This is a genomic window from Bradyrhizobium sp. ERR14 (assembly GCF_014198235.1).
Taxonomy (GTDB): Bacteria; Pseudomonadota; Alphaproteobacteria; order Rhizobiales; family Xanthobacteraceae; genus Bradyrhizobium.
Genome location: NZ_JACIHD010000033.1, coordinates 1 through 40,388, shown reverse-complemented (window position 1 = coordinate 40,388; position 40,388 = coordinate 1). Strand labels below are relative to the sequence as shown.

Annotated in this window: 39 protein-coding genes and 4 pseudogenes; 31 read left to right on the top strand and 12 right to left on the bottom strand. The window is 62.5% G+C overall.

Annotation, left to right across the window (positions count from 1 at the left end; translation table 11 throughout):
* Window positions 1-80 precede the first annotated feature (80 nt).
* A complete protein-coding gene (locus GGD62_RS38750; RefSeq protein ID WP_183714254.1) occupies window positions 81-548 on the bottom strand; it encodes a hypothetical protein in 468 nt (155 codons plus the stop codon).
* Between the two features lie 852 nt (window positions 549-1,400).
* Here GGD62_RS38750 and GGD62_RS38745 point away from each other — a divergent pair.
* Complete coding sequence (locus tag GGD62_RS38745) at window positions 1,401-2,597, top strand: DUF932 domain-containing protein (RefSeq protein ID WP_183714251.1); 1,197 nt, start codon at window positions 1,401-1,403, stop codon at window positions 2,595-2,597.
* A 145-nt stretch (window positions 2,598-2,742) separates the two neighbouring features.
* On the top strand, window positions 2,743-4,887 hold the full coding sequence (locus GGD62_RS38740; RefSeq protein WP_183714249.1) for a ParB/RepB/Spo0J family partition protein: 2,145 nt from the start codon (window positions 2,743-2,745) through the stop codon (window positions 4,885-4,887).
* Window positions 4,888-4,927: 40 nt separating this feature from the next.
* On the opposite strand, the gene GGD62_RS38735 is transcribed toward GGD62_RS38740, so the two are convergent.
* Window positions 4,928-5,266: a hypothetical protein gene (locus GGD62_RS38735; RefSeq protein WP_183714246.1), complete on the bottom strand. Its 339-nt coding sequence runs from the start codon at window positions 5,264-5,266 to the stop codon at window positions 4,928-4,930.
* 326 nt (window positions 5,267-5,592) lie between these two features.
* On the opposite strand from GGD62_RS38735, the gene GGD62_RS38730 reads away from it, so the two are divergent.
* The 3 genes from GGD62_RS38730 (at window position 5,593) to GGD62_RS38720 (ending at window position 12,243) form a co-directional block, all read left to right on the top strand.
* Window positions 5,593-9,924: a strawberry notch family protein gene (locus GGD62_RS38730; RefSeq protein ID WP_183714243.1), complete on the top strand. Its 4,332-nt coding sequence runs from the start codon at window positions 5,593-5,595 to the stop codon at window positions 9,922-9,924.
* Entirely contained in the window at window positions 9,924-10,982 is a 1,059-nt protein-coding gene (locus GGD62_RS38725) for a toprim domain-containing protein (RefSeq protein WP_183714239.1), read from the top strand. Before GGD62_RS38730 ends, GGD62_RS38725 begins: the two co-directional genes overlap by 1 nt.
* 331 nt (window positions 10,983-11,313) lie before the next feature.
* A complete protein-coding gene (locus GGD62_RS38720; RefSeq protein ID WP_183714236.1) occupies window positions 11,314-12,243 on the top strand; it encodes a DUF2493 domain-containing protein in 930 nt (309 codons plus the stop codon).
* Between the two features lie 383 nt (window positions 12,244-12,626).
* On the opposite strand, the pseudogene GGD62_RS38715 reads toward GGD62_RS38720, so the two are convergent.
* Window positions 12,627-12,935 (bottom strand): annotated as a pseudogene (locus tag GGD62_RS38715) (hypothetical protein); the annotation flags it as partial.
* A 373-nt stretch (window positions 12,936-13,308) separates the two neighbouring features.
* Between GGD62_RS38715 and GGD62_RS38710 the strand changes: the two are divergent.
* Both GGD62_RS38710 and GGD62_RS38705 read left to right on the top strand, forming a co-directional pair.
* A pseudogene (locus tag GGD62_RS38710) lies at window positions 13,309-13,604 on the top strand (hypothetical protein).
* Window positions 13,605-14,002: 398 nt separating this feature from the next.
* Window positions 14,003-14,206, top strand: coding sequence for a cold-shock protein (locus GGD62_RS38705; RefSeq protein ID WP_312014333.1), 204 nt, complete (start codon window positions 14,003-14,005; stop codon window positions 14,204-14,206).
* A 221-nt stretch (window positions 14,207-14,427) separates the two neighbouring features.
* On the opposite strand, the gene GGD62_RS38700 is transcribed toward GGD62_RS38705, so the two are convergent.
* A complete protein-coding gene (locus GGD62_RS38700; RefSeq protein ID WP_183714227.1) occupies window positions 14,428-14,775 on the bottom strand; it encodes a hypothetical protein in 348 nt (115 codons plus the stop codon).
* Between the two features lie 296 nt (window positions 14,776-15,071).
* Between GGD62_RS38700 and GGD62_RS38695 the strand changes: the two genes are divergently transcribed.
* From GGD62_RS38695 to GGD62_RS41980, 8 genes and pseudogenes are all read left to right on the top strand, one after another.
* The gene (locus GGD62_RS38695; RefSeq protein ID WP_183714224.1) at window positions 15,072-15,500 is read left to right on the top strand and encodes a hypothetical protein; all 429 of its coding nucleotides are present in this window, start codon (window positions 15,072-15,074) and stop codon (window positions 15,498-15,500) included.
* 600 nt (window positions 15,501-16,100) lie between these two features.
* Window positions 16,101-16,429 (top strand): annotated as a pseudogene (locus tag GGD62_RS38690) (DUF736 domain-containing protein).
* Window positions 16,430-16,822: 393 nt separating this feature from the next.
* Window positions 16,823-17,553 (top strand): annotated as a pseudogene (locus GGD62_RS38685) (class I SAM-dependent methyltransferase).
* Window positions 17,554-17,573: 20 nt separating this feature from the next.
* Complete coding sequence (locus tag GGD62_RS38680) at window positions 17,574-17,957, top strand: methyl-accepting chemotaxis protein (RefSeq protein WP_183714222.1); 384 nt, start codon at window positions 17,574-17,576, stop codon at window positions 17,955-17,957.
* Window positions 17,958-18,974: 1,017 nt separating this feature from the next.
* Complete coding sequence (locus GGD62_RS38675; protein ID WP_183714219.1) at window positions 18,975-19,271, top strand: hypothetical protein; 297 nt, start codon at window positions 18,975-18,977, stop codon at window positions 19,269-19,271.
* Between the two features lie 113 nt (window positions 19,272-19,384).
* Window positions 19,385-19,978, top strand: a complete 594-nt coding sequence (locus GGD62_RS41265; protein WP_246800486.1) for a hypothetical protein — start codon at window positions 19,385-19,387, stop codon at window positions 19,976-19,978.
* A gap of 117 nt (window positions 19,979-20,095) precedes the next feature.
* The gene (locus GGD62_RS38665; RefSeq protein ID WP_183714216.1) at window positions 20,096-20,341 is read left to right on the top strand and encodes a hypothetical protein; all 246 of its coding nucleotides are present in this window, start codon (window positions 20,096-20,098) and stop codon (window positions 20,339-20,341) included.
* Complete coding sequence (locus GGD62_RS41980) at window positions 20,328-20,642, top strand: recombinase family protein (protein ID WP_409333988.1); 315 nt, start codon at window positions 20,328-20,330, stop codon at window positions 20,640-20,642. Before GGD62_RS38665 ends, GGD62_RS41980 begins: the two co-directional genes overlap by 14 nt.
* Window positions 20,643-21,129: 487 nt before the next feature.
* On the opposite strand, the gene GGD62_RS38660 is transcribed toward GGD62_RS41980, so the two are convergent.
* The 3 genes from GGD62_RS38660 to GGD62_RS38650 form a co-directional block, all read right to left on the bottom strand.
* Window positions 21,130-21,792, bottom strand: coding sequence for a hypothetical protein (locus GGD62_RS38660; protein WP_183714213.1), 663 nt, complete (start codon window positions 21,790-21,792; stop codon window positions 21,130-21,132).
* An 8-nt stretch (window positions 21,793-21,800) separates the two neighbouring features.
* Entirely contained in the window at window positions 21,801-22,421 is a 621-nt protein-coding gene (locus GGD62_RS38655; protein WP_183714210.1) for a hypothetical protein, read from the bottom strand.
* 812 nt (window positions 22,422-23,233) lie between these two features.
* Window positions 23,234-23,440, bottom strand: a complete 207-nt coding sequence (locus GGD62_RS38650; RefSeq protein WP_183714207.1) for a hypothetical protein — start codon at window positions 23,438-23,440, stop codon at window positions 23,234-23,236.
* Here GGD62_RS38650 and GGD62_RS38645 point away from each other — a divergent pair.
* A complete protein-coding gene (locus GGD62_RS38645) occupies window positions 23,433-23,987 on the top strand; it encodes a hypothetical protein (protein ID WP_183714204.1) in 555 nt (184 codons plus the stop codon). The two genes, GGD62_RS38650 and GGD62_RS38645, sit on opposite strands and share 8 nt — an antisense overlap.
* 606 nt (window positions 23,988-24,593) lie before the next feature.
* A complete protein-coding gene (locus GGD62_RS38640) occupies window positions 24,594-24,920 on the top strand; it encodes a DUF736 domain-containing protein (protein ID WP_183714201.1) in 327 nt (108 codons plus the stop codon).
* A gap of 115 nt (window positions 24,921-25,035) precedes the next feature.
* Here GGD62_RS38640 and GGD62_RS38635 read toward each other — a convergent pair whose 3' ends face one another.
* The gene (locus GGD62_RS38635; RefSeq protein ID WP_183714198.1) at window positions 25,036-25,446 is read right to left on the bottom strand and encodes a hypothetical protein; all 411 of its coding nucleotides are present in this window, start codon (window positions 25,444-25,446) and stop codon (window positions 25,036-25,038) included.
* Window positions 25,447-25,610: 164 nt separating this feature from the next.
* Window positions 25,611-25,844 carry a helix-turn-helix domain-containing protein gene (locus tag GGD62_RS38630; RefSeq protein WP_176945280.1) on the bottom strand — a complete coding sequence of 78 codons (234 nt, stop codon included), beginning with the start codon at window positions 25,842-25,844 and terminating at the stop codon, window positions 25,611-25,613.
* A 223-nt stretch (window positions 25,845-26,067) separates the two neighbouring features.
* Between GGD62_RS38630 and GGD62_RS38625 the strand changes: the two genes are divergently transcribed.
* From GGD62_RS38625 to GGD62_RS38565, 14 genes are all read left to right on the top strand, one after another.
* A complete protein-coding gene (locus tag GGD62_RS38625) occupies window positions 26,068-26,331 on the top strand; it encodes a DUF2285 domain-containing protein (protein WP_183714195.1) in 264 nt (87 codons plus the stop codon).
* Between the two features lie 112 nt (window positions 26,332-26,443).
* Window positions 26,444-26,653, top strand: coding sequence for a transcriptional regulator domain-containing protein (locus GGD62_RS41260; protein WP_246800484.1), 210 nt, complete (start codon window positions 26,444-26,446; stop codon window positions 26,651-26,653).
* Window positions 26,654-26,714: 61 nt separating this feature from the next.
* Complete coding sequence (locus GGD62_RS38620; RefSeq protein ID WP_183714192.1) at window positions 26,715-27,230, top strand: DUF2285 domain-containing protein; 516 nt, start codon at window positions 26,715-26,717, stop codon at window positions 27,228-27,230.
* Window positions 27,231-27,435: 205 nt separating this feature from the next.
* A complete protein-coding gene (locus GGD62_RS38615) occupies window positions 27,436-27,687 on the top strand; it encodes an AlpA family transcriptional regulator (protein WP_183714189.1) in 252 nt (83 codons plus the stop codon).
* Between the two features lie 14 nt (window positions 27,688-27,701).
* A complete protein-coding gene (locus GGD62_RS38610) occupies window positions 27,702-28,817 on the top strand; it encodes a replication initiator protein A (protein WP_183714186.1) in 1,116 nt (371 codons plus the stop codon).
* A complete protein-coding gene (gene parA / locus GGD62_RS38605) occupies window positions 28,814-29,452 on the top strand; it encodes a ParA family partition ATPase (protein WP_183714183.1) in 639 nt (212 codons plus the stop codon). The genes GGD62_RS38610 and parA overlap by 4 nt, the downstream gene beginning before the upstream one ends.
* Window positions 29,449-29,712 (top strand): hypothetical protein, encoded by a 264-nt coding sequence (locus GGD62_RS38600; protein WP_183714180.1) that lies wholly within the window; start codon window positions 29,449-29,451, stop codon window positions 29,710-29,712. The genes parA and GGD62_RS38600 overlap by 4 nt, the downstream gene beginning before the upstream one ends.
* Window positions 29,699-30,217, top strand: a complete 519-nt coding sequence (locus GGD62_RS38595; protein ID WP_183714178.1) for a DUF2840 domain-containing protein — start codon at window positions 29,699-29,701, stop codon at window positions 30,215-30,217. The genes GGD62_RS38600 and GGD62_RS38595 overlap by 14 nt, the downstream gene beginning before the upstream one ends.
* Entirely contained in the window at window positions 30,214-30,759 is a 546-nt protein-coding gene (locus tag GGD62_RS38590; RefSeq protein ID WP_183714175.1) for a S26 family signal peptidase, read from the top strand. The genes GGD62_RS38595 and GGD62_RS38590 overlap by 4 nt, the downstream gene beginning before the upstream one ends.
* A gap of 34 nt (window positions 30,760-30,793) precedes the next feature.
* Complete coding sequence (locus GGD62_RS38585) at window positions 30,794-31,129, top strand: DUF736 domain-containing protein (protein ID WP_183714172.1); 336 nt, start codon at window positions 30,794-30,796, stop codon at window positions 31,127-31,129.
* Window positions 31,130-31,133: 4 nt separating this feature from the next.
* Complete coding sequence (locus GGD62_RS38580; protein WP_246800483.1) at window positions 31,134-32,042, top strand: lytic transglycosylase domain-containing protein; 909 nt, start codon at window positions 31,134-31,136, stop codon at window positions 32,040-32,042.
* Between the two features lie 671 nt (window positions 32,043-32,713).
* Window positions 32,714-34,453, top strand: a complete 1,740-nt coding sequence (locus GGD62_RS38575; protein WP_183714169.1) for a VirD2 family relaxase/mobilization nuclease — start codon at window positions 32,714-32,716, stop codon at window positions 34,451-34,453.
* Between the two features lie 40 nt (window positions 34,454-34,493).
* Window positions 34,494-36,476, top strand: coding sequence for a conjugal transfer protein TraG (locus GGD62_RS38570; RefSeq protein ID WP_183714166.1), 1,983 nt, complete (start codon window positions 34,494-34,496; stop codon window positions 36,474-36,476).
* A gap of 7 nt (window positions 36,477-36,483) precedes the next feature.
* Entirely contained in the window at window positions 36,484-36,915 is a 432-nt protein-coding gene (locus GGD62_RS38565) for a CopG family transcriptional regulator (protein ID WP_183714163.1), read from the top strand.
* Window positions 36,916-37,181: 266 nt separating this feature from the next.
* On the opposite strand, the gene GGD62_RS38560 is transcribed toward GGD62_RS38565, so the two are convergent.
* The 3 genes from GGD62_RS38560 to GGD62_RS38550 form a co-directional block, all read right to left on the bottom strand.
* On the bottom strand, window positions 37,182-37,649 hold the full coding sequence (locus GGD62_RS38560; RefSeq protein ID WP_183714160.1) for a hypothetical protein: 468 nt from the start codon (window positions 37,647-37,649) through the stop codon (window positions 37,182-37,184).
* Window positions 37,650-37,840: 191 nt separating this feature from the next.
* On the bottom strand, window positions 37,841-39,076 hold the full coding sequence (locus GGD62_RS38555) for a hypothetical protein (RefSeq protein ID WP_183714157.1): 1,236 nt from the start codon (window positions 39,074-39,076) through the stop codon (window positions 37,841-37,843).
* Window positions 39,077-39,107: 31 nt separating this feature from the next.
* Window positions 39,108-40,097, bottom strand: a complete 990-nt coding sequence (locus tag GGD62_RS38550; RefSeq protein WP_183714154.1) for a hypothetical protein — start codon at window positions 40,095-40,097, stop codon at window positions 39,108-39,110.
* Window positions 40,098-40,388: the final 291 nt, after the last annotated feature.

Sequence of the window (40,388 nt, the reverse complement as noted above, 5' to 3'; positions counted from 1 at the left end):
TCGAACTTGCCACGCATCCAAAGCTCCGAGATCCAACGCAAATCAGTGAATCACGGAAATCGAACAAAAACGATAGTTTTTCAGCAGACTGCTAGGTTAATCAGGGTGTCGGAGAGGTAGGATTCGAGCGCGCCTATATTGTGTGAGAATACCATTCGGTTTACGAGATGGGCGCCTTCACCGCCGTGCTCAGCCAGCAGATCGCCGGTGTGATGATACGAGTCATTGAATACCGCCTCGGGGTGGTCGGATGTATCGAAATCGACCCAATCCTCGTCGTCTGGGGCGTACTGCGCGATTTCGGCCTCTACGGTGGTATCGCCGTAATCGTCCAGGGTAATCTCGCAGCTGCTCACGGTGTTGAAGCATTGCCCGTTGAATACCGTTTCGCACTTCGGACACTTCACCTCAACCGAACCCTCGGAAACGGTGTCGGAGGCGCGTTCCGTATCAAAGCTCGGTTCCGGTACCTCCACCGTCGCGGACACAGATCGTTTGCACTTCGGACAGGCGAAGCGCGCGGTCGTTTCGAATCGGTGGCTTGCCATGCGACGAATCCCGTTATGCAGCGCCTCGTGTATTAATCCATTCTGAAGCTCGCAAGGCGGGTGATGAGTTCCCTTTCCGATCGCCGGTCCCTTAGGCGCATCCTGCAAGACACGGTTCTGGCCTGCCGCATCTATGGAGGGAAAGCGGCTACATAGATACAATGTCTTTTCTGATGACTTCCAGGCGAGATGCCAACTGTGTATAGTCCAATTGCGCGGATATACCGCCTACGATGCCGAACAAAAGGCCTCGCTGATGCCGCTGCCAATTTGTGCGCCCTGCAGCGTAAAAATAGGACGGGTCGGAAGCGCTATTTGCAAGCTCTATCTTACCAATTCTCCTCAATTGGTCCATTGAGCAACTTCCGGAGTGCGATCGTCATTCGAACTCATACCTCTCTGCCTCGAAGTGTCGTTGCGGAAACGGCAGGTGGTAAGTGTTCGTGGGGACCGCAATTAGGCATGCGATCTAGGGGCAAAGTCGCGATCAGAGCCTTGCAATTCATCGCTGACGACGCTCGTATCGCATTTGAGATCGGCTCCTCGAAACAGGATACGAGTTCGAGCTAATCTTGGTATTCTTCTGCCCCCCATCGTTTCAATCGTTGACGTGGCGATCACCGAAGAATCGTTTGTTGGCGTGCGGGACACTTGCTTCGATGACATCCTGAATGCCGTGGAAGGCCTTTGAGGGGAAGGCCTTCCCCTGCGCCCGAGCCTGTGGTCTCGGCCGACCCCTTCTGCGGGGAGAGCCCCGCAACGCCCCCATTAGAGTGAGAGGGCGGACGAGCTTCGCCGTGACGGGTTGAAGAACGGAGGAGAGGCCTCCGGCGCCTGTCGTGGAGATGACCCATGACCCAAGTCGAAGTTTTGAGCGCCGGCCGCGATCGCGTGGGCGGCTACAAGGTGGACGTGACCCGCGGGACGCGCGTCGGCCGAGTATCGTCGGAATGGTTCTCGCGGCCCGCGGACGAGCGCTATGTGTCACTTTCGGACCTCTATGCGGCGGTGCGTGGACGGACCGAGCGAAGCCGGACCCGAACGGTCGAGAGCGCTGCGATCCGGGTCGAGGCCAGCCGCGACGATGCCGAGCGTCTGTCGCTGACGCTGCCGGGCTCCGAGGAGCCGATCGCACCAACCCACTGGAGCTTCGGCCAGCTCGCCAGCTTGGTCGGAGCGCCGGCGGCTTACCTCCGTCAGCTTCCAGCGCCGCTGGCCGGCATCAACCTGCAATACGGTTTGACCTCCCATTCCGCCGAGCAGGTGAAGACGCTCGAGATTGAAGACGGTCGCCTCGAGCTTCGCGCCGCTACGGGCCCAGAATACGGGCGCATCTTTGACGACGAACTCGTGGCGGCCGTTCAGCGCATCGCCGGCAACGGCACGGGCGACACGCGCTGGAAGGTGCCGGGTGTCCTCAACTGGACAACCGGCGTCTATAACCCGAATGTCGACGTCACCCAGGACACGACGACGCTCTACGCTTCCGACCGCGACGTCTTCCTGTTCCTGGTCGACGACCTCAACCCGATCGAGGCCGGCCGATTGGCCGACGGTTCGCCCGACCTCTACTTCCGCGGCTTCTACTGCTGGAATTCCGAGGTGGGAGCGAAGACGCTCGGCATGGCGAGCTTCTATCTCCGCGCCGTTTGCCAAAATCGCAATCTCTGGGGCGTGGAGGATTTCGAAGAGATCACCATCCGCCACTCCAAATACGCCGCCTCACGCTTTGCGCATGAGGCGGCGCCGGCGCTGGCCAGCTTTGCCAATTCTTCACCGATGCCCTTCGTCAACGGCATCAGAGCGGCGCGACAAACGATCGTCGCCCGCACCGACGACGATCGCAGCGAGTTTCTGCGCAAGCGCGGCTTCTCGAAGACGGACGCCGCGAAGATCATCGAAAGGGTGTTATCCGAGGAAGGGCGCAAGCCCGAGAGCGTGTTCGACTTCGTGCAAGGCATCACGGCGGTTGCGCGGGGCAAGATCCATCAGGACGCACGACTCGACATGGAGGCGCGCGCGAAGAAGCTGCTCGACCGCGCAGCCTGATGCCCGGAACGAAACGGCGTGTCTCCGGCTTCGTGCCTTTCGGTTTGCAGCGCTGCCCTTGAGAGGAAGAGGGCGGCGCTGCGTCTCGTGACGGGTTGGAGGTCTAAGAGAGAGTCTTTGGGCCGCTCGTCGCGGAGTATTACCCATGGCATCTGCCGTTCAGAAGATCACCCTGTCGTCCTCGCGCGACATTCCCTTCAACAAGCTGGTGCTCAGCCAGTCGAACGTCCGGCGCGTGAAGGCCGGCATGTCCATCGAGGAGCTGGCCGAGGATATCGCCCGGCGTACCCTACTCCAAAGCCTCAACGTCCGGCCGGTCCTCGACGCCGAAGGCGCCGAGACCGGCATGTTCGAGATTCCGGCTGGTGGCCGCCGCTATCGGGCGCTGGAGCTGTTGGTGAAGCAGAAGCGCCTGGCCAAGACCGCGCCGGTGCCTTGCGTTGTGCGCGATCCGGCGACGACCATTCTCGCCGAGGACGACTCGCTCGCTGAGAATATCCAGCGCGCGCCGCTGCACCCGCTCGACCAATTCCGCGCCTTTCAGACTCTGCGCGAGAAGGGTAAGAGCGAGGAGGACATCGCCGCTGCCTTCTTCACCTCGGTCAACATCGTGAAACAGCGCCTGCGGCTGGCATCGGTCTCGCCCGCGCTGCTCGACGTCTATGCCGAGGACGGCATGTCGCTCGAGCAGCTCATCGCCTTCACCGTCACCGCGGATCACAGCCGCCAGGAGCAGGTCTGGCAGGCCATCTCCGGCTCTTGGCAGAAGGAGCCCTATCAGATACGCCGCATGCTGACGGAGAAGACGGTGCGCGCCTCCGACCGGCGCGCCGTGTTTGTCGGCCTCGACGCCTACGAGGCGGCCGGTGGCGTGGTGTTGCGCGATCTGTTCCAGTCCGACGACGGCGGCTGGCTTGAGGACATTGCTCTCCTCGACCGTCTGGTCGCTGAGAAGCTGAAGGCGGAGGCCGAGACGATCGCCGCCGAAGGCTGGAAGTGGATCGAGCTCGCCGTTGAGTTTCCCTACGGCCATGCTCGTGGCTTGCGCGAACTGGACGGCGTGTCTGCGGATCTCTCGGCCGAAGAGCAGAGGACCATCGACGCCCTCAAGGCCGAATATGCCAGGCTCGAAGCCGAGTACGACGGGGCGGATGAGCTGCCCGACGAGGTCGATCAGCGTCTCGGCGAAATCGAGACGGCCCTCGCCGCCTTCGACGATCGGCCCGTCATCTATCAGCCGGCCGACATCGCCCGCGCGGGCGTGTTCGTTAGCATCGATGCCGAGGGCACGCTGTCGGTCGATCGCGGCTACGTTCGGCCCGAGGACGAAGTGCCATTAGCCGAGCCCGAGCCGAACAGCGATGGCGAACCCGTTGCCGCGGCGCTGGACGGCGCCGAACCGTCGGCGCCGGCTATCCAGCGCGCCGTCATCACCATCGGCGGGCAGGTTGCGGAGCCCGAGGACGAGGATGATGATGGGGTGAAGCCGTTGCCGGACCGCCTGCTGACCGAGCTCACGGCGGAGCGGACGCTGGCGCTGCGTGACAAACTGGCAGTCACGCCGTCGGTCGCTTTCCAATCGGTGCTCCACAAGTTCTGCATCGACGTCTTCTCCCGCTATTCCTCCTTTGGAACGGCGATGGAAATCTCCTTGCGCAGCGCCAGCTTCCCGGTGCAGGCGCAAGGGTTGAAGGACACACCGGCGGCCAAGGCCATCGATGCGCGCCATAAGGCTTGGGAGGAGCGCTTGCCGAAGGACAAGGCCGATCTCTGGGACTGGCTCACGGGTCTCACCGGCGACGAGCAGGCGGCGCTCTTTGCGCACTGCGCCTCATTCGGCGTCAACGCGCTCTACGAGAAAGGCGACCGCTACGGCGGCGGCGTCACCCCGCACATGGTCGAGCAGCGGATCACTGAGGCCGATCGCATCGCACGGGCCGTCGATTTCGACATGGTTGACGCCGGTTGGCGCCCAAGGGTCGAGAACTATCTCGGCCGGGTGCCGAAGCGCCGCCTCCTGGAGGCGGTGAGGGAGGGGGCCGGCGAGCGGGCCGCCCAGCTCCTCGAGCATTTAAAGAAGGGTGACATGGCCAAAGAGGCCGAACGGCTCCTGGCCGAGACCGGCTGGCTACCGGAGCCATTGAGAATGGCCGACATCGACCACGCGGCGACCACCGACGCCGCTGAGCCCGATGGCGGTGACGAGGCGCTGCCGGAATTCCTCGCCGGCGACGACGAGGAAACTCCAACCGACCAAGCGGACGAGCCTCACCTGGTCGCTGCCGAGTAGAAGCGCTGGCTGGGGCGATGACCTTCGCCCCAGCCAATTTTTACGCGCTGCGAGCCACCTGCGGCTGCACCTTCAGCCCGTCGATCCAGATCGCGATCCTGCCGGCGGCGACGAGGCCGGACGTTTCGGCCACGAACCGCCGTACCGCCTGCGTGCTGCTGACTGCGAAGCGATGTCGATAGCCCTGGGCTACGGCGCGATCCGTAAAGCCTTTCAAAGCAGCAAACCCTGCCGCTTCCTGGATCTCGAACTGAACCCTCCACCGCGTGCGTCGCGGGCGAACATCATCGAGGACCTCGACGCTGATACGATGCTTGCTCCCGCTGCGAACGGCGACAGGTTCGATCTTCTTGGTGGGAAACTTCAGAATCTGAGCCATCAAATCCTCCTTCATTGTGCGAAGCGGTTCGATGGTCTTGTCGGGGCTCGTGAACCGCATGCCGAGACCCGCGCCCTGCGCAAAGCGCGGGGGCAGGTCAGCGGCAGCCTGTTGACCAGGCCGTTCAGCTCTTGGGGCTTGCGTCACAAGCGGTTCTTGCTGCGCGAGCGCAGCGACCCTGACATGGCCCAAGTAATCTCCTGCCCGCAACGTTTCAAGGGCATCGGGCAGAGAGTGAGAGGCGGGCCGGGACGGGTTTGAGCCGGTGCGGTCCGAGAGAGAGCGCCGGCCGGCTCGCCCTTTCCCGCTCTCTTGAGGCTCCCTTCATGAACGACCTTTTCTCGATTGCGGCCGACGAGGCCGCTCCGATCTCCTCTGCGCGCGCTCCCGAGGGTGCCCGCGCCATCATCGCTGCGGCTGAGCAGCTTCTCCCGTATATCGAGCATGGCCGACGCATCGACAGCGCAATCCTGCGCGCGGCGATGGAAGAGGCCTTCGGCGCGTCCGATGCGACCGGCGCCTGGGATTGGAAGACGGCCTATGACGCCTGTGAGGTCGCCACCGTCCTGTTCCTGCGCAAATACGGAAAAGCGTTGTTCCGCAAAGCCGCTTCTTCGACTTCACGACTTTCCGACTTGGACAAGATCGCGGCGCTTCTGCCGACCCACACGCGCCGCTCTGCCGAAAGCGAGACTTTCCAGCAGTTCTCGACGCCGATCCAGCTCGGCCTGGCTGCGTTGACCGCGGCCGCCACTACGGCGGCCGATCGCGTGCTGGAGGCCTCCGCAGGCACAGGGCTGCTCGCTATCCTCGCCGAGATCGCCGGCAGCGCCCTCGTGCTGAACGAACTGGCCGAGACCCGGGCCACTTTGCTTTCTTCTCTCTTTCCGGCCATTCCAGTCACGCGCTTCGACGCGGCCCAAATCGACGATCATCTTGATCCCGCCGTCGTCCCGAGTGTCGTGCTGATGAACCCGCCGTTCTCGGCGATGGCGAACGTCTCCGGCCGGATGGCTGTTACGGCGCACCGTCACATCGCCTCGGCCCTGGCGCGTCTTGCCGATGGCGGCCGGCTGGTCACGATCACTGGCGCAAATTTCTCACCCGAAGCCCCGGCCTGGCGCAACGCCTTCGCCCGATTGCAAGAACGCGGCCGCGTGGTGTTCACCGCCGCGATCGCTGGTGCGGTTTACGCCAAACACGGCACTACGGTCGAGACGCGCCTGACCGTCATCGACAAGGTTCCGGCCGATGACCCCGACGCGTTCCCGGAGTCACCGGGAATGGCGCCCGACGTGGCGACGCTGCTCCGCTGGATCGCTGACCGCGTTCCGCCTCGCCTGAGCGTCGCATCAACCGGCACGCTTCCCGTGTCAGCCCCGTCAGCGGCTCGCACTGTGAGCGGCTATCTGGCACGGGCGGCCGCGCAATCGGCTAAGGCGTCGGTCACCGATCCCGAAGCCGTCGACCTCGCCTATGAGACGATCGATTGGACCGCGCCCGAGGGCGCACGCCTCAGCGATGCTATCTATGAGGAATACCGGCTCCAATCGATCCGGATCCCCGGCGCGCAGGCGCACCCGACGAAGCTGGTGCAGTCAGCCGCGATGGCCTCAGTCGCGCCGCCGAAGCCGAGCTATCGGCCACGGCTGCCGGCCAACCTCGTCAGGAATGGCATTCTGTCCGACGCCCAGCTTGAGACGGTGATCTATTCCGGGGAGGCGCACGGTAGTTATCTCGCTGGTACCTGGACGGTTGACGAGACCTTCGACCTCGTCACCGTCGCCCGCGATGACGCACCGAATGCCGTCCGCTTCCGCCGCGGCTTCATGCTCGGCGATGGCACCGGCGCCGGCAAGGGCCGCCAGTCTGCCGGCATCATCCTCGACAACTGGCTGCAGGGCCGGCGCAAGGCGGTCTGGATCTCGAAGTCCGACAAGCTGCTCGAGGACGCGCAGCGCGACTGGTCCGCGCTCGGCATGGAGCGTCTCTTGGTCACGCCGCTCTCGCGCTTTCCTCAAGGGCGCGAGATCCGGTTGGCCGAAGGCATCCTATTTTTAACCTACGCTACGCTGCGGTCCGACGACCGCGGCGAGAAGCTTTCCCGCGTGCGGCAGATTGGTCAATGGTTGGGCTCCGACTTCGGCGGCGTCATCATTTTCGACGAGAGCCATGCCATGCAAAATGCCGGTGGCGGCAAGGGCGAGCGGGGCGATGTCGCCCCCTCGCAGCAGGGGCGTGCGGGCCTGCGCCTTCAGCATGCGCTGCCCAATGCCCGCGTGGTCTACGTGTCGGCGACCGGTGCCACCACCGTCCACAATCTCGCCTATGCTCAGCGGCTCGGCCTCTGGGGCGGCGAGGATTTTCCGTTCGCCACCCGCGCTGAATTCGTGGAGGCCATCGAGGAGGGCGGCGTCGCGGCGATGGAGGTGCTCTCGCGCGACCTTCGCTCGCTCGGCCTCTACACTGCTCGCTCGCTTTCCTACGACGGCGTCGAGTACGAGCTCGTCGAGCACCAGCTCACCGACGAACAGCGGCGCATCTACGACGCCTATGCCGGAGCCTTCAGCGTCATCCACAATCACCTCGACGCGGCAATGCAGGCCGCCAACATCACCGGCGAGACCGGCACGCTCAATCGTCAGGCGAAGTCCGCCGCGCGCTCGGCCTTCGAATCGGCCAAGCAGCGCTTCTTCGGCCATCTGCTCACCAGCATGAAGACGCCGACCCTGGTCCGCTCTATCGAGCGGGACTTGGCCCAGGGCCATGCCGCGGTCATCCAGATTGTCTCGACCGGCGAGGCGCTGATGGAGCGGCGGCTTGCCGAGATCCCGACCGATGAATGGAATGACGTGCGCGTGGACATCACCCCGCGCGAGTACGTGCTGGATTACCTCACCCATTCCTTCCCGGTTCAGCTCTATGAGCCCTTCACCGACAGCGAGGGCAATCTCTCATCCCGGCCTGTCTTCCGCGACGGCCAGCCGGTCGAGAGCCGCGAGGCCGTCGCCCGCCGCAATGAGCTGATCGAGCACCTCGCTTCGCTTCCGCCCGTTCCCGGCGCGCTCGACCAGATCGTGCAGCGTTTCGGAACGGACCTCGTGGCGGAAGTGACGGGACGCTCGCGCCGCGTGGTGCGCAGGGGTGACCGCCTTGCGGTCGAGAACCGTGCCGCCTCCGCCAATCTCGCCGAGACCGCTGCCTTCATGGATGACGTGAAGCGCATCCTTGTCTTCTCGGAGGCCGGCGGCACGGGTCGCAGCTACCACGCCGAGCTCTCGGCGCGGAATCGCCGGCTTCGCGTCCATTATTTGCTCGAGCCGGGCTGGAAGGCTGATGCCGCGATCCAGGGTCTCGGTCGAACGAACCGCACCAACCAGGCGCAGCCGCCGCTGTTCCGCCCCATTGCGACCGATGTGAAGGCGGAGAAGCGCTTCCTCTCGACCATTGCGCGCCGTCTCGACACGCTAGGCGCCATCACGCGCGGCCAACGCCAGACCGGCGGCCAGGGCCTATTCCGGCCCGAGGACAATCTTGAGAGCCACTATGCCCGAGATGCGCTGCGCCAGCTCTATCTACTGCTGGTGCGCGGCAAGGTCGAAGGCTGCTCGCTCCAGATGTTCGAGGACGCCACAGGCTTGAGCCTCTTGGACGCGAACGGCATCAAGGACGAGCTGCCGCCAATCACGACCTTTCTGAACCGTCTACTCGCGCTTACCATCGACCTGCAGGGCGTGCTGTTTACTGCCTTCGAGCAGTTGCTGAACGCCAAAGTCGATGGCGCCATCGCTAGCGGCGTCTACGACATCGGCATGGAGACGCTGCAGGCCGAGAGCTTCGTCGTCACCGATCGGCGCACGATCTACACCCATCCCGCGATCGGCGCGGAAACCCGGCTGCTCACGATCACCGAACGCCAGCGTAATTGCCCCGTGACGCTGGATCAAGCGCTCGACTATCTCGCCGATGCGCGATCGGTGCTGCTGGTCAACGAGCGCTCGGGCCGCGCCGCGGTGCAAATTCCCGCACCGAGCTTCATGCTTGATGACGGCGAGATTGAGCGCCGGGTGCGGTTGATCCGTCCCATGGAGCACCATCATGCTTCGATGAAGATGATGGACGAGAGCCACTGGCAGCCGGCGGATCGCGAGACATTCGCCGCAGCATGGAATGACGAAGTCGTCGACGTCCCCGAGTTCGCCGAGAGCACCCTCCACATCGTCGCCGGCTTGCTGCTGCCGATCTGGAAGCGGCTTCCGAACGACTCGACCCGGGTCTATCGGCTTCAGACCGACGATGGCGACCGCATCATAGGTCGCAGGGTCTCGCCGGCCTGGGCGGCGAACGCTTGCGTCACCGGCACCGGTAGCTTGACCCCACAGGAGGCTTTCTCGGTGCTGATGGAGGGACGTGCTGTCATCGACCTCGCCGAGGATCTGCAGCTCCGTCGTGTCCGCGTGATGGGCGCCCATCGCGTCGAACTGTCCGGCTTCACCGACACCATGCGTGACCGGCTGCGCACCTACGGCCTCTTCAGCGAGATCATCTCGTGGAAGCTGCGCATGTTCGTGCCGACAAACGCGACCGGCGCCGGGGTGTTGGCGAAGGTGCTCGACCACTATCCGGTCGTGCGCATCGGCGAGCGGGAGGCCGCCTGATGACCCGCGACAACGCCTCTGAACTGGCCCGCCGTCTCGCGCGTGACGCCGAGGCGGTGTGCCGCCACTACCTGTTCAACGGGCGGCGGCAGGGCCGCTACTGGGTGGTCGGCGACGTCCGTAATACGCCTGGTCGTTCGATGTTCGTGCGACTCACGGAATCGGTGAAGGGGCCCGCAGGCAAATGGACCGATGCCGCCTCGGCCGAACATGGCGATCTTCTCGATGTGATACGTGCGAGCTGCGGTCTCGTGGACTTCCGCGATGTCGTGACTGAAGCGCGACGCTTCCTAAGTTTGCCGCGTTCAGAACTGGAGCCTGATCCGAATCACCGGTCGAGAAAATCGCCCGCGCCCCTCGGATCGCCAGAGGCTGCGCGGCGACTCTTCGGCATGTCGCGGTCGATCGCGGGCACACTCGTCGAAGCGTATCTCCGCAATCGCGGCATCACGGCTTTGCACGAAACCGGAAGTCTGCGCTTTCACCCACGTTGCTACTACCGGCCCGACGACCACAGCCCGACCGAGACCTGGCCGGCGATGATCGCTGCCGTCACCGATCTTTCCGGCCACTTGACCGGCGCGCATCGCACCTGGCTTGACCCCGACGGCTTCAGCGAGACGACGCTCGGCAAGGCGCGGATCGACGCGCCGAAACGGGCGATGGGCGACCTGCTTGGTCACGCCGTTCGATTTGGCGTAGCTGGTGAAGTCATGGCGGCCGGCGAGGGCATCGAGACGATGCTGTCGCTCCGCTGTGCCTTGCCGACGATGCCGATGGTCGCAGCCCTCTCGGCGGCGCATCTCTCCGCCATCCTCTTCCCGGACACGCTCCGCCGGCTCTATATCGCGCGCGACGACGATCCTGCCGGTGACGGCGCCATGGCGACCTTGATCCATCGGGCGCAGGAAGCCGGGATCGAGGCGATCGTGATCTCGCCACGGCTTGGCGACTTCAACGAGGATCTTCGCCTGCTCGGATTTGACGCGCTTCGGACCGCGAGCCGCGTGCAGATCGCGGCACAGGACGTAGCCCGTTTCATGGAGCTGGCGGCATAGCCGGAATGGGATCGGGGCGACGCGACCGCTTCGTTACCGCGAGGCCGGTGGTCCTGCTTCCCTTCAGCGCCGGAGAGGACCGCACCCACGGCCTTCTTAAGAGGGCGATCGGCCGGCAAGTGGCCCGGACCGGCAACCTCGTGGGCCGACTATTTTCCGTCGGCGGCAGAGCCGCCTTTACATCGCGAGGCAAAATAGTCGGCCCCCTTCGGTCCTCCGCCAAGGCTCCGGCCCTCCGCTCGCGCTGCGGGTGCAAGTCCGTTCCGCTTGCCGCCTTTCGTCGCCATGAAGGCCGCGATGGGCGCGGTCGATCCGGCGAGGGAAAGCCGCAATGACCACCGACCACGACGACGATTTTGAGCCGCAGCAGAACTCATCCCCGACCGGCCAGGTTCTCCAGGAACTCCAGCTCTACGGCTACCGGCCCTTCCACGACGAGCCCGATCCCCGCGGGCTCCCCGAAGCGCGGGTCCTCGCCGGCAGCATCGCCGACATCTTCGATGCCCTGGTGGTGGCGCTGTCCGATACGCGCCTTGAACCCGACCTCGAAGACCTGCTCTGGTCGACGGTGAACGTCTTCCATCGTGCCATCGACAGGATCGAGCGCGAACTCGACGACAACGAGCTGGCGCAGCAGCGCTCGCGGCGGGAGCAGGACGGCAGCGAGGTCAAATCCGTCGAGCTAGAGCGACTGACGGCAGAAGGGCAGACGCTGATCGAGCGACGAGGCGCCTTCGAGCTGATGCGCGACCAGGCCGCCGACGAGTTCGAACGCCACACCCATTCCACCTGGCGGCCGCGCAACGGGTCGAAGGTCAACCACCGCAATCTGACCTCCGCGATGATCGATAGCCGCGACTTCCTGGCCGCGAAGAAGCGCGCAGACAATCAGGTGCTCATGCCGCCCGGCCCGAAAGTCGCGCTGACCGGTGGGCTCGACTTCAATGACCACCGGCTAGTCTGGGCCAAGCTTGATCAGGTTCACGCCAAGCACCCGGACATGGTGCTGTTGCACGGCGGTTCGCCAAAAGGCGCCGAACTGATCGCGGCCAAATGGGCCGATCATCGCAAGGTACCGCAGATCGCGTTCAAACCCGACTGGACGAAGCACGCCAAGGCCGCCCCGTTCAAGCGCAACGATGCGATGCTGGAGACGCTACCCATCGGCGTGATGCACTTTCCCGGCACCGGCATCCAGGACAACCTCGCCGACAAGGCCAAGAAGCTCGGCATCCCAGTCTGGAAATTCGGCGGCGCGTGAGCGCTGCCGCAAATTCCGAGGGATGCCGCGCGCAAGCAATGATGTGACTGATTTTTGAAGCCTCTCCACGCGAAAAACACCGGCACGAAAGCCGGGGGGCTCGTGATGCCACGGCGTACATCCGGCCGCGACGATCGGCTGCCCGTTGGCATGAGGTTGTTGAATAAAATGTGACCTTCATGGCGTCCGTACTTGAACGTCGCGCTGGTCATCCGCCGCCAACCGTCGTTCGTAACGGGTCGGTCTTGCGAGGCAGGCTAAATTTCTACAATGCCGTCTCGTCTCGCAATGAACTGTCGTTCGCTGCACGCGAGGCACGCACTTCTATCTATTGGCCCATCAAAACTTTCGCAAAAGGTGAGCGAAAGATGCGACTGGCCGTCCTAGTGAAGACCTGCGATATCACCTCGCAGAAGATGCCTATAGCCCTCCGCACTCATCCATTTGGCGCGAGCAAGATGGCTGTCATAGACCTGCCGCGCGCGCTGCGGTTCGCGCGCGGGATCGATGCGGAGGACAATCCGACTGACCTCGCGCCAGTCTGCACCCTCCTTATTGGCGTCCAACAGGCGCCAATAAGTGACAAGATGCGTGTAGTCATAGAGTGTCACGACCGGCTCGGCAGGAGCCAGATCAGCGACATTGGATTCGAGCGGTGGTTTCTGCATGGCAGTTTCCCGAGCTGAAGCTGCATCATCAGCAGGTTCAGATACCTATCACTGTGGCGGGAAGCTGTGTCGTGTCTAGTGCCAGATTTGACATCACGTGATACTCAATAAGTATCACCTGCGTCTGTTGCCTCCGAATAGCGATCGCACGTCGCTCCAGCCGCAGCGACGCCGATCTGCTCAGCCAAGCTTAAGCGTCGGCGGCTCCAACGAGGACGCGGCCTCCGGCGTAGGAGATCAAGCTTCCAGGTCCGGCAAGTCCAGTTTGGATGCGGGATCCTGCCCGGCTTTGACATAGCCAAGTCGCAGCAGGCTCGGTCTTGGAACGAGGACCTAGTCCAGCGCCGACCTCATATGCTTTGATGCCTAGGATAGAAATGAGACGCGTGGTGCTTCAATGTACGTGGTCATTCGCGAGTACGCCAAGGTTCGTTCGGTTGCGGCGCCGCCCGCCGGGCGAAAAGCGGCGTCGGTCAGATCCTAAGGGAATCGCATGGATTCAGATCGTATTATGTGCTGGACGCAGGTGAAGGCGCCGGTGTCGCCGTGATGATATTCGAGGATCGCGAAAGCGCCAATGCGGCGAACAAAAAGGTCTTGGAGTTCGTTCAAGCGAGCCTGCATGATCTCGATCTTGGAGATCCCGAAATCGTCGCCGGGGAGATATTGGTGAATATCCAATACGATCAGTAATTGATCGCTAGCGCGCCCCTTCCCCCTGGAGCACCACACGTCACAGCGCGGAACGATAGACTCACGAAAAACCCCGGCCTGAAAGCCGGGGCTCCCCGCGATGTCACGGCGTACAGCCGGCCGTGTCGATCAGGGGATAGTTAACATAAGGTTTCTGGAAAAAATGTGACTTCACGCCGACCGCTCTTGTGTCGCGCCAGTCGATTTGCCGTCGAGCGCTATCTCATCAAGCGTCGTCCTGTTCCGGTGTAGCCCGGTGTTCCAATTGATCGCGCCAGGCGCTTCATGACTCGCCGAGTGCCAACGATCGGGGCAAGGCGCTCTTGGCGAGCAGACTTGCGGACAGGATGTTGATTGATCTAGATTTCAACGTGTTTTTTCTTTTTGGAGTGAATGACGTGGCGATAGGGACTGTTAAGTGGTTCAATCCGACCAAGGGCTATGGGTTCATCGCACCGGAGGACGGTGGCAACGATATTTTCGTGCACATCTCGGCGGTGGAGAAGGCAGGCTACACCTCGCTCGCTGAGGGCGCGAGGGTCAGCTATGAAGTGGTGACGAACCGCGGCAAACAAGCGGCAGAAAATCTTCGTCTCGGGTAAATCGCGGCTCCGCGCGCTAACTCGTAATATCGGATGGGGGGACCAGCTTTTATGGGCGTGCTAGTCACGCTGCATATTCATTTTGCAAGTTAGAATGCCGCTCCTGCTACATTCAGTCGTGGTGGGACTTGGCGCGACAGCGCGGAGTAGAGCGTTGATGCCCACCGGCGCGGGATAGGCCAGGCAGCGATCTGTGGATTTGAACCTCGGCATTCCCTGAGCTAGGCAGAATCCCCGGCCTCCGTCGGGACTTCTGGAATATATCCCAGCTGCTGCTCCAGGGCGGCCACCGTTAGGCGCGCGTATTCCAATCTCGCAGTCGCCTCACTCAGCGCGGCCAACGCTTCGTCCGACCGCGACGCCGCGGTCGAGCGAATCTCAAACAGGCTCTCCTTGAGAGACGGCGCCGCCTCGTCGTCCACGGCGCGCGCCAAATCAATCAGCGTGTTCGCCAGCGATCGACGCGCGCAGGCACCCTCTCGTTCCAGGTTTTCCGCGAGTGCGAGAGCCGCGCGATAGTGCCGTATCGCTTCGACGAATCTGTTTTCGAGATTGGTATTGTCGCTCATCTGCTTTTCATCACGCGATCGCGTCACGACCGGGGTCGAGACGCGGATCAATTTCTTGATGATGAATGCAAAGAACTTTTGGCCAAAATCCGACTCAATTAGCGGCCTGTGCGAGCTCGCGTGGTCTTTCGATCTGCCTTCCTCTGCCGCGCTTGTTGGTCTCTATGGGCGAGTAGGCAGAGCTCCCGATCAATTACCGTTACTCAAGATGCCTATTTGCGGTTATACTCACGCTCGCGCCGTGGTGGTGGTGGAAGGCGCGACCGTCAGACCTTTATCTCACGGAGGCCACCGCCATGATCATCTTCGGACCACTGCTCGTCACCGTCGGCATCGGCTTCTTCTGCTGGCTGCTGTTCATGCTTGCTGTCTTTGCACTGCCCCTCTTCGTCGGCCTGACAATCGGCACCTGGGCCTTCCATACCGGCGCCGGCGTGCTCGGCGGAATCGCAGTGGGGCTCGTGGCGGGCGGTGCAACCTTTGGGATCGGCCAGCTTGCGCTCGCTCTTGTGCCGTGGGCTTGGCTTCGGCTCCTGATCGTCCTCCTCTACGTCGCGCCCGCTACCGTCGCCGGTTACAACGCCACTCATGGAATCGCCCAGATGGCGATGCCTTCACCGACCTGGCAGACAATATTTGCTGTCGTCGGCGCCGTTGCCGTCAGCATCACGGCATTCATCCGCTTCACCGGGATGACCGCACCCGGACCTGCCAGGCAGGCTTAGCGGGTGGCGCGTGACATCGAAGGTGCGAACCGGATTAGGCATCCAGAGCGCTCGCGGTCCTCATCGTCGAACTGGACTGAGGGCGGCTAGGCGTCGAGGCTCGACCAATCATCGCAGAGAGGCCAGGTTCGTGGCGGTCGTTGTAGCGGTATCAACCAAGCGGCGCCGGCTCACAGATGCGGACCAGTGACTTGCATGAACGGGCGCGCTGACGAGGTCTGATTGCGGAGGCTGAGATCCGTCCGTGGCCAGGACAGAAAGCCAATCACCGTTGAATTGGTTCGAGCCGGACTCTCTACGGGACTCGCAAGTCGCCATGTTCTCCTGGATGTCAGCTCTGTCAGGCCGAGCGCACCAACGGCCTCTTCGATGGATTGATCTGGCCGAAGGACGGCTGACGCCTCGACCGCCTAAGGCGCAACAGCGGCGTCACAACTTTCTTCCCCTGCCGGCTGCGCCGTCATTCCTCGCGCGAGCCAAGAAAGTTGCTCCTTTGCTGTCGAGCCCCTTCGGGGTGCGCCGTCGATCGCCTCCGGCCTGTCGATCACCATCGAGGCCGCAAGGTGCGGGCTCGGAAAACAGAGATCAAGGAGAACGACAATGGCGACTATCGGCACTTCAAGAAGTCCGGCTCAAACAACGAGTACAACGGGGAAATCGTAACTCTCTCGCTCCAGGCCAGGAACGTCCGGATCGTCCCCGAGACCAGCCGCTCGGGCGAGAACAGCCCCAGCCACCGGGTCTACTGCGGCCGAGTGGAGATCGGGGCCGGTTGGCCCAAGCGCTCCAATGAGGGCCGCGACTATCTGAGCCTCAAGCTCGACGATCCGAGCTTCACCGCTCCGATCTTCGCCAACCTTTTCGACGACGAGGACGGCGAGGGCTTCAGCCTGATCTGGTCCCGCCCCGGCCGTCGCAACGGCGACTGACCCGACCCACAATGCCTCGCCCTGCTGGTCCGGGCGGGGCATCGCCATGCTCAAAGCCGCGCAGACCTTCCGTCTGTGGCGACGGGGCAGGTGTGGAGGGCGAAACAGCCAGCGTCGCGGCGAAATGATGATTGTCGCGCACAGGAATTTGTTGGCTCTGATTGTCGCGCGCCATAACTTGACCAGGGCCACCGATTAAGGGATGTTCAACGCCATGGTCGACAAGGACACCCATATTGTTTCCCGGTTTACCCGGTATCCCACAGGCGGGATGCCGGGATGTCGACCACGCTGACTGATCAAGCGTATCGCCAACCTTGGCCTCGCCCCTTGCGGACGAGGTTTTCCGGTTTGTGAATGTGCCTCGTCCCATCTATCCAGATGGAGAACACCATGGCACAGAATATCTACGACAATCCGGACTTCTTCGCCGGTTACAGCCAGCTTCCGAGACAGGTTCGCGGCCTGAACGGTGCGCCCGAATGGCCTTCCATACGTGCGATGTTGCCAACGGTTTCCGGCAAGCACGTCGTCGATCTGGGATGCGGCTTTGGTTGGGCATCGCGCTGGATGCGCGAGCAAGGCGCAATTTCGGTGCTTGGCCTGGACCTCTCCGAAAACATGATCAGCCGGGCAAAAGGCGGATACCAACGATCCGGAAATCGAGTACCGGATTGCAGACCTGGAAACTCTGGAACCTGCCAAAGGCAGCCTTTGAGCTCGCTTACAGTGTACTCACTTTCCATTATGTCAGGGATTTCAGCCGTCTCGTCCGCATGGTTTACCAGGCGCTCGTGCCTGGAGGGCATATCGTATTCACCATCGAGCATCCGATCTTCATGGCGGCGGCCCATCCGCACTGGATCCCCGACGAGGACGGGCGCAAGACCTGGCCGGTCAATCGCTACTCGATCGAAGGCGAGCGCGAGACCGATTGGTTTGCGAAAGGCGTGATCAAATATCACCGGACCTTCGGCACAACGCTTAATGCGCTGATCCGTGCTGGCTTCCGGATCCTTGCCGTCGAAGAGTTTGCCCCGTCTCCCGAGCAAATCACACAAACGCCAGAGCTGGAGGAAGAGTTGGAGCGACCGATGATGCTTCTCGTTTCCGCGCAACGGTAGCATCCGAGATCCGTTGTTGAATGCGCCAGGCCGAAGAAACGGATCGGCGGATGAAGTACCTGTCGGCTGCGGCACTAAAAGTCGGTGGTGTGGTTGAGCTAATCGCAGCGATCGCCAGACAAACCAACCTCTTGGCGCTTAACGCAACGATCGAAGCAGCGCGTGCGGGCGATGCCGGCCGCGGATTTGCCGTTGTGGCGCACGAGGTGAAGTCGTTAGCAACCCAGACGGCGAACGCGACCTCCGAAATTGGAGAGCAGATTGCCGGCATTCAGACAGCGACACTGGAATCGGCCAACGTCATCACAAACATCGGAAATAGTATTAGCAGGATCTCACAAATCGCGTCGGTGGTTGCCGCGGCAATTGATCGGCAGGGCGCTGTAACCAAGGATATTGCCTAGAATATCCAGCGCGCGGCCGCAATCTCGACAGCGGTCGCGGGCAACATCCGGCAGGTTGCCCAGAAAGCGTTCATCACAGGCGCGTCATCGTCGCAGGTGCTGACATCTGCCAATGTGCTTGCCCAAACCAGCCATGGCCTCAAAGTCGAAGCCGATGACTTTCGCGCCGGGATCAGGTCATGATCTTCCGGCCCGAGATGTTTCGCAAATTTCGCTGGCGATACCCGGTGACAAAGCCGCACAGCGGCGCTTGTTGTCGCCGGGGTTGGGGCGTTGTATGGCCTGCCGCATGTGGTGACTTCAAGCTGAAGGAGTGTAATCGCGTCCGTCGCGTTTCGGTCAGATCCTTTCTGGCGCGAAACTGGTGCGACGAGCTACTAGCCAAGGCTGGCAAAGCGAGGCTTCGCGCGGGCCTAGCACCGTCGAGTGCGTGTGGGTCTTCACGGGACTCAGAGTTTGTCACCGAGAGCGAGTCCGTGCGTCTGAAACGCCATGTGCTCGAGCTCTTGTGGCGCCCGGCCAACGCCGTGTCTCTGCCTCGACTAAGTCCGCTCGGAGTGCCAGGATTGCGGCGGGGCGCTGTCGAATAAAGCGTCGCGCACGAGGCGGCCTGAAAAGTAAAGTTTGAGCGGCGAGGAAATCAACGGCGCCGTTCGAGACATCAATGGGTTAGCGGAAGAAAAGCCAGCGGAGGAAATCACCCAGACGTCGCGCTGCAAGCATCTCCTTACCTGATGTGGCGGCTGGTTGAGATCGCCGCCGGTATCGAGAGCCGACCTGGTCAATGTCCGAGCGCGGATTTCCGTCCTGGCGATGGGATTATTTCGCCGAAAAGCACCGTTTGACGTCGGCTAGGCTCCGGCGGTGTCCGCCTCAACACGGGCACCCATCCGAAGCCCCAGCCGCGCCAGCCCCGGCTGGGGCTTCTTCGTGCACCCGGACATCGCGATCGGCCGGCCGACGCCAGAAACGCTGAGGTCTCCAGTTATGGAGCTACTGTGATTAGGAGAAAATGTGGTGACCATTGACAATTGGCTGACAACCGGCGTCGTCGCGTTCTCGATCGTTGCGGGATTGGCATGGTTTCGATCTGCGATCGGCAAGGTCAAGGTACCAAAGGAGAATGGCAAGATCGTCGACTATCGAATGTCCCTCGGGGACCTTCCGAATAGCTACCAGCTCATTGTTGACGGGGTCGACGTCTACCGTACGGCTGCGTTGCAGGCGTGGTGGAATGCTGGAGCCGCGACGGCCGCGTCAATAGCTGCGCTGCTTCAGGCGGTGCAAGCTTGGTTTCACTGGCCGATGTCGTGAGGACGCACCTGGCTTCAACGCGGCAGTCGGTCGCGCTCGCAAGGCAATTGGCAGCGGGTTGCCAGTTGAGAATACGCACAGGCCGCGACAGGAAGAAGCGAAGGGCGCCGACGATGCAAAAGCTCAGCCTCGCGAAAGTGGAAACATTTTCCGCCGACGAATTCGATGCCGCGGGATCATGGTCGACGTGGTTGAGAAGGCGAACACCGCAACATCAATGTCGGCGTTTTCCGCTGCCTGCGACGGGCTTCCGCGAAACTGTTCGCTGGACTATCGCGACAGCTACAGTTCCAGATTTAACCTCATCCCACGACATCAAGCTTAACCCGCGGCTTCGATTGCAGCCGCACCTCTCCCTCGCTAGTTTTTCGCACACGGGACATTGCCCCGTCCGGGTCCACCCTAAGGCGAAGTCGTCGCGCCAACATATTCGGCGCGGCGCTTCGTTTGATCACGGGCCGTTTCAGTTGGAAGAGCAGTCGGACCACGAAGCGCTTGATCTCGTCGAGATGCGTCGGCAACTCACCGCACTGCGTTCGCGACACTCGAACAATCTGCAAATTGCGTCGCTCCTGAACCGCTTCCTTGTGAAGGTCGCATTTTTGACAGAGCCAACAGACTTCGCGCACGAGCAGTATCTCCGATCGGAATTCGAAAGAACGTTGAAGAGGGTCGAAGCGATCAGCGCCCGGACCAAATCCGGCTGAGCCACACCGGGAGTTGCGAAGGTGGCGCTGCCTGCTTCCGGGCGTACGGCAACTAATACTGCCTCCGAAGCTGTTGTATGCGTGTCCATTTAGAGCGGTTCTTATTTGAGAGTAATGATGTCTCGTTCCGTCGAATTGATCGTCGAAGGCTATGTCAAACTAAATGACCGTGACGCGCTAGAGGCTGTTTTGGCGCATCGGCAGGAGCTGCTGAGGCAGCTGCACGGCGTTACCGGCATTGATCCGAAGCAAGCGATCAGCCAGGTCAGCCAAGAAATCGCAGCGATCGAACGTGCGCTTGCGGAGCTCGCCCGCGGCCAAACGGATCGGAGCGCGTTGAACGTGCGCAATAGCTCAGAATAGCACGCGATCGCGGGGAGTATCCACAAAACTAACGCAACGGCCGCGCTGGGATACGGCGCAGCCGCGCTTCGCAGCTTGCCACGCTGATCTGTGGCTACGAGCGCGTCAGCACAGGCGGCCAAGAGTCGGATATCCAGCTGGCCCAGTTGCGCGCGGCCGGCTGCGAGCGCGTGTTCTGCAAAAAAGGCAAAGCGGTGCCAAGGACGACGGGGGTGAGCTGAAGAGGCTGCTGAAGACCCTCCGAGCCGGCGAAACGGTTGTTATCGCCGCGCTCGATCGCCTGACCAGAGGAGTCCCCTGAGAACCTGAGCATCGTGATCACGTCGCGCCAGCGACTTATAAATCGCTGGCCGAGCCGTGGGCCGATACGACCCATGAGCTCGGCGAAGTTTTGGCGGCGCTGGTTGGCGACATCGCCAGGAAGACCAGGGAGGACATCATTCGACGGACCACAGCCGACCGTGAGCGGGCGCGGGCCAATGGCGTGAATTCGGACGCAAGCCAAAACGGTCGCCGTGCGAACGGGACGTGGTCCGTCAACGCTTGGCCGCCGGGGAAGCCTACGCGCCGTCGCGAGACTTTATCAGGTTAGCGCGTCGACGATTTCACGGTGCTAGCGTGAACCGGATCGGCCGCAGCATCATGCCGAAGACCAAATCGAACGGCCAAGCATACCGGATTCGAGATCTGCAATGGCGCTTGTCTTTGCTGCGCAATAACACAGCAAAAAACCCCCGGCGAGTGCCGGGGCCAGTGCTTATCGGTTTGCGGTCGAACCCGGTGCGTCCTTAGTCCTCGGACTCAGCGATCACCGGAGCAAAATAGCCGGCGGGAACGCTGAGCTGGAAGCGTCCGATCGAGCGATAATCGCCGAGATTGTTGCTGGGCTGCGGCGTGTTGTAGCCGGCAAACACGATCGTCACGGTTCGCTCGTCGGTGTACACCGCCTGCGGATCGTAGACTCGGCCGCTGAAGAAGCTCGAGTCATAACCTGCGGCCGGCGGCACAAGCGGTGCGACCTGCGACGCCTTCAGCGCGTCAGCCCCGTGGACGTTCACGAGCGGCGCATTCAACGGATAGGATCGCGGGCCCGCCGGATCGATGACGGTGTCGGTCGACAGAATCGGGTTGTCAAAACCGTAGACCACATGCCACTTCAAGAGGTCGCTAGGTTCGCGAACCAGATTGTCGGTCTCGGCATAGTCGATGAAGTGGAAGCCATCGGAGTCGTTGTCCAGGCAGTTGCCGGCGCCAAAGAACAGGCCGTAGCGCCCATCGTGGATGCGCAGCATGCTGCCGGTGCCCAGCCATCGAATGCCGCTCAGTGCGACGGTGGTCTGATCGTTGAGGCCGGCCGCCGCGCCCGCATCGGTGAAGTTGAGGCCGTCCGATGTCGTCGCGACACGGATCGTGATGACGTCATTATTGGTCTTGCGCGCCTTCTTGTTCACGAGGTTGGTCAGCGCGAAAGCCGGGGTTTTTGAGCAAACCTGGTTTGCCGGAAAGTTCTTATCTCAGGGCTGAGGTTCTTGGAGACGTAAACGATTGTTTTCTTATCGCCCATGTGGACTGAGCCCAGTATGGCATCGGGGTCGATCAGGCCGGTTGTGGCGGCCGCCGTGGACTCGAGGTTGGGATAGCCGCCGGACGCAAGCGGGCTGACATAGCCGAACTCTGGAAGCCCGAATAATGAGAAACCCTCACCGTGGTTAAGCGAGTGCACCACAAGCTGGTCGCTGTCGATATGGCCATCGGCGCGGTTGAGATGATAGACGTGCTGCTTGCCTTTCGTGGAAAACGCGAAGGCATGTCCAAGACCGTTGTCCGCGGCGTTAGCACTTGAAGAGCCATAAGCGGTCTTCGTTCCCTTGACGTTGACGTTCAGATTGTCGGGATCGGTCGCGTCCCAGGGGCAGTAGGGGTTGAGCGCCAGAGCCTTGCCTCTGAAGATCCAGCTCGCGCCCCAGTCGGTGGAAATCGCTACCACGGTTGCTTCCTGCTCGTTGCGCGGGCGGTAATCGAACAGACCTTCAAGAAGGTTGCCGCGACGACGCACGAATGGAAAGTAGTAAGGCTGCATCACACTCTTGCCCTGGTTGACCGTCGGCTCGCCTAGCATCCGGCGCCAACAGATCTGTGACACCTCTGTGGAGCACAATCAGTGCAATGGAAAGTAAGGTCGGCGCCCTGTCTCAAACTCGGCTCAGCAGGCGCCGAGGACGGCGCTCGCGCGGTTTAAACCGTGGAGTTCGAAATCAACGAACGCCTCTTTCAGCGTCCCTCCTTCTGCACTTAACAACTACGTCACGCACCGCGTGAAAATCGTTGAGATGACGGGCGTCCCAGCTCGCAACGAATGAGATAGATCCAAGCGCTACTTTCGAGCCGAGGCGCGCGAAACTGAATGACGTTTTGCACTCAATTATCGTTGGCGACATGACCCATCGTCCGTCTGGGAATCGGACCGACGAACGGCTGGCTCAGGGGGGCCCGGCTCGCCGAGCGCCAGTCCCATCTGGGATGGGGGCAAAGCCGGGGAGGCAGCCACCGCAGTCGAACATCCACAAAGCCCAGACAAACTGCCAACTGAGGCGGCTTCGCGATTGATTTAGGGCCTTGTCCTATATGGCGGATACTGCGGTTTCGTGATGCACGTACCCTCTGACGAGACGCCTCTGCTTGAGGCTTACGACCCGCTCAAGGCGTTCGCTAAGCGCCATCTTCTAAGACGAAACCATCCCGACGACGAGCCAACGAACCAGTAAACATTGCCCTAAGGGAGCGAATGGGTTGCACAAATCAGTCGGAATGCCCACCCTGCCGTCTTTCAACCGCACGACTGTTTTTCACCGTCAGATGCCGAACCTAGGATAGAGCCCGCGTTGACCCTGCTCACTGCGAGCGCGGTTGAAGCTTTGAGAGGGCGGACGCCAGCGCTTCCTCAAGCGCCGTCTCGTCGATCCTGACGAGATCTTCGGCGCGAACATCCTTCTTCACGAGATCGGCGACCGGTATCGTCGGCGGTAGCAACGTGTTGGTGCTATGCCAGCTCTTGATCCAATGCTCGGGCCAATTGCCCCAATGAGTTGAGTTGCCCACGGCTGTCAATATCGCCCATGACCTGGTTGTGGTCGGCATCCGTCTCCTCCTGAATGACGCAGCCAAGCATGGCGGACACTGCCCCGCTGCCCTGGCGCTGATCCTTGGTCCGGCCGCAGGCCTGGCGCCCTCAACCCGCAAGGGGTCGGCTTACGCTGACGCGTGCGGCCGCTTCGGCTTCGCCTGCGCGGTGATTGCGGCCTACGCCCGGACATATCGGGCGATGTGGGCCTTTCAGTCCGGCGCAGGCGCGCTCGGCGGCAGTCTCGGTGGCCTGGTTGCTGGCGGCACGACCTTCTGGGTCGGTCGGTTCGCCGTGACCTTCCTTCAGTGGACATGGCTTCGTGTGCTGATCATCATCCTCTTCGTCGCGCCGGCCACGGGCGCGGGATGCAGCGCCACGCATGGGATCGCGCAATTGGTGATGCCATTTGCAACTTGGCAACTGATCGTCTCGGTCATCGGCGCCGCTGCCGTCACCGTCACAGCGTTCGTCCGCTTCACGGCGATGGCAACGCCGGGGTCAACCAGGCATGGCACGGCGTAGGGCTGACAGCCCCCACAGCAGCAGCAGTGGTTGGGCCAGATCAGGCTTTTGCGATGTGCGCCTCGCCACGGCTGCGGGTAGGGCTGATGAGCGCAGTGAAGCTCGGATCGCACGCAAAGGTCCATCTTGATGCGCCCGTCGGTGCAATGGCGGGCCCACGGTGAAACTCGGCGCGACGCGACCAACAAGCCCAGGATGAGCGGGCGTCTTGGCGAGCAGTCGTCCTGGCGCCGCTTCTCGTCCTTCTCGCATAGAGAGTTCCCCTCGCCATGGAATCTCTCGCCGGTAGTCGAAGACATCGCGACCGTCGCCGTGTTCTCCTTGAATGTCAGCTCTGTTCGAGAGCGCACCAAACGGCCTCTTCGATGGGTGGATCTGGCCGAAGGGCGGCTAAAGCCTCGACCGCCTAAGGCGCAACGGCGCCGATCGACTTTCCTCCCCTGCCGGCTGCGCCGTCATTCCTCGCGAAGCAAGAAAGTCGCCTGGCTGCCATCCTTCGCTGGTGCTTCGGCCCCTTCCGGGTGCGCCGTCGATCGCCTCCGTCCTGTCGATCACCATCGAGGCCGCAAGGTGCGGGCTCGAAAACAGAGATCAAGGAGAACCACCATGGCGACCATCGGCACCTTCAAGAAGACCGGCTCGAACGAGTTCACCGGCGAAATCGTCACTCTCTCGCTCCAGGCCAGGAACGTCCGTATCGTCCCCGAAGCCAACCGCTCCGGCGAGAACGCACCGAGCCACCGGGTCTATGTCGGCCGCGTCGAGATCGGGGCCGGCTGGTCCAAGCGCTCCAACGAGGGCCGCGACTATCTGAGCCTCAAGCTCGACGATCCGAGCTTCACTGCTCCGATCTTCGCTAACCTCTTCGACGATGAGGAGGGCGAGGGCTTCAGCTTGATCTGGTCCCGCCCCAGCCGCCGCAACGGCGACTAACCCGACCCACAATGCCTCGCCCGGCTGGTCCGGGCGAGGCATTGCAGCGGTCAAGAGCCGCGAAGGCACCTCGTGTGCCGTGACGGCATAAACGGGAGGGCGTAACCGATGCCGATCAGCGGCCGCGTGCCGACTTGATCGGCCGTCTTTGATTGGTCTCTACCACGGTTTCAACAATGTCTCCCCAGTCGGGGCAGATCGCGACGAGACGATCCAGCACCGTAGGATCCCGCTCGATCTGGGCGAGCGCCTGAGCGCGCCATTGGTCGTTGAAGCTGACGCTCATTAACCCCAAACATTCGACGACCGAACTGTCTGGCGACAGGTGTTCCAAGATCGCCGTCACTATGCCGGTCCATTGTTGAAGCAGACGCCAGTGCTCAGCGGCGGCCCCAGTCTCCAATTTCTCTTGAAGGAGATCAATCAGCAAGCGGAAGCGAGTTCGCCAAGGTTGGGGCCTGAGGTCCGCGACGTAGGCGTCCACGACTTCGCGGATGTCGGCTGGCAAGTGCTCATACAGGGTCATAACACCCACTCCATCTCGCCCAGCGTGCCGTTCCGTCCCTGGACAGATATGCGTCTCTGGAGACAGACCAGATTTACGTAAAGCCGCCAATCAACTTTTGCGTGAGTCAATGCTCAGTTGATTTATAACGCGCCAAGGCTGCGATAGAGCGCAAATTCGTTCCTTCATCGAGCGCGATGAGGATGAACCGCCGTTCGCTTGATCAGATCGGTTGCCTCGACCCCCAGGGCCTCCGCGATGCGGCCGAGCACGGTAACGCTGGCCGACACGTCTGCGCGTTCAATTGCGCCGACGTAACGGACGCTTAGTCCGGCGCCATCGGCCAACTCTTCCTGCGTCATTTTCTTCACATGACGTATCCGACGCAGATTGATCGCCATGACCTCCTTGAGATCCATGGCAACAAGGGAACTCACATCGGAACGATCGTTCCAGGAACGATCGTTCCGATTCGTGCGTCACCATGCTATTCATAAGCTCTGCCGAAGACCCTGTTTGCCGTTCGCGGGGAGCGCCGTGATGCGGTCTACGCATCGCGGCGCTATGATGTCGCGGCCTACGAAAGTTCCGGGGCAAATCAATGAGGCTGACGTTGCGCCAATGTTATGGGGTACGATTGCCATGAATGAGCTGCCATTCCAGGACCGGCCGCCAAAAACCGATCGCGTAAACGCGTACGACGAAAAACATCTTGCAATCTACGTCCGGTTGTTGATGGCCGACGAAGAGGGGGCCGATTGGCGTGAGGTGGTCCACGAGATCTTCGGCCTCGACCCTGTTGTGGAACCGGATCGCGCCAAAACCGTCCATGACAGCCATCTCGCCCGTGCGCGATGGATCGTGCAATCCGGATATCAGCAATTGTTGCAACCGCGGATGCAGTGAGTTGGGCCCCAATCATGCAAATTGCGATCTCATGTGATGCAACCTCAGGGTCTAGTCTCCCGTGCCGCCTTTTTGGATCGTTGCGTGGGGCACAAAGACGAGAAGACCGACCATGCCAACCCAGTACTGGCGCTCGCCGGAGACCATCGAACGCCTGAACCGCCTTGAGCGTCCCGGATTTGCCTTGGAATTCCTTCGCCGCAACGCCGACTACCGCCGCGACTTCGCTCGCACTGAGCGCCAGATCGCGCGCGAGGGGGCTGATCCCGACACCATCCGAATGAGTTTCGCACGTCGATGGAGGTTGCGGTGTCGCCCATGATCCAGTCTCTCCGGTAGGGCCCGAACCAGCCATCTGGCTTCCCGTGGCATCACCGGGGACCTTGATCCTGGAGACGGCGCCGCCGGCCTTCGATACCCTCCGTTCGATTGATCGCGTTGCGTTGGGGCAGTCGCTCGTCGAACTGTCCGATGCTGATGGTCGCGCTCTGGCCATTGCGGACGGGTCGGGTGAGCTGCATGTCCGGTTGCGTGACGAGCAGGCGCTGCGCCGCCCTGCCGTGCTTGTGCCGCTCGACAGCATGGGCGAGCTGCGGGCCGAGGTGGCGCTACACCTCGCGCGCTGCCTTGCCGGCCAGCGTACCGGTCTTCTGCCGGTGGCCTTGCGGCTGACGGCGTTCCAGAAACGGCGATTGATTCAGCTCCTTCACGCCTTCGACGTCCACGACCTCGGTGGTGGCCCGCGCGACGTTGCAGCGAAGGTGCTCGCCTCCGACCACGCCCAGCGCCGCGCGGTCGAGTGGAAGGATTCGCATGCCCGCCGTAAGGCAAACCGGCTCATTCATGATTCGATCGCCCTGGTCGATCGCGATTATCTGAAACTCCTGCGCGGCCTCTGACCGGCACTTCAATCTCTCCAATCCATTTCGCCCTGATGAGCTAGCCCACGCCTCGCTGGCAACGCTTGGCTTCGCCCGGTTGCGACCGCGGGGGACACAATCGAACGCGAATTTTCGTCCACCCCCAACGCCAAAACTCTCCGCCACTCTGGCCCTGACAGGCCGCGACTTGGCTGCGGCGCTTCAAGGCAAGACGGAGATCGCCATGCTCGACCGAACCGCGCAGCTCACGACGCGCTACGTGCGCACCCCTGAGGCCGCTCGCCTCCTTGGCATCTCGCCGCGTACGCTCGAGAAGTATCGCTGCCACGGCAACGGTCCGACCTTCCGCAAACTCGGCGGGCGCGTCGTCTATTCCATTGGCGATCTCGAAGCCTGGGCCGATCAGGCCGCTTGCAGCTCGACGTCGGACCCGCGCTACGTCGAGGCGCGCGCCGCCGGCAACGCGCATCGCTGAGGCAACGCTCGTCCATGTCGTCGCGCCGCCTCATCACGCCGAGCGAGCGAAGCAAGCTCGATCCGTTCGTCATCGCCACGGGCGATGCCAGCCCGCGCGATCAGCGCGACCTGATGGAGCGGCCCTTCTTCTCGCTCGCTAAGGCCAAACGCACCCGCCCGATCCTCTATCAGGCCGGCGACGTGCGTGTCGAAGTTTATGCAGTTCCCGAGCACGGCATGGCGACCATCTGGGATGCCGACGTGCTGATTTGGGCGGCGAGCCAGATCGTCGAGGCTAAGAATCTTGGCCTGAAGACCTCACGCTTCCTGCGCTTTACCCCTTACCAGCTCCTGATCGCAGTAGGTAGACAGACCGGGGCGCGGGATTACAAGCTCTTGAAGGGGGCGTTAACGCGCCTGCAGGCGACCGTCATCCGCACAAGCATCCGGCAGGGCGAGCATTGGCGGCGCCACCAGTTCTCCTGGATCAACGAATGGGAAGAGTGCGCTCGGCGCGATGGCCGCGTGGAGGGCATGGAATTTGTCCTCCCCGATTGGTTCTACCGCGGCGTCATCGACCGCTCGCTCGTTCTCACGATTGACCCGGCCTACTTCAGCCTGACCGGCGGTATCGAGCGCTGGCTCTACCGCGTCGCGCGCAAGCATGCCGGCCGCCAGCCAACAGGCTGGCTGTTTGAGATCGCACACCTCCACGAGAAATCCGGCAGCCTCGCCAAGCCTGCTGACTTCGCCTTTGACCTCCGCCGCATTGCGGCCCGCCAACCGCTGCCAGGTTATCGCCTGAGCATCGAACGCAGGGAACGCCGCGAACTCCTGCGCATCTTGCCCGGCAAGTCATTCACAGCACCTGTGGATGGCGCTGTGAATCATCTCGGGACTTCGGGCGCTCGCGCCATCGGGACTTCGGGCGTGACTGTATCGGGATTTCGGGAGTGCAAACCACAGGTAACGCTTTGGTCCGACACGACGATCTCTCGCCCTAACTTAGAGTCTAACTCAGAATCTAACTTTTGTAGTGGGCGCGCGCCTCCTGCGGATAACGCCGCGAGTGTTGATGAACCGCCAACCAAGCACGCAAGCCAACAATTTTTGCCGCGTCCCGGCCACAAGGCGGGAGGCAAGCAGTGATTGTCGCGGTGCTCAACCAGAAGGGCGGCGTCGGCAAGACGACGCTGGCGCTGCACCTCGCCGGCGAATGGGCGCGGCGCGGAAAGCCTGTAACGCTGCTCGATGCCGACCCCCAAGGCTCGGCATTGGACTGGTCGCAGCAGCGGGCGCGGGAGAACGTCTCGCCGCTATTCGGCGTCATTGGCCTCGCGCGGGATACACTCCATCGCGAGGCGCCGGAGATCGCGCGCACTGCCGATCATGTCGTCATTGGCGGGCCGCCGCGCGTCGCCCGATTGATACGATCGTCGCTGCTGGCGGCCGACCTGGTGCTGATTCCTGTGCAGCCGTCGCCATTCGACGGCTGGGCGTCGGCCGAGATGCTGGCTCTACTGCGCGAGGCTCGCATCTACCATCCGAAGCTCGCCGCTCGCTTCGTGCTCAATCGCTGCGATACGCGCACGGGCATCGCCCGCGCGACAGCCGAGACGCTGGCCGATCACGATCCGCCAGTGCTCGCCACCACCATCGGGCAGCGTGTCGCCTTCGCCGACGCCGCGCAGTCGGGGCGGCTCGTCCTCGAGTTTTCCGAGCAGAGCACAGCATCCCGCGAGATGACCGCGATCGCCGCCGAAGTCGCGAGGCTCGCGCCATGAGCGGGCGCTCCTCCAAGCGCGGCTTCGCGTCGCGACCTGGCGATGCCGAAGGCTGGGTCAGGGCCAGCGACGCGTCGCGGCGTCGCACAGAGAACACAGCAGCATTGACCGCGCGCCTGACAATCGACGTCTCGCCGGCGCTGCGCGGCCGCATCAAGGTCGCCGCGTTCCAGCGCGGCGTCACCGTCGCCGACATGCTGCGCGAATTGCTGGCGCGAGAATTTCCACTGAGACCGGAGAGCCGTCATGAACGACAATGAGGCCTTGCCGCCGCGTGCCGTGCCGCCGTCGCATCGGCGCGAGGTCGCGCTCACCCATGTCGAGCTGACCTGGATCGAGAAACGGATTGAGCACTGGCTGCGCTTCGGCCGTCGCACGGAAGAAAAGATTCTCGACCGCCGCCGCAGCGTATCAAGTTTTGCGCCCGGCAGCATCTTCGGCTTCGTCCGCTGGGCCTCGAACGACTATGGCACCGTGGTGTCGCGCATGGACATCGTGCGCGCGGTCGAGCTCGGCCAGCGCTATCAGACGCTGCCATTCGTTCGCCCCGGCGGCGAAATCCTGCTGCGGGTCGATAGCTGGCCGAAGGTCGAGCGCGTCTTGCAGGCGGTCGACGCCATCGAGGTGCTCGCCATCGATCCGGCCGACGCCGCGCCCGAATACTGGCGACATCTCCACAACCGTCTCGCCGCCGACCATGTGCCGCGCGCCTACACGCGCGAGCAGCATGTCGCCTGGCTCAAGCGCCGGAGCGTCACGCCATGACCCGCTTCGGTTATCTCATGTTGACGTACATTGCGGCGCTGGTCGCCGGCGGCTTGGTGTTCGTTCATCCGGCAACGCGGCTGATCTGGAACGCTACCGCGAGCACGCCGATAGGGCTCTACGCGCTGCATCCGGTCGGACAGCTGCGCGCATTGGAACTCGTTGTGGTGCGGCTGCCAGAGCCGATCGCGAATGCACTCGCAGATGGCGGCTTTCTTCCGAAAGGCGTGCCGTTGTTGAAGCATGTAATGGCGCTGCCCGGGCAGACTGTGTGCCGGTCCAGTGACGCCATCACCGTCGATGCCGTCGATGTCGGTGCCGCACACGATCGCGACCATCTCGGCCGTCCGCTGCCGCGTTGGAGCGGTTGCTCAACGCTCCAGCCGGGGGAGGTCTTTCTCATGAATCCGACCGTCCTGGACAGTCTGGACGGCCGCTATTTCGGCTTACTGCCCATCAGTTCGATCGTCGCGCGTGCGATCCCGCTTTGGACCGATGAGGCCGGCAACGGCCGTTTCGTCTGGCGCGCTGCCACCAACTAACCGCTTCTCAACCCGCCAAGTATGGAGGTCTCCCATGGCACAAATCGGTCAGTTCACCCGTGATAAGTCCGGCTTCACCGGACGCGTTGAAACGCTTTTCTTCGAGCGGATTCTCACCCTCGTCCCGGCCGAATCCTCGGACGCCGAGAACGCGCCGGACTACCGTATCCGCCTCGGCGATGCCGACGGCCCGGAGATCGGCGCAGGCTGGAAACGCACCGGCGAAAAGGCCGGCGACTACGTTTCGCTCATCATCGACGACCCGGCGCTGCCGCGACCGATCCGCGCCAATCTCTTTCAGTCAGGTGACGACAAATCGGCTTGGACGCTGAACTGGAATCGTTTGCCGCAGCGCTCCGAGCGGGATTGATGGCATGCAGGGTCCCGTCACGCCCGCCGCTGACAAGGCGCATCTAAGCTTTATCCCTTTGCTTGCGGCAAAGCCGTCTCATCCCTTCGGTCGGCGTAACCGTTGGCCAGCCGCCGCGCATAGTGGTGGTCAAACCGGCGGTCCGCGCGCGGCGTTCGTGAGCAGCACGACGCCTCGCCGAGATGGTGGAGCCACGGCAACCCTTGCCGTTCTCCTCCTTTCCGGCCTGCTGGTGATTGGCGGGTCAAAGCCGGCAGTATCAGCAGAGAAAGCGCTGGCTCGCGGTCAACCGGCGAACGATCGCTATGTTACTTTCGTGACCGAAGCCGCGCAGCGCTTTGGCATTCGGGCAGCATGGATTCGCGCCGTCATGCGCATCGAGAGCAACGACGATCGGCGTGCCGTGTCACCCAAGGGCGCGCTCGGCCTGATGCAACTCATGCCGAAGACCTGGGCGGACATGCGCGCGCGCCATGGTCTCGGGCGCAATCCCTTCGATCCTCATGACAACATCCTCGCGGGTGCCGCCTTCCTTCGCGAACTGCACGACCGCTACGGCTCGCCGGGCTTCCTTGCGGCCTACAATGTAGGCCCCGGCCGCTACGAGGAGTTTCGGGATCGACATCGTCCACTGCCCGCCGAGACCGTCGCTTATGTCAGAGCTATCGTCCCTTTTATCGATGCGGAGGAGGCACCAGGACCTCTTCTCTTCGCGGCTTCTTTTCGCTCATCCTGGACGCGGGCGCCGCTCTTTTTGGGCCACGTTGACGGGTCGTCGTCTGTCGCGCGAGCGACAGCCGATCGACCGGCGCACGACAAGTCGGCTCCAGTTCCCGTGCATGATCTCTCTGCGATTGCGCCGCAATCGGAAGGCCTCTTCGTTGCACTTTCGACAATGGGTCGATCGCAATGACTGCACAGCATCATCAACATCGAGGCTCAGATTGGCGCAAGCTGGCGCCCCGTGACGGACATTCTGTTTGCATTCGAAACGCTGCAACACGATCATGACGGTAAGACTTTCGCGTTCGCTACTAAACGACCCTCGCTCACGCGGGCAAGAGTTCGCGGAGGAGTGCGATAATAACGTGCTAATGGCGTATGGGCGATGCCTTCGGCCCGCGCTCTACTCGTCGCTTCGCTCCTCACCGAGCCACCCTACGGGTGTCTCGGCCCTTCGGGTCACGATCGCTATCGCAACCGCTCGCAAACAGTCGGGGCTTCGCAAATCAACTGCCAAGTCGCGGCGGCACTTTCGCAATGAATCGGCCTCCAGCCGACCTGTTCGGGCAGGCGCTATTGAAGGATCTACCGCAACGACCCGAACTGCATTTTGTGGCAAATCGCGGCGAGTACCGAGAGTCTGTTGGCTTGGAAGCTGGGCCCTGGGAACCAGCGACCGGGAGACCACGACAACGACCGAAGGAGGGCGAGATAAAAGGCCGCAATGTGCGGCTCGGTCGGTCGGTTGTTGTTGCTCTGATTTTTCGTTGATCCGGCAATGTGGCGCTTCGGCACGCAATGTGCGCCCTACTATCAACTCATTGTACGGATTCTCGATTTCGCACATTGCCGAGGTCGGCCATGGCTGAGGAAAAGGAATTTCGGCCTCGGCCTGGTCGCATCCGCTCCTCAAGGAGCCAACGGGCCAAGCCCTTCATCGCCCAGGCGCTTGCCGCCGCTCAGCGCGCCGGCGGCGGTGTCTCGCGCGCGGGCAAGATCACCAGTCATCGGCGCTCCACGTTCGGCCGCGGCCGGGTCGCCAGTGAGCGGGCGAACCGACTGCTCACCGGCCGCTCGCGTCTGGTGACCATAAAGACGCGCGTTGTCCGTCACACAGCAAGATCAGCGCCGCTCGGCGCGCATCTCGGCTATCTACGCCGCGAGGGCGTCACTCGGGACGGGGAGAAGGCGAGGCTGTTTGGGCCGGAGACGGAGGACGCCGATCTTAAGGCCTTCGCCGAACGCTGTCAGGGTGACCGGCACCATTTCCGATTTATCGTCTCGCCGGAGGACGCCGCCGATATGGCCGACCTCAAGGGCTTCGCGCGTGAGCTGGTCGGCCAGATGGAGAGGGACCTCGGGACCAGGCTCGATTGGGTCGCCGTCGATCACTGGAACACCCAGCACCCGCACGTCCACATTCTCGCGCGCGGCATCGCCGAGGACGGCCAGGACCTGGTCATCTCGCGCGACTATATCAAGGAAGGAATGCGCGCCCGCGCGCAGGACCTGGTCACACAAGAACTCGGACTGCGCTCCGATCTCGACATTCACCGCTCGCTCGAAAGCCAGGTCGAAGCCGAGCGCTGGACACAGCTTGACCGCCAGCTTGTTCGCGACGGAGGTCGCCACGGCGTCATCGACCTTGCGCCCAATCCGGCGTGGCAGCCCGATCAGTTCCATACGCTGAAAGTCGGCAGATTGCGGCGCTTGGAGAGCCTTGGCCTTGCGCACCAAGTCGGGCCAGGCCAATGGGTCATGGACGAGGGCGCGGAGACAACGTTGCGCGAACTCGGCGAGCGCGGCGATATCATCAAACGTATTCATCGCAGCCTGACCGAACGCGGCATCGAGCGCGGGGCTGCGAGCTACGTGCTATCAGGTGAAAGCCTCGATGTACCCGTCATCGGCCGCCTCGTCGATCGCGGTCTCGATGACGAACTCAAGGCGACCGCGTATGCCGTGGTCGACGGCGTCGACGGCCGTACCCACCATATCAAGCTCCCCGATCTCGACGCCGCCGGCGACAGCGCACCGGGCTCGGTCGTTGAGCTCCGCAAATTCGACGACGCGCGAGGCCAGCGTCGCGTGGCACTGGCCGTTCGCTCCGATCTCTCGATCGAAGCGCAGGTGACGGCAAGTGGCGCGACCTGGCTCGACCGGCAGGCCGTCGCGCGCGATCCGGTGGCACTCGGGCAAGCCGGCTTCGGCGCCGAGGTTCGAGAAGCCATGGAACGGCGGGCCGAGCAGCTCCTCGAGCAAGGTCTGGCTCAGCGCCAGGCGCGTGGTCCGGTGTTCGCGAAGAACCTCATCGGCACGCTGCGCCGCCGGGATTTTGAGGCTCTCGGTGAGCAGCTCGCGGCCGCGACCGGGCAGCCGTTTAATCCCTCGGCCGCCGGCGAATATGTGACCGGCACTTATCGGCAGCGCTTCGTGCTCGCCTCCGGCCGCTTCGCGATGATCGACGATGGTCTCGGCTTCCAGCTCGTACCCTGGACGCCCTCACTCGAAAAGCAGCTCGGCCGGCATGTCTCCGGCGTCGTACGCGGCGACGGCGGCATCGATTGGGGCTTTGGACGCAACCGGGGGATCGGACTGTGAGCCGTCCTTCCATCACCGATTTTAGGAATGGGCGACCGCCATGTCCGCGACCAAAATACTCTGGGGCCAGATCATCACGGTCTTCGCGATCGTCCTGCTGACGTTCTGGACCGCGACGGAATGGACCGCCTGGCGGCTCGGCTTCCAGGTGCAACTGGGGCAGCCATGGTTCGAGGTGTTCCATTTTCCGTTCTACCTCCCGCCCGCCTTCCTCTGGTGGTGGTATGCCTACGATGCCTATGCGCCACATATCTTCATCGAGGGCGCCTATATCGCTGCATCCGGCGGTATCATCGCCGCGACTGTTGCGATTGCCATGTCGGTCTGGCGCGCCCGCGAAGCGAAGAACGCCGAGACCTATGGCTCGGCACGATGGGCTGAGGCGAAGGAAATCGGACAGGCTGGTCTGCTGGGGCCGGACGGCGTCGTGCTCGGCCGGTTCGAACGCGTCTATCTCCGCCATGATGGACCGGAGCACGTGCTGTGCTTCGCGCCGACCCGGAGTGGCAAGGGCGTTGGCCTCGTCATCCCGTCGCTGCTGACCTGGCCGGGATCTGCGATCGTGCACGACATCAAGGGCGAGAACTGGCAGCTTACCGCTGGCTTCCGTGCCCGGCATGGCCGCGTTCTTCTGTTTGATCCGACCAACGCGAAGTCGTCAGCCTACAACCCGTTATTGGAAGTCCGACACGGCGAGTGGGAGGTGCGCGACGTCCAGAATATCGCCGACATCCTCGTCGATCCCGAGGGCAGCCTCGAGAAGCGGAACCATTGGGAGAAGACCAGTCACGCGCTCCTGGTCGGCGCAATTCTGCACGTCCTCTATGCCGAGGAGGACAAGACGCTCGCCGGCGTCGCGGCCTTCCTGTCCGATCCCAAGCGGCCGATCGAATCGACGCTCGCCGCGATGATGCGGACCGCACATCTCGGCGAGGCCGGCGTCCATCCCGTCGTCGCCTCCGCCGCGCGGGAACTGCTGAACAAGTCCGGCAACGAGCGCTCCGGCGTCCTCAGCACCGCGATGTCGTTCCTCGGCCTCTACCGCGATCCCGTCGTGGCGGAGGTGACGCGGCGCTGCGACTGGCGGATCACCGACATCGTCGGCGGAGAGCGGGCGACCACGCTGTACCTCGTCGTTCCGCCATCGGACATCAACCGTACCAAGCCGCTGATCCGGCTGATCCTGAACCAGATCGGCCGCCGCCTGACCGAGGACCTTCAGGCCAAGGCCGGCCGGCGGCGGCTCCTCCTGATGCTCGACGAATTCCCCGCACTCGGCCGGCTCGACTTCTTTGAATCGGCGCTGGCCTTCATGGCCGGTTACAGCATCAAGAGCTTTCTGATCGCCCAGTCGCTGAACCAGATCGAGAAGGCCTATGGGCCAAACAACTCGATCCTCGACAACTGCCACGTCCGGGTCAGCTTCGCGACCAACGACGAAAGGACGGCAAAGCGAGTGTCCGACGCATTGGGCATGGCGACCGAGATGAAGGCGATGAAGAACTATGCCGGCAGTCGGCTGGCCCCTTGGCTCGGTCACCTCATGGTGTCGCGGTCGGAGACCGCCCGCCCGCTGCTCACACCCGGCGAGATGATGCAGCTCCCACCATCAGATGAGATCGTCATGATGTCGGGGCTCCATCCGATCCGCGCCAAGAAGGCGCGCTACTATGAGGACGGACGATTCCAGGAGCGCATACTGGTGCCACCGACGCTGACCAAGCCTAACCACAACCGGCTGGACGACTGGAGTTCGCGGCCACTGCCTCCGCGCCCAACAGCGGCGCCGGCCTCGGCGGACGATGAATCCGACGCAGAGGACCCGAAGACGGCTGACCGGCGGCAGCAGCCGGAACTGACTCGTGACGTCGTGGAGAGGAGAGAGCCCCTCGACAACGAGTTTGCCCCGGAATTTGCCGACGAACTCGAGGAAGATGCCCCGCGGATCGGGCGCCTCAACGACATGATGCAGGGCGTCGCGCGCCAGGCATCGCTCGATCCGGGCGACGATCTCGGATTGTGAGGCAGGGATGACCACGCCAAAGAAGAAAGCCCAGATGTCGGTCTATCTCGATCCTGATGTCATGAAGGCGCTCTCGGCATACGCAGCTCGCCGGGAGCAATCGCTGTCCCTCATCGCCGAAGCCGCCATCGCATCCTTCCTGTCGCCGGACGCCGACGAGCGACGGGAGGCCGCTATTGCCAAGCGACTCGATCAAGTCGATCGCCGCATCGCGCGGCTAGAGCGCGACATCGGGATATCAGTCGAGACATTGGCCTTGTTTGTTCGATTCTGGCTCACGACGACACCACCGCTCCCCGAACCGGCCGCGAAAGCGGCGAGGGCGCAGGGGGGCGCGCGATGGGATAATTTCGTCGCGGCTCTCGGGCGACGGCTCAGTCAAGGTCCGAAGCTACGGCAGGAGATCCCGGAGGATATTCAGGAGGGCGACCCGACGTGAGGGTGGCCTATTCGGCCGATGATCGCTCACGCCGTGGACGAAAATCCAGCCAGAGCAGTGATTCAAGACCGTTGACTTACGAGCAGCGCATAGCCACCGCATCCGGGCATATGCGTATTGTGGAATGAATCCGGTCTACGCTTTCCACCCGTGAAGACGGCGTCGACGGGTGTGGATTTTCAAGAGGTCGCGCCCCACAGCACGTGAAGCGGCTCGCTTGCGCGCGCGTTTAGCTCTCGTATCGGTGTCCGGGGCGCCGCTGAACGTTAAGATTCTCGTGCTACTACGCGCGCTTGGTCTGACGGCGTACGGCGATTTGCCGGAACCCGCATGACAACCGCACATCGATTGTCCGTAGCGGAAACGCTCCGCTCGCGAACCATGAAGCAAGCGTCAAAGTGCGGTACTCCCGCTGGACGATCGGAGAGATCGAGAATGGCTAGAACGCCCAATTTCACGTCGGTCTGCTGATAGGCGGTTGTCTGGCGCAGAAGGCCGTCGAGAGCGCCTTCGGTCCAGGTACCCAGGCTTCGCTTCACTTCGATGACAAAACGGAAACGTCCTTGGGGAATGTAGATGTCGGCCCGTCCAGCACTGACCTGCTTGCGTTCAGCTTCGGGGTAGTCGCTGCAAGAGAGGAACTCCCACAGATCGTGCTGAAGAGTGTCTTCGCCAGGAGCGTTGTCCGCTTCGATTCGGCGGAGATAGGGATAGCGGGTGCCGTCGCCGTCCACACGGATCCCTAGGAATCGAACAAGTAAGAGTATAAGTCGATCGAAATGTGCGGCAATCTCACCGACATAGTCGGTCCGACTGTCGAGCTCCGTCTTGAGCTGAGTGAAGATCCTTTCCTCGATCAGGTTAATCTGATGTTTGATCCAGTAGCCGTCAGCTACCTTTCGAACGAGCGCACCTGCCTCGTCTGTCAGTCCGGCCGAGACCTCTCTGAGGATGGCTTCCGGCCAGGCGCCACCCTCGAAGATTTTCCCGGCGGCGCTCCCGAGGCCATGCGGTTCACATTCTCACGAAGAATGGTCGCGTCGTTAGACCCGACGTCTTGTCCGCTGTAGTGAGTTATCCACTGCTCGAGGTGGGCCAGTAGGCCGCGTTCGCGCACGAAAGCCGCTTCGATCGCGGGCTTCACGAGGAGCGATATGTCGGCCAGGTTAGGGCGCACGGATCGGCTGGCCGAATAGGCCCGCAGCACGCCGTCCATGGCCTGGGCGGCATCGAACCAACTGGGCTGGACTAGGTCGCTTGCCAGCCGATGGAGATCGTCTGCAAGTGGCACCCACTCTAGCTCCGCCGAAGGGCTGGGTATGAGCCACTCTCCGCCAGGTGCGGGTGCGTCCCAAAGGTCTCGCAGAACAGCCAATTCCTGCAGTTCAAGGGAAAGGTTAGCGGCCGGCGGACGGGTCTGATGCGCAATGGGCAGCAGGGTCTGCACCACGAGGTGGTAGAGACGCGCGTCCCTTCGCTCGACGTTAGCCGCGACGGCAAGACGCAACGTCTCCTCCGCAGCGTCCAAGCTTTCAGCAATCGCCGGAAGGGTATCCTGCTCCAGCGCGATCGAGATTTGGATGATCCCGCGCTCAAGGTGAGCCTGTCCGCTGAGATCATTGCGAACGCACCGACGATCCAGGATATCGAGCGCCTCGGCGTCCTTAAACTGTTCGAACGCGACCGCGGCGAGCCGGCACAACATCGGCGCTGCAAACGTATCGTCGGTGTCTTCAATGGCAACCAAGGCGGCCAGCGCAGCGTGTTTCCATCGGTGATCGAGGATAGCGATGCGCAAGATCGCAGCGGCGGCCGAAACCCTGAGTATGTCGTGATCGCTGTCGTCGCGAACGCGCGCTTCAAGGGCGACGACGAAGGGCTTGGCCTCGCTGGGCAAGGCTCGCGTCAACTCGTCGATTGCGCGGTTCAGTGCTGAGCGATCCTTATTGGCTCGCAGCCCTCCTGCGATGAACTTTGCGGCCTCCGGCTGCGAACTAAGTGTCGACCACTCGTTGAGTAGAACGGACACTACGTCGCCAAAAAAACCGGAAGTCGTCAGAGCATGATCCGACACGAGCACATCTTCGCCGCCGAACTCGGCCACGGTCGGGGTTCGACCCTGTTCAAAGGCGTCGACGAAGATGGTTTGGATCGCGGTCATTTCCGGTCACAACGCGCGGATCGCCGGTCTGTCACCAGAGATACTCCCCGGTATCGGCAACCTTCAGCCGTTCGGGCGGCGCATTGCCAAAGACCGCTTTTTCGCCTTGCAAAGCGATAAACAGCTGCAGTCCAGGAGTTTCAGCAGCCAAAAGCTTTAATTCGACCAGCATGTCGACAAGATTGGCTTCCGCCACCTCCTCACGCTTGGGAGAGTCTATAAGAAGCAAGCCCGGATGCCGACCGGTCTGATGCGCACTTGCGCTACGGACCAGGGCGATGACCGTGGCAATGCGCAGGCGAAGCTGCTCACCAGCGCTCAAACCTGACCAGCTCGAATCGGCGCCACCTTTTCGAACCGTCACGTTCGCATTGCGCTTGATGGAAACGGATTCGACGTCCTTCATGCCTAGCCGTTTCACGATACGCGCAACTTCTTCGCCAGCACGTGCCAACACGATGTTGGCGGCGACACCGATGCGCTCGCTAGCCTCGTCGCGAGCCGCTCCCAGGATCGTCATCTCGTCCGCATCTGTCGTGTCCGCGGAAATGACGGCATTGGCGACATCAAGCATCCCTTCGAGGCGTTCGCGCCGAAGCTCCAGCGTCCGAACGTCAGCCGCGGATCCCTTGACTGACAAGTTCTGCAACTTCGTCCCGGCCTGCAGAAACTGTGCGCGTGAAGTGTCGTATTCGGTGCGAGTATTGGTTGCAAGCTTCCCCGCGTCTCGCTCAATGGCCCTGGCGTCCGCCACACGCGCGGCCGCAAGTCGCAACTCTGCTAAGATGGCGTCGGCATCCGGTTCGGGTGCGACTTCGGTGCAGACAGAACAGGTTCGATCCTTGCCCTCTTGCTCCAGCCGAGCCTTCGAGATTGTGCTAGAACAACGGGGGCAGCATTTCGGGGACAATCTCCCGAAGAACGCGGCTGCGGCGTTTTCCTCTTGTAGCGTGAGCAGCGCGCGCTCGGTTCGAATCCGGGCGAGTTGAGCTTCCTTTGCGTCGTCCTCCGCAGCGTTCACGCGGTCTCGCGCCGTGCGGACCTGGGCCGCGGCAACATCATATTCGGCCTGGGCTTGGAGCAAAAGTTGCGCGGTTTCGTTACGATTACCCTCGTCCGTTATTTCGGCTTTGACACCTGCTAGCTCTGCTTCGACTTCCTCGATCGATTTGCCGCCAAGTCCCGCCAGCTTGCGCTTTCGTTGTTGGGCTTCGGACTCTAGCAGTCCGCTGAAAAACCAACAAATCCGTTTCCGATTTGGCGTTTCCTATTGGATGTCGTGGGGGATTGATGTCGGAGCGGCGATTGCCGC

Bases quoted from the DNA above. Each gene is read 5' to 3' on its own strand.
- GGD62_RS38750 (WP_183714254.1), bottom strand. From the start codon at position 548: ATGGCAAGCCACCGATTCGAAACGACCGCGCGCTTCGCCTGTCCGAAG.
- GGD62_RS38745 (WP_183714251.1), top strand. From the start codon at position 1,401: ATGACCCAAGTCGAAGTTTTGAGCGCCGGCCGCGATCGCGTGGGCGGC.
- GGD62_RS38740 (WP_183714249.1), top strand. From the start codon at position 2,743: ATGGCATCTGCCGTTCAGAAGATCACCCTGTCGTCCTCGCGCGACATT.
- GGD62_RS38735 (WP_183714246.1), bottom strand. From the start codon at position 5,266: ATGGCTCAGATTCTGAAGTTTCCCACCAAGAAGATCGAACCTGTCGCC.
- GGD62_RS38730 (WP_183714243.1), top strand. From the start codon at position 5,593: ATGAACGACCTTTTCTCGATTGCGGCCGACGAGGCCGCTCCGATCTCC.
- GGD62_RS38725 (WP_183714239.1), top strand. From the start codon at position 9,924: ATGACCCGCGACAACGCCTCTGAACTGGCCCGCCGTCTCGCGCGTGAC.
- GGD62_RS38720 (WP_183714236.1), top strand. From the start codon at position 11,314: ATGACCACCGACCACGACGACGATTTTGAGCCGCAGCAGAACTCATCC.
- GGD62_RS38700 (WP_183714227.1), bottom strand. From the start codon at position 14,775: ATGAGCGACAATACCAATCTCGAAAACAGATTCGTCGAAGCGATACGG.
- GGD62_RS38695 (WP_183714224.1), top strand. From the start codon at position 15,072: ATGATCATCTTCGGACCACTGCTCGTCACCGTCGGCATCGGCTTCTTC.
- GGD62_RS38680 (WP_183714222.1), top strand. From the start codon at position 17,574: ATGCGCCAGGCCGAAGAAACGGATCGGCGGATGAAGTACCTGTCGGCT.
- GGD62_RS41265 (WP_246800486.1), top strand. From the start codon at position 19,385: ATGCAAAAGCTCAGCCTCGCGAAAGTGGAAACATTTTCCGCCGACGAA.
- GGD62_RS38665 (WP_183714216.1), top strand. From the start codon at position 20,096: ATGTCTCGTTCCGTCGAATTGATCGTCGAAGGCTATGTCAAACTAAAT.
- GGD62_RS38655 (WP_183714210.1), bottom strand. From the start codon at position 22,421: ATGCAGCCTTACTACTTTCCATTCGTGCGTCGTCGCGGCAACCTTCTT.
- GGD62_RS38640 (WP_183714201.1), top strand. From the start codon at position 24,594: ATGGCGACCATCGGCACCTTCAAGAAGACCGGCTCGAACGAGTTCACC.
- GGD62_RS38635 (WP_183714198.1), bottom strand. From the start codon at position 25,446: ATGACCCTGTATGAGCACTTGCCAGCCGACATCCGCGAAGTCGTGGAC.
- GGD62_RS38630 (WP_176945280.1), bottom strand. From the start codon at position 25,844: ATGGATCTCAAGGAGGTCATGGCGATCAATCTGCGTCGGATACGTCAT.
- GGD62_RS38625 (WP_183714195.1), top strand. From the start codon at position 26,068: ATGAATGAGCTGCCATTCCAGGACCGGCCGCCAAAAACCGATCGCGTA.
- GGD62_RS41260 (WP_246800484.1), top strand. From the start codon at position 26,444: ATGCCAACCCAGTACTGGCGCTCGCCGGAGACCATCGAACGCCTGAAC.
- GGD62_RS38615 (WP_183714189.1), top strand. From the start codon at position 27,436: ATGCTCGACCGAACCGCGCAGCTCACGACGCGCTACGTGCGCACCCCT.
- GGD62_RS38610 (WP_183714186.1), top strand. From the start codon at position 27,702: ATGTCGTCGCGCCGCCTCATCACGCCGAGCGAGCGAAGCAAGCTCGAT.
- GGD62_RS38600 (WP_183714180.1), top strand. From the start codon at position 29,449: ATGAGCGGGCGCTCCTCCAAGCGCGGCTTCGCGTCGCGACCTGGCGAT.
- GGD62_RS38595 (WP_183714178.1), top strand. From the start codon at position 29,699: ATGAACGACAATGAGGCCTTGCCGCCGCGTGCCGTGCCGCCGTCGCAT.
- GGD62_RS38590 (WP_183714175.1), top strand. From the start codon at position 30,214: ATGACCCGCTTCGGTTATCTCATGTTGACGTACATTGCGGCGCTGGTC.
- GGD62_RS38585 (WP_183714172.1), top strand. From the start codon at position 30,794: ATGGCACAAATCGGTCAGTTCACCCGTGATAAGTCCGGCTTCACCGGA.
- GGD62_RS38580 (WP_246800483.1), top strand. From the start codon at position 31,134: ATGCAGGGTCCCGTCACGCCCGCCGCTGACAAGGCGCATCTAAGCTTT.
- GGD62_RS38575 (WP_183714169.1), top strand. From the start codon at position 32,714: ATGGCTGAGGAAAAGGAATTTCGGCCTCGGCCTGGTCGCATCCGCTCC.
- GGD62_RS38570 (WP_183714166.1), top strand. From the start codon at position 34,494: ATGTCCGCGACCAAAATACTCTGGGGCCAGATCATCACGGTCTTCGCG.
- GGD62_RS38565 (WP_183714163.1), top strand. From the start codon at position 36,484: ATGACCACGCCAAAGAAGAAAGCCCAGATGTCGGTCTATCTCGATCCT.
- GGD62_RS38555 (WP_183714157.1), bottom strand. From the start codon at position 39,076: ATGACCGCGATCCAAACCATCTTCGTCGACGCCTTTGAACAGGGTCGA.